Annotated in this window: 55 protein-coding genes and 1 pseudogene (2 of these 56 cut by a window edge); 36 read left to right on the top strand and 20 right to left on the bottom strand. The window is 62.8% G+C overall.

The features are described 5' to 3' along the window. From nikC to AC0NIE_RS00765, 4 genes are all read left to right on the top strand, one after another. Positions 1-77 carry the end of a nickel transporter permease gene (gene nikC / locus AC0NIE_RS00780; protein WP_473483912.1) on the top strand. The gene continues 844 nt to the left of window position 1, outside the view, so only the last 77 of its 921 coding nucleotides appear in the window; the start codon falls outside the window, past its left edge; the stop codon is at positions 75-77. Then, a complete protein-coding gene (locus AC0NIE_RS00775) occupies positions 74-922 on the top strand; it encodes an ABC transporter ATP-binding protein (protein ID WP_473483909.1) in 849 nt (282 codons plus the stop codon). Before nikC ends, AC0NIE_RS00775 begins: the two co-directional genes overlap by 4 nt. After that, a complete protein-coding gene (locus AC0NIE_RS00770) occupies positions 919-1,665 on the top strand; it encodes an ABC transporter ATP-binding protein (protein WP_473483906.1) in 747 nt (248 codons plus the stop codon). Before AC0NIE_RS00775 ends, AC0NIE_RS00770 begins: the two co-directional genes overlap by 4 nt. Before the next feature lie 327 nt (positions 1,666-1,992). Further along, positions 1,993-3,270 carry a 4-aminobutyrate--2-oxoglutarate transaminase gene (locus AC0NIE_RS00765; protein WP_473483903.1) on the top strand — a complete coding sequence of 426 codons (1,278 nt, stop codon included), beginning with the start codon at positions 1,993-1,995 and terminating at the stop codon, positions 3,268-3,270. Positions 3,271-3,428: 158 nt separating this feature from the next. Here AC0NIE_RS00765 and AC0NIE_RS00760 read toward each other — a convergent pair whose 3' ends face one another. After that, positions 3,429-4,682, bottom strand: coding sequence for an NAD(P)/FAD-dependent oxidoreductase (locus AC0NIE_RS00760; protein ID WP_473483900.1), 1,254 nt, complete (start codon positions 4,680-4,682; stop codon positions 3,429-3,431). Between the two features lie 455 nt (positions 4,683-5,137). Here AC0NIE_RS00760 and AC0NIE_RS00755 point away from each other — a divergent pair, with 455 nt between their 5' ends. The 14 genes from AC0NIE_RS00755 to AC0NIE_RS00690 all read left to right on the top strand — a co-directional run bounded on the left by AC0NIE_RS00755 (position 5,138) and on the right by AC0NIE_RS00690 (position 18,498). Continuing rightward, entirely contained in the window at positions 5,138-6,427 is a 1,290-nt protein-coding gene (locus AC0NIE_RS00755; RefSeq protein ID WP_473484519.1) for an imelysin family protein, read from the top strand. Positions 6,428-6,559: 132 nt separating this feature from the next. Then, positions 6,560-6,871, top strand: a complete 312-nt coding sequence (locus AC0NIE_RS00750; RefSeq protein WP_473483897.1) for a (2Fe-2S)-binding protein — start codon at positions 6,560-6,562, stop codon at positions 6,869-6,871. Continuing rightward, on the top strand, positions 6,837-7,322 hold the full coding sequence (gene bfr / locus AC0NIE_RS00745; protein ID WP_077377191.1) for a bacterioferritin: 486 nt from the start codon (positions 6,837-6,839) through the stop codon (positions 7,320-7,322). Before AC0NIE_RS00750 ends, bfr begins: the two co-directional genes overlap by 35 nt. A gap of 12 nt (positions 7,323-7,334) precedes the next feature. Further along, on the top strand, positions 7,335-8,942 hold the full coding sequence (locus AC0NIE_RS00740) for a di-heme oxidoreductase family protein (protein ID WP_473483894.1): 1,608 nt from the start codon (positions 7,335-7,337) through the stop codon (positions 8,940-8,942). After that, positions 8,942-10,021, top strand: a complete 1,080-nt coding sequence (locus tag AC0NIE_RS00735) for an imelysin family protein (RefSeq protein WP_473483891.1) — start codon at positions 8,942-8,944, stop codon at positions 10,019-10,021. The genes AC0NIE_RS00740 and AC0NIE_RS00735 overlap by 1 nt, the downstream gene beginning before the upstream one ends. Positions 10,022-10,466: 445 nt before the next feature. Further along, complete coding sequence (locus AC0NIE_RS00730) at positions 10,467-11,573, top strand: DUF1513 domain-containing protein (RefSeq protein WP_473483888.1); 1,107 nt, start codon at positions 10,467-10,469, stop codon at positions 11,571-11,573. 181 nt (positions 11,574-11,754) lie between these two features. Next, positions 11,755-12,444: a tRNA (adenosine(37)-N6)-threonylcarbamoyltransferase complex dimerization subunit type 1 TsaB gene (tsaB, locus tag AC0NIE_RS00725; protein ID WP_473483885.1), complete on the top strand. Its 690-nt coding sequence runs from the start codon at positions 11,755-11,757 to the stop codon at positions 12,442-12,444. Further along, positions 12,444-12,938, top strand: a complete 495-nt coding sequence (rimI, locus tag AC0NIE_RS00720) for a ribosomal protein S18-alanine N-acetyltransferase (protein ID WP_473483883.1) — start codon at positions 12,444-12,446, stop codon at positions 12,936-12,938. The genes tsaB and rimI overlap by 1 nt, the downstream gene beginning before the upstream one ends. 145 nt (positions 12,939-13,083) lie before the next feature. Continuing rightward, on the top strand, positions 13,084-13,884 hold the full coding sequence (gene olsA, locus AC0NIE_RS00715) for a lyso-ornithine lipid O-acyltransferase (protein WP_473483880.1): 801 nt from the start codon (positions 13,084-13,086) through the stop codon (positions 13,882-13,884). A 227-nt stretch (positions 13,885-14,111) separates the two neighbouring features. Then, the gene (gene miaB, locus AC0NIE_RS00710; RefSeq protein WP_473483878.1) at positions 14,112-15,533 is read left to right on the top strand and encodes a tRNA (N6-isopentenyl adenosine(37)-C2)-methylthiotransferase MiaB; all 1,422 of its coding nucleotides are present in this window, start codon (positions 14,112-14,114) and stop codon (positions 15,531-15,533) included. Positions 15,534-15,616: 83 nt separating this feature from the next. Continuing rightward, positions 15,617-16,609 (top strand): PhoH family protein, encoded by a 993-nt coding sequence (locus tag AC0NIE_RS00705; RefSeq protein ID WP_287305617.1) that lies wholly within the window; start codon positions 15,617-15,619, stop codon positions 16,607-16,609. A gap of 12 nt (positions 16,610-16,621) precedes the next feature. Continuing rightward, entirely contained in the window at positions 16,622-17,128 is a 507-nt protein-coding gene (ybeY, locus tag AC0NIE_RS00700; protein WP_473483875.1) for an rRNA maturation RNase YbeY, read from the top strand. A 27-nt stretch (positions 17,129-17,155) separates the two neighbouring features. Beyond that, a complete protein-coding gene (locus AC0NIE_RS00695) occupies positions 17,156-18,229 on the top strand; it encodes a hemolysin family protein (RefSeq protein ID WP_473483872.1) in 1,074 nt (357 codons plus the stop codon). Between the two features lie 17 nt (positions 18,230-18,246). Further along, complete coding sequence (locus AC0NIE_RS00690) at positions 18,247-18,498, top strand: VOC family protein (protein ID WP_473483869.1); 252 nt, start codon at positions 18,247-18,249, stop codon at positions 18,496-18,498. Between the two features lie 138 nt (positions 18,499-18,636). Here AC0NIE_RS00690 and AC0NIE_RS00685 read toward each other — a convergent pair whose 3' ends face one another. Beyond that, positions 18,637-20,055 (bottom strand): FAD-binding oxidoreductase, encoded by a 1,419-nt coding sequence (locus AC0NIE_RS00685; RefSeq protein ID WP_473483866.1) that lies wholly within the window; start codon positions 20,053-20,055, stop codon positions 18,637-18,639. A 174-nt stretch (positions 20,056-20,229) separates the two neighbouring features. On the opposite strand from AC0NIE_RS00685, the gene AC0NIE_RS00680 reads away from it, so the two are divergent. The 5 genes from AC0NIE_RS00680 to trmB all read left to right on the top strand — a co-directional run bounded on the left by AC0NIE_RS00680 (position 20,230) and on the right by trmB (position 25,804). Continuing rightward, positions 20,230-20,928, top strand: a complete 699-nt coding sequence (locus tag AC0NIE_RS00680) for a winged helix-turn-helix transcriptional regulator (protein ID WP_473483864.1) — start codon at positions 20,230-20,232, stop codon at positions 20,926-20,928. Between the two features lie 330 nt (positions 20,929-21,258). Further along, positions 21,259-22,875: an apolipoprotein N-acyltransferase gene (gene lnt, locus AC0NIE_RS00675; RefSeq protein WP_473483862.1), complete on the top strand. Its 1,617-nt coding sequence runs from the start codon at positions 21,259-21,261 to the stop codon at positions 22,873-22,875. A 137-nt stretch (positions 22,876-23,012) separates the two neighbouring features. Then, positions 23,013-23,432, top strand: coding sequence for a helix-turn-helix domain-containing protein (locus AC0NIE_RS00670; protein WP_473483859.1), 420 nt, complete (start codon positions 23,013-23,015; stop codon positions 23,430-23,432). Positions 23,433-23,801: 369 nt separating this feature from the next. After that, a complete protein-coding gene (metK, locus tag AC0NIE_RS00665) occupies positions 23,802-25,091 on the top strand; it encodes a methionine adenosyltransferase (protein WP_095488070.1) in 1,290 nt (429 codons plus the stop codon). Between the two features lie 11 nt (positions 25,092-25,102). Next, positions 25,103-25,804, top strand: a complete 702-nt coding sequence (trmB, locus tag AC0NIE_RS00660) for a tRNA (guanine(46)-N(7))-methyltransferase TrmB (RefSeq protein ID WP_473483857.1) — start codon at positions 25,103-25,105, stop codon at positions 25,802-25,804. 81 nt (positions 25,805-25,885) lie between these two features. On the opposite strand, the gene AC0NIE_RS00655 is transcribed toward trmB, so the two are convergent. After that, entirely contained in the window at positions 25,886-26,050 is a 165-nt protein-coding gene (locus tag AC0NIE_RS00655; protein ID WP_473483854.1) for a hypothetical protein, read from the bottom strand. A 286-nt stretch (positions 26,051-26,336) separates the two neighbouring features. Here AC0NIE_RS00655 and rimP point away from each other — a divergent pair, with 286 nt between their 5' ends. The 10 genes from rimP to AC0NIE_RS00605 all read left to right on the top strand — a co-directional run bounded on the left by rimP (position 26,337) and on the right by AC0NIE_RS00605 (position 38,740). Further along, a complete protein-coding gene (rimP, locus tag AC0NIE_RS00650; RefSeq protein WP_473483852.1) occupies positions 26,337-26,981 on the top strand; it encodes a ribosome maturation factor RimP in 645 nt (214 codons plus the stop codon). 47 nt (positions 26,982-27,028) lie between these two features. After that, a complete protein-coding gene (gene nusA / locus AC0NIE_RS00645; RefSeq protein WP_352951398.1) occupies positions 27,029-28,624 on the top strand; it encodes a transcription termination factor NusA in 1,596 nt (531 codons plus the stop codon). Between the two features lie 38 nt (positions 28,625-28,662). Continuing rightward, a complete protein-coding gene (locus tag AC0NIE_RS00640) occupies positions 28,663-29,313 on the top strand; it encodes an RNA-binding protein (protein ID WP_473483849.1) in 651 nt (216 codons plus the stop codon). Continuing rightward, entirely contained in the window at positions 29,310-31,874 is a 2,565-nt protein-coding gene (gene infB, locus AC0NIE_RS00635; RefSeq protein WP_473483847.1) for a translation initiation factor IF-2, read from the top strand. Before AC0NIE_RS00640 ends, infB begins: the two co-directional genes overlap by 4 nt. 125 nt (positions 31,875-31,999) lie before the next feature. Further along, entirely contained in the window at positions 32,000-32,425 is a 426-nt protein-coding gene (rbfA, locus tag AC0NIE_RS00630; protein WP_473483845.1) for a 30S ribosome-binding factor RbfA, read from the top strand. Further along, positions 32,425-33,387, top strand: a complete 963-nt coding sequence (gene truB / locus AC0NIE_RS00625; RefSeq protein ID WP_473483842.1) for a tRNA pseudouridine(55) synthase TruB — start codon at positions 32,425-32,427, stop codon at positions 33,385-33,387. The genes rbfA and truB overlap by 1 nt, the downstream gene beginning before the upstream one ends. Before the next feature lie 44 nt (positions 33,388-33,431). After that, complete coding sequence (gene corA, locus AC0NIE_RS00620) at positions 33,432-34,526, top strand: magnesium/cobalt transporter CorA (protein WP_473483840.1); 1,095 nt, start codon at positions 33,432-33,434, stop codon at positions 34,524-34,526. 167 nt (positions 34,527-34,693) lie between these two features. Beyond that, positions 34,694-34,978, top strand: a complete 285-nt coding sequence (gene rpsO, locus AC0NIE_RS00615) for a 30S ribosomal protein S15 (protein WP_407660271.1) — start codon at positions 34,694-34,696, stop codon at positions 34,976-34,978. A gap of 409 nt (positions 34,979-35,387) precedes the next feature. Next, complete coding sequence (gene pnp, locus AC0NIE_RS00610; protein ID WP_473483838.1) at positions 35,388-37,535, top strand: polyribonucleotide nucleotidyltransferase; 2,148 nt, start codon at positions 35,388-35,390, stop codon at positions 37,533-37,535. Positions 37,536-37,726: 191 nt separating this feature from the next. After that, positions 37,727-38,740 carry a class I SAM-dependent methyltransferase gene (locus AC0NIE_RS00605; protein WP_473483836.1) on the top strand — a complete coding sequence of 338 codons (1,014 nt, stop codon included), beginning with the start codon at positions 37,727-37,729 and terminating at the stop codon, positions 38,738-38,740. 42 nt (positions 38,741-38,782) lie between these two features. Here AC0NIE_RS00605 and fabI read toward each other — a convergent pair whose 3' ends face one another. The 3 genes from fabI to fabA all read right to left on the bottom strand — a co-directional run bounded on the left by fabI (position 38,783) and on the right by fabA (position 41,463). Further along, positions 38,783-39,595, bottom strand: a complete 813-nt coding sequence (fabI, locus tag AC0NIE_RS00600; RefSeq protein WP_473483834.1) for an enoyl-ACP reductase FabI — start codon at positions 39,593-39,595, stop codon at positions 38,783-38,785. 12 nt (positions 39,596-39,607) lie between these two features. Continuing rightward, positions 39,608-40,828 carry a beta-ketoacyl-ACP synthase I gene (gene fabB / locus AC0NIE_RS00595; protein WP_123147394.1) on the bottom strand — a complete coding sequence of 407 codons (1,221 nt, stop codon included), beginning with the start codon at positions 40,826-40,828 and terminating at the stop codon, positions 39,608-39,610. A gap of 116 nt (positions 40,829-40,944) precedes the next feature. Next, on the bottom strand, positions 40,945-41,463 hold the full coding sequence (fabA, locus tag AC0NIE_RS00590; RefSeq protein WP_023802127.1) for a 3-hydroxyacyl-[acyl-carrier-protein] dehydratase FabA: 519 nt from the start codon (positions 41,461-41,463) through the stop codon (positions 40,945-40,947). 244 nt (positions 41,464-41,707) lie between these two features. Between fabA and irrA the strand changes: the two genes are divergently transcribed. Beyond that, entirely contained in the window at positions 41,708-42,139 is a 432-nt protein-coding gene (gene irrA / locus AC0NIE_RS00585) for an iron response transcriptional regulator IrrA (protein WP_473483831.1), read from the top strand. Positions 42,140-42,217: 78 nt separating this feature from the next. On the opposite strand, the gene AC0NIE_RS00580 is transcribed toward irrA, so the two are convergent. Then, positions 42,218-42,775: an SH3 domain-containing protein gene (locus tag AC0NIE_RS00580; protein WP_473483828.1), complete on the bottom strand. Its 558-nt coding sequence runs from the start codon at positions 42,773-42,775 to the stop codon at positions 42,218-42,220. Between the two features lie 157 nt (positions 42,776-42,932). Here AC0NIE_RS00580 and AC0NIE_RS00575 point away from each other — a divergent pair, with 157 nt between their 5' ends. After that, positions 42,933-43,934, top strand: a complete 1,002-nt coding sequence (locus AC0NIE_RS00575) for a 2-hydroxyacid dehydrogenase (protein ID WP_123146526.1) — start codon at positions 42,933-42,935, stop codon at positions 43,932-43,934. A gap of 23 nt (positions 43,935-43,957) precedes the next feature. On the opposite strand, the pseudogene AC0NIE_RS00570 reads toward AC0NIE_RS00575, so the two are convergent. The 13 genes and pseudogenes from AC0NIE_RS00570 to AC0NIE_RS00510 form a co-directional block, all read right to left on the bottom strand. Next, positions 43,958-44,200, bottom strand: a pseudogene (locus tag AC0NIE_RS00570) (GNAT family N-acetyltransferase); the annotation flags it as partial. 101 nt (positions 44,201-44,301) lie between these two features. After that, entirely contained in the window at positions 44,302-44,541 is a 240-nt protein-coding gene (locus tag AC0NIE_RS00565; protein WP_473483826.1) for a hypothetical protein, read from the bottom strand. Positions 44,542-44,544: 3 nt separating this feature from the next. Beyond that, a complete protein-coding gene (locus tag AC0NIE_RS00560; RefSeq protein ID WP_473483824.1) occupies positions 44,545-45,300 on the bottom strand; it encodes a molybdopterin-synthase adenylyltransferase MoeB in 756 nt (251 codons plus the stop codon). Positions 45,301-45,522: 222 nt separating this feature from the next. Then, complete coding sequence (recF, locus tag AC0NIE_RS00555; RefSeq protein WP_473483822.1) at positions 45,523-46,689, bottom strand: DNA replication/repair protein RecF; 1,167 nt, start codon at positions 46,687-46,689, stop codon at positions 45,523-45,525. A 25-nt stretch (positions 46,690-46,714) separates the two neighbouring features. Beyond that, positions 46,715-47,833: a DNA polymerase III subunit beta gene (gene dnaN, locus AC0NIE_RS00550; RefSeq protein WP_123146529.1), complete on the bottom strand. Its 1,119-nt coding sequence runs from the start codon at positions 47,831-47,833 to the stop codon at positions 46,715-46,717. Positions 47,834-48,132: 299 nt separating this feature from the next. Continuing rightward, a complete protein-coding gene (dnaA, locus tag AC0NIE_RS00545) occupies positions 48,133-49,605 on the bottom strand; it encodes a chromosomal replication initiator protein DnaA (protein ID WP_473483819.1) in 1,473 nt (490 codons plus the stop codon). Positions 49,606-50,522: 917 nt separating this feature from the next. After that, positions 50,523-50,789 (bottom strand): 30S ribosomal protein S20, encoded by a 267-nt coding sequence (rpsT, locus tag AC0NIE_RS00540; RefSeq protein WP_029356919.1) that lies wholly within the window; start codon positions 50,787-50,789, stop codon positions 50,523-50,525. Positions 50,790-50,970: 181 nt separating this feature from the next. Further along, the gene (locus tag AC0NIE_RS00535; protein ID WP_123146531.1) at positions 50,971-51,744 is read right to left on the bottom strand and encodes an enoyl-CoA hydratase; all 774 of its coding nucleotides are present in this window, start codon (positions 51,742-51,744) and stop codon (positions 50,971-50,973) included. Between the two features lie 77 nt (positions 51,745-51,821). Next, positions 51,822-52,730: a bifunctional DNA-formamidopyrimidine glycosylase/DNA-(apurinic or apyrimidinic site) lyase gene (gene mutM, locus AC0NIE_RS00530; protein ID WP_473483817.1), complete on the bottom strand. Its 909-nt coding sequence runs from the start codon at positions 52,728-52,730 to the stop codon at positions 51,822-51,824. Further along, entirely contained in the window at positions 52,723-53,961 is a 1,239-nt protein-coding gene (locus AC0NIE_RS00525) for a phosphopentomutase (protein WP_473483815.1), read from the bottom strand. Before AC0NIE_RS00525 ends, mutM begins: the two co-directional genes overlap by 8 nt. A gap of 250 nt (positions 53,962-54,211) precedes the next feature. Next, positions 54,212-54,832, bottom strand: coding sequence for a TadE/TadG family type IV pilus assembly protein (locus AC0NIE_RS00520; RefSeq protein ID WP_473483812.1), 621 nt, complete (start codon positions 54,830-54,832; stop codon positions 54,212-54,214). Between the two features lie 36 nt (positions 54,833-54,868). Next, the gene (locus AC0NIE_RS00515; protein ID WP_473483809.1) at positions 54,869-55,429 is read right to left on the bottom strand and encodes a TadE/TadG family type IV pilus assembly protein; all 561 of its coding nucleotides are present in this window, start codon (positions 55,427-55,429) and stop codon (positions 54,869-54,871) included. Between the two features lie 150 nt (positions 55,430-55,579). Continuing rightward, positions 55,580-56,002: a pilus assembly protein N-terminal domain-containing protein gene (locus AC0NIE_RS00510; RefSeq protein WP_192358289.1), complete on the bottom strand. Its 423-nt coding sequence runs from the start codon at positions 56,000-56,002 to the stop codon at positions 55,580-55,582. A gap of 355 nt (positions 56,003-56,357) precedes the next feature. Between AC0NIE_RS00510 and AC0NIE_RS00505 the strand changes: the two genes are divergently transcribed. Then, a protein-coding gene (locus AC0NIE_RS00505) for a Flp family type IVb pilin (protein WP_473483807.1) crosses the window boundary here: on the top strand, positions 56,358-56,411 show its start. The gene runs 117 nt beyond the window's last position; only the first 54 of its 171 coding nucleotides appear in the window; the start codon lies at positions 56,358-56,360; its stop codon lies off the right edge, out of view.

The raw sequence follows: 56,411 nt of genomic DNA, 5'->3' as shown, positions 1-56,411 counted from the left end.
TCATCGTCAGCCTGGGCTTCAACCTGCTCGGCGATGGCCTGCGCGACGCGCTCGACCCCCGAAGCGGCGACCAATGAACGGCGACCCAACGAGCACCCTGCTGGAGGTCGACGATCTGCGCGTCACCTTCCCGACGCGCACCGGCCGGATCGAGGCGGTGCGCGGCGTTTCCTTTTCGCTCGGCCGCGAACGGCTCGGCATCGTCGGCGAGAGCGGTTCCGGCAAGTCGCAGACCGGCCGCGCCATCATGGGCCTGACCCCGCCGCAGGCCGAGGTCACCGCCAGGAAACTTGCTTTCGACGGCATCGACCTGCTCGCGGCCTCGCCCCGCGACCGCCGGGCGCTGCGCGGCAAGCGCATCGCCATGATCCTGCAGGATCCGAAATATTCGCTCGACCCGGTGATGAGCATCGGCCGACAGATCGTCGAGACGCTGCGCACGCATGAGAAGGTCGGCAAGGCGGAGGCCCGCGACCGCGCGCTCGCCATGCTGGAGGCGGTGCAGATCCGCGATCCCGCCCGTGTCTTCGACCTGCATCCGCACGAGGTCTCGGGCGGCATGGGCCAGCGCGCCATGATTGCCATGATGCTGATCGCCGGGCCGGAGATGATGATCGCCGACGAACCGACCTCGGCGCTCGATGTCACCGTGCAGCTCGACGTGCTCGGCATCCTCGACAGGCTGGTGAGCGAGCGCGGCATGGGGCTGATCTTCATCTCGCACGACCTGCGCCTGGTCTCGTCCTTTTGCGACCGGGTGATCGTCATGTATGCCGGCAAGGTGGTCGAGCAGCTCAAGGCATCGGAGCTCGGCCGCGCCCAGCATCCCTATACGCGCGGCCTGCTCAATTGCATGCCGAAGATCGGCGCCGACCGTCACCCGCTGCCGGTGCTCGATCGCAGGCCGGAGTGGGCGGCATGACGGCGGCTCTTTCCGTCGACAGGCTGGAGGTGATCTTCGATCGCTTTCGCGCGCTGAAGGGCGTCAGCCTCGAAGTGCAGTCCGGCGAATCCTTCGGCCTGGTCGGCGAATCCGGCTCCGGCAAATCGACGCTGCTGCGGGCAATCGCCGGCCTCGCACCGGCCGCTTCGGGCAGCATCACTGTCAACGGGAAAAAACTCGGCGCGCGCCGCGACAAGGCCTTTTATCGCAAGGTGCAGATGGTCTTCCAGGACCCCTATGGCTCGCTGCATCCGCGCCAGACCGTCGACCGCCTGCTGCAGGAGCCGCTCGCCATCCACGGCTTTGCCGATGGCGAAAAGCGCATCCAGCGGGCGCTGGACGAGGTCGGGCTCGGCACCGGCTTCCGCTTCCGTTATTCGCATCAATTGTCGGGCGGCCAGCGCCAGCGCGTGGCGATTGCGCGTGCCCTGATCCTCGAACCGTCGATCCTGCTGCTCGACGAGCCGACCTCGGCACTCGACGCATCCGTACAGGCCGAGGTGCTCAACCTGCTGGAGGAGATCCGGCGGCGGCGCAAGCTGACCTTCCTGATGGTCAGCCACGACCTCGCCATCATCACCCATATGTGCGAGCGGCTGATGGTGATGCAGAACGGCGAGGCGGTCGAGCACCTCACCGCAGGCGACCTCATCGAGCGCCGCGTCAGCAAGGATTATACGCGCAATTTGCTCAGGGCGAGCGAGGGGTTTGTCAGGGCTTAGAGTATCTTTTATTCCATATGTCGCATTCCTTGGCGCCCCCTCTGGCCTGCCGGCCATCTCCCCCACGGGTGGGGAGATTGGCCGCCACCACTGATTTCGCCAATCGCGAACGTTGTAGAAGGAGCGCCGTCGACGAAGCTGCCGATCTCCCCCCTTGTGGGGGAGATGGCCGGCAGGCCAGAGGGGGGCGCGAAGGAACACGACCTTAACGGCGGCAGGCCCAACGAGCCGGCGACGGTGCCAACTTGAGGAAAACGTGAAATAAGGTCAGAACAATTCCCGGCAGTCATCCAAACGAGAACGGGCGCCGGCCCGGCGAGGGACATCATGAAGAATTCAGCCATTTCCGAACGCAAGAACCAGTCGATTTCACGCGGCGTCGGCGTGACCACGCAAATCTATGCCGACCGCGCCGAAAATTCGGAAATCTGGGATGTCGAAGGCCGCCGCTACATCGATTTCTCCTCGGGCATCGCCGTCGTCAACACCGGCCACCGCCACCCCAAGGTGATCGAGGCGGTCAAGGCGCAGCTCGACCGCTTCACCCACACCTGCCACCAGGTGGTGCCTTATGAGAGCTATGTCAGGCTGGCCGAACGGCTGAACGGCATGCTGCCGGGCAAATTCGACAAGAAGACGATCTTCGTCACCACCGGCGCCGAGGCGGTGGAGAACGCCGTCAAGATCGCCCGCAATGCCACCGGCCGGCCGGCGGTCATCGCCTTCGCCGGCGGCTTCCATGGCCGCACCTTCATGGGCATGGCGCTGACCGGCAAGGTCGTGCCCTACAAGGTCGGCTTCGGCGCCATGCCGGCCGATGTCTTCCACGCGCCGTTCCCGGTGGCGCTGCACGGGATCTCGGTCGCCGATTCGCTGGCCGCGCTCGACCGGCTGTTCAAGGCCGATGTCGATCCGGCCCGCGTCGCCGCCATCATCGTCGAGCCGGTGCAGGGCGAGGGCGGATTTTACGAGGCGCCGCGTGAGTTTATGACGGCGCTGCGCAAGATCTGCGACCAGCATGGCATGCTGTTGATCGCCGACGAGGTGCAGACCGGCTTTGCCCGCACCGGAAAGATGTTCGCCATGGATCACCACGAAGTGGCGCCCGACATCACCACAATGGCCAAGAGCCTGGCCGGCGGCTTCCCGCTGGCGGCGGTCACCGGCCGCGCCGAGATCATGGATGCGCCGAACCCAGGCGGGCTCGGCGGCACCTATGGCGGCAGCCCGATCGGCGTCGCCGCGGCGCATGCCGTGCTCGACGTGATCGAAGAGGAAAAGCTCTGCGACCGCGCCAACACGCTGGGCAACAGGCTAAAGCAGCGTTTGCAATCGATCCGCGACGACACGCCCGAGATCGTCGATATCAGAGGCCCCGGCTTCATGAACGCTGTCGAGTTCAACGACGTGAAGAAGGGCTTGCCGTCGGCCGAGACCGCCAATGCAGTCCGGCTGAAGGCGCTCGACAAGGGCCTGATCCTGCTCACCTGCGGCGTCTATGGCAACGTCATCCGTTTCCTGGCGCCGATCACCATCCAGGACGAAGTCATGAACGAAGCGCTCGACATCCTGGAAAGCTCGATCCGCGAGGTCCGCGCCGCCTGACCCTCGTCTGCTCCGGGATGTGATGAGATTCAGGTCAGGCCGCGCCGAGAATGGTGGGTTCCGAGAACCGGAACGGAGCGTACTTTCGGGTACGTGAGTACCGGAAGCGCAGGAAACCGCCGTTCGCAGGCCGGCATCACCTGAATATCAACATATCCTTATTCAGCGGCGCGGACGGGCTCTTCCTGCTGGAAGGCGGCGAGCGCCGCCTTCAGTCCGTCCGGCCCCGTCGCAACTGTCTGCGGCATCGGCGAGAAGCCGGCGCCGAGCATCTTGCGGCCAAGCATATGGTCGCCCGGCCGATTGACCGATTCGATGCCGAGCAGACGATTTCCAGCATAGTGATAGATGGAGAATCTGTTCTCGTTGACATCGCCCAGCACGACATGGCTGTCGCCGCCCGAAATCAGGCCGACCATCTGCAGCTTCATGTCGCCGATGTCGGACCAGAACCATGGCACCGCCGCAAAGGCGTCCGCATGGCCGACGATGGTGCGGGCGGCAAGACGTGCCTGGTCGGTGGCATTCTGCACCGATTCCAGCCGCACATCGCCGCCGGTGAGCCAGTGCCGGTAGGAGGCGGCGTCGCCGATGGCGAGGATTTCGGGCACCGACGTGCGCATCTGCTGGTCGACGCTGATGCCGTTGGCGATAGCGATGCCTGCGGCTTGCGCCAGTTCGACATTCGGAACGACGCCGATGCCGACGATGACCATCTGCGCCGGCAGGCGCTCGCCGCTTGAGGTGACCGCGGCCGCGACACGGCCGCTCTCACCTTCGAGCCGCGCAATCGTGGTGCCGGTAAGGATGCGGACACCGGTCGCTTCCAGCCGCTGCCGTACATGGCGCGCGATGACCGGCGCCACTGCCCGGCCGAGCAGTCGGTCGACCGCCTCGACTACCGTGACCTTGCGGCCGGCCGCTTTGAGCGTTGCGGCGATCTCCAGTCCGATGAAGCCGCCGCCGAGGATGACGACATCCTCGCTCCGTGCGCTCAATTCACGGATCAGCCGCGCGTCGGCGAGCGAGCGCAGCGACACAACGCCTGAATAATCCGAACCCGGCAGCGGCAGGATGCGCGGCCGCGAACCGGTCGCCAGGATGAGCCGGTCGAACGGCAGCACGCCACCCCCTGATATCTCCAGCCTGCGGCCGCCGGCATCGATGCGCTCGATTCGAATGCCCGGCCGGTAGTCGATCGCGCTGCCGGTATAAAACGCCTCACCGCGCAGCGGCTGCGGTTTGGCCTCTTGATCCTTGATGAAGGTCTTCGACAGCGGCGGCTTGTGGTAGGGCAGTTCGTGCTCGTCACTGACGAGGATCACGGGTCCGTCGTACCCGTCCTCGCGCAGGCTGGCGGCCGCTTGCACGCCCGCATGACCCGCACCGACAATGACCACACCGTTTTTCATCACAGCCCCAATTCCTTAATCCAAGTCTAGGACGTCTCGCCAAGTGGCGATTGTCTGGCGCCGCCGCAAGACCGCATTTGCGGGTCGCACCCGGAATGGCGGTCCGTCAATAGTGCCGTTTAACGACGACACGGTAAAATACGGCTAAAGTTGACACTTGCAGTTTAGAATAATTCTAAACTGTTGTTTCGATTGGCTTTTCTCTCTGAAATTGGTTGACTTCCGGTGCCTTCATCGCTTTATGGAAGCTTGCGCGTCAAGCGCATCCCTTTGATGTCTGGGCCTTGAACCCTTTCGATTGGAGGCATTTCGATGTCTTTCTTCCGCAAACCGCGCTATGCCGCGGCCTGTTTCTCGCCCAATGGCAGGGACCTGCCTTGGCGCCGATTGCCTGCCGACGCGCCTTTGGCGCCGGCATTTCACTGAATTCCGAGGAGATGACAATCATGAGAGCGATGATCACGGCACGATATGGCAGGCTCGCCGCGATCGGCGCCACGGCGGCATTGACGGCGGCGATATTCGTGCTGCCGGCCAAGGCGGAAACCGATGCCAAGGCGGTCATCAAGACCTATTCCGACATTGCGCTCGCCAAGTATGAAGATTCGCTGACCGCGGCGCAGGCGCTCGACAAGGCCGTCGAGGCGCTGCTCGCCAAACCTTCGGTGGAAACGCTGACTGCCGCCCGCGAGGCCTGGAAGGCGTCGCGCGTTCCCTATCAGCAGACCGAAGTGTACCGCTTCGGCAATGCCATCGTCGACGACTGGGAAGGCAAGGTGAATGCCTGGCCGCTGGACGAGGGGCTGATCGACTATGTCGCCGAGAACTACGGCACCGAGTCGGACGCGAATGCGCTCTACACCGCCAATGTGATCGCCAACAAGTCGATCGAGGTCGACGGCAAGAAGATCGACGCCACCAATCTGACGCCGGAGTTCCTCTCCGGCACGCTGCAGGAGGCCGGCGGCATCGAGGCCAATGTGGCGACCGGCTATCACGCCATCGAATTCCTGCTGTGGGGCCAGGACCCGCACGGCACCGGCCCGGGCGCCGGCGAACGGCCCTATACGGACTACGATCTCGCCAACTGCACCGGCGGCAATTGCGATCGTCGCGCGCAGTATCTGAAGTCGGCGAGCGACCTTCTGGTTTCCGATCTGCAGGATATCGTCAACGATTGGAAGGAGGGCGGCGGCGCCCGCAAGAACCTTGTCGATGGCGAGCCGAAGGCCGGCATCTCGACCATCCTCACCGGCATGGGCTCGCTGTCCTATGGCGAACTCGCCGGCGAGCGCATGAAGCTCGGCCTGCTGCTGCACGACCCGGAAGAGGAGCACGACTGCTTCTCCGACAACACCTACGACTCGCATCTCTACGATGCCGTCGGCATTCGCGCCGCCTATCGTGGCAGCTACACGCGCCTTGACGGTACCGTCGTCGAAGGCCCTTCGGTATCCGACATGGTCAAGGAGGCCGATCCGGCGATCGACAAGGAACTGTCGGACAAGCTGGACGTCACCGTTGCCAAGATGGAGGCCATCAAGGCGCGGGCGGTTGCCGGCGAGGCCTATGACCAGCAGATCGGCGAAGGCAATACGGAAGGCAACGCCACCGTGCAGGCGGCGATCGATGCGCTGGTCGACCAGACCAAATCGATCGAACGCGCGGCTGGCACCCTGAAACTCAATGCCATCGCGTTCGAGGGCTCCGACAGCCTCGATGCGCCAGACAAAGTGTTCCAGTAAGGCGTCAAGGGCCTTGAGTACGATCCCGAACCGAAGGTCCGTATAAAGAAAATTGGAAATCGGTTTTCGGTTCGATTGAGAAGATAAGCCACACGGCGCCGAGCAAGTGCCGTCAGCCATACAGAGCAAATAATGCTGATCTGCCATTGCAACATCATCACCGAAAAGGAGATTGAGCTGACGATCGTCGGGCTGCTGGATCAGGATCCCTGGCAGCTTATCGTGCCGGCGAAGATCTATCATGCCATGCAGAAGCGTGGTCGCTGTTGCGGCTGCTTCCCAAATGTGGTCGAAACGATCATTCGGGTAACCGAAAATTACCACACCCGCTCGGAGGCGAGCGGCGTGGATGTCGTTTCACACCTGGATCGCGTCAGAGGCCTGCGCGTCCAATACGGGAGCAGAACCCATGAAAGGCGAACAGCAGATCATAGAGCGGCTTAACGAGGCTCTGTTTCTGGAACTTGGAGCGGTCAATCAGTACTGGGTGCATTTCCGGCTGCTGGAAGACTGGGGCTACGCCAAGCTGGCGAAGAAGGAACGCGCGGAATCGATCGAGGAGATGCACCATGCCGACCGGCTCGTGGCCCGCATCATCTTCCTTGAAGGCCATCCGAACCTGCAGTCGGTAGCACCGCTGCGCATCGGACAGAATGTCAAGGAAGTGCTCGAATCCGATCTTGCCGGCGAATATGACGCGCGCACTGCGTACAAGCGTTCGCGCGAGATTTGCGAAGAAGCAGGCGACTACGTGACGATGAAGCTGTTCGAGGATCTGCTGTCCGACGAGGAAGGTCACATCGACTTCCTCGAGACGCAACTCGACCTGCTCGCCTCGATCGGCGAGGAAAAATACGGCCAGCTCAACGCCGCATCGGCCGACGAGGCGGATTAGGGACATGCAGGAATGCGGCGCCCATTAGATTTCTTGCGCCGCTTGCGGCGGGCCGAGGATTACGGCCTGCCGTCCCAGCAAAACCCGCGATACAGCTGGCTTCGCGGGCTTTCGCTTGCCGTAGTGGTCGCACTTACGGCCTCGGCGCTGGCCGGCGCGCCCGAACCGGCGGGCCTCGCCACCAGCCGTACCGATCTGACGCCGAAGGATCTGGCGCGCGTCATCGCAATAACCAGGCCGACCAAGGATTTTTCCGAGCCCGAGCAGTTCGAGCCGATGCAGGGCGGCGCCGGCACGTCGCGAAAAGGTGCCAACAAGGACGCCTTCTCGCAATCTTCGGCCAATATCACCTTCGAAGAACAGGGCACCTTCAAGCTCGGCAACGCCCTTTTCCGCAAGAACTGGGTATCGTCGCCCTCGTCGACGCAGGCATCGGACGGGCTTGGGCCGCTGTTCAACGAGCGGGCTTGCCAGAATTGCCATCTGAAGGACGGCCGCGGTCATCCGCCGGAAGCCGGCAGCGGTACCACCTCGATGTTCCTGCGGCTGGCGCGGCAGGCGAGCACCGAGGAGGAGAAGGCGGCGCTGGCCGCCCGCAAGGTGCTTAACTTCCCCGATCCGGTCTATGGCTCGCAATTGCAGGACCTGGCCGTTCCGGGCCTTCGGGGCGAAGGCAGGATGCGTGTCGGCTATCAGGAGCAGAAAGTCACGCTGCCGGACGGTACCGTGGTTTCGCTGCGCAAGCCGAGCTATTCGGTTGATGATCTTGCCAACGGGCCGCTCGATCCGCACACCACGCTTTCGCCGCGCATGACGCCGCCGATGATCGGCCTCGGCCTGGTCGAGCAGATCGCGCCGGCCGACATTCTCGCCCATGCCGATCCGGACGATCGGAATAGTGACGGCATCTCCGGCAGGCCCAGCATCGTGCGCGACGGCCAAAGCGGCGAACTGACGCTCGGCCGCTTCGGCTGGAAGGCGCAGACGCCATCGATCCGCCAGCAAGCGGCGGACGCATTCGCCGGTGACATCGGCATTTCGACGCCGGAAGTGCCGAACCACTGGGGCGATTGCACCGCGGCCGAAAAGGCATGTCTTGCCATGCCCAACGGCACACAGGAGCGCCTCGGCCCGGTCGAGGCGCCGCCGCCGGTGATAGACCTCGTCACCTTCTATTCGCAAAATCTCGCCGTGCCGGCGCGGCGCGATCTCGACAAACCAGATGTGCTGGCCGGCAAGAAGCTGTTCTACGACATGGGCTGCATTTCCTGTCATACGCCGAAATTCGTCACCCGTCGCGGCTCGCCCAACAAGGCGCAGGCCTTCCAGTTGATCTGGCCCTATTCCGATTTTCTGCTGCACGACATGGGGCCGGGCCTCGCCGACGGGCAAGCGGTGGGCGAGGCTACCGGCAGCGAATGGCGCACGCCGCCGCTGTGGGGCATCGGTCTTACCCGGACCGTCAACGGCAACAGCTTCTTCCTGCATGACGGGCGCGCGCGCACCCTGACCGAGGCGATCCTGTGGCATGGCGGCGAGGGGCAAAAGGCGCGCGACGGCTTTGCCGCCGCCGATGCGGCCGATCGCGACGCACTGGTCAAATTCCTGGAGTCGTTCTGATGTCGAAGCGTCTTGCGCTTGCTCTGGTTCTCCCGCTGGTCCTCGGCGGCGCACTGCCGGCGTCCGCAGCGGTCAAGGCTTCCGACGTGATCCAGCGGGCGATCGACGGCTTTGTCCGCCCGGCCTATGCGCGCCTGCATGATCATGCGGACGGCCTGACCAAGGCAATGCGCACGCTTTGCGACGTGCCCTCGCAGGACCATCTCGATGCAGCGCGCGCCGAGTTCTCCGGCACCGTGGATGCCTGGTCGATCGTCGAGATCATCCGCATCGGGCCTATCACGCAGAACAACCGGCTGGAGCGCATGCTGTTCTGGCCGGACCGCAAGAGCATCGGCCTGAGGCAGGTGCAGGCGGCGCTGGCCAGTAAGGACCGGACCGCCGCCGATCCGGTCCAGCTGGCGACAAAGAGCGTCGCCATGCAAGGGCTCGGCGCGCTGGAATTCGTGCTTTACGGCGATGGCGCCGAGCGGCTCGCCGGCAAGGACGATCCCTATCGTTGCGCTTACGGCGCGGCCGTCGCCGGCAACATAGAAACGATTGCCGCCGACGTCAGCAACGCCTGGAACAAGCCCGATGGTTTTGCCACCCTTTGGGCCAATCCGGGACCGCAAAACGCACTCTTCCGCGACGGCACGGAAGCGGTGACCGAACTGGTCGGCGTCTTCATCAACCAACTGGAGATGGTCCGTGACGTGCGCCTGAAGGGTTTTCTGGGGAGTAGCCCGCAGGCCGACAAGCCCAGACAGGCGATCTACTGGCGTTCGCAAAATACCGCGCGTTCGCTGACCGGCAATCTTGCAGGCATGGACGCGCTGTTCCAGGCCTCGCAACTGGGCGAAGCGCTGTCGCCCGACGCGCACTGGATGGCGGAGTCGATCCACATCCAGCTCGTCAACGGGGCCGCGGACGCCACGGCCATCAGAGGTCCGATTGACAAGGCACTCGCCGATCCGGCGCTGCGCCAGAAGCTCGACCACTTCTCGCTGGTGACATCCAGCCTGTCGACCCTGATCGGCACCAGGCTGACCACTGAATTCGGCCTGACCGCTGGCTTCTCGTCACTCGACGGGGATTGAGCATGATCTCGAAACGGCGTCGACTTTTGGGGCGAGTTACTCGGCGAGGAAGTTTTGACAGGCCGGACGCGCTTGCGTTGACGGATCGCACACTTTGGAGATTGGCCGAAACGCCCATCGCTTCGTCATCCTGGGGCGGAGCAAGGAGCGCAGCGACGCGGCGCAGACCCCAGGATCCATGCCATGACCTCAGAGCGTTGCTTAGGTGCAGAATTCTGCTCCGCCGTACTCTTCGGCTGAGATTACGGCATGGATCCTTGGGTCTCCGCGACGGAGCTTCGCTCCTGCTCCGCCCAAGGATGACGAAGTTGGGGAGGCTTCGGCCAATCCCGAACGCCTGCGATGATCCATTCAAACGATCGATGGATGCTGGGCGCCAAGAAGCCCTCCGATCTGTCAAAATCACCGTGTCGAGGAATGAGATCGTGTCCGAGAGGACCGTCTCTTGAAAACTCCTTTGATCGATCGTCGTGATTTCCTCAGGGCCGCAGGCGTTGGCTTTGTTGCTGCGATGGCGCCTTCGGCATTGGCAAAGACGCTTGCCGCCGACGCCGTCTTCGCCACCGCGTTCGTCAAGCGCGACGGCAGCTATGGCGCGGCCATCCTGTCCGAAGCCGGCAAGGTCCTGCACGCTATCGACCTGCCCGCCCGCGGTCATGACGTCACCTTCGATCCGGTGTCGAAACGCTCCGTGGTCTTTGCCAGGCAGCCCGGCACCTTCGCGGTGGTCTTCGACCACACGGGCCGCGACGAGCCGCTGACCATTGCCAGCGTAAGTGGACGGCATTTCTTCGGCCATGGCGTGTTTTCGACCGACGGTGCGCTGCTCTACGCCACCGAGAACGATTTCGACAATGCCGCCGGCGTGGTCGGTGTCTACGACGCGCGTGCGAGATTCAAGCGGGTTGGTGAGTTCCCGACCTATGGCATGGGCCCGCACGAGCTTCTGCTGCTGGGCGACGGCAGGACGATTGCCGTCGCCAATGGCGGCATCGAGACGCATCCGGATTATGGCCGCGCCGAGCTCAACATCGCGACGATGAAGCCTTCCTATGTGCTGGTCGACCGCCTCACCGGCGACCTCATCGAAAAGCACGAACTGCCGCCGGAGCTGCACCAGCTGTCGATCCGTCACATGGATGCCGACCGATCCGGCACGGTCTGGTTCGGCTGCCAGCACAGAGGGCCGGGCACCGATCGTCCGCTGCTGGTCGGCCGCGCCGCGCGCGGCAAGGATCTGCAACTGCTCGACATGCCGCAGGACGTGCTGTCCGGCTTCAGGAACTATATAGGCTCGGTCGCTGCCAACCCTGCTGCCGGTACCGTCGCCGTGTCCTCGCCGGAAGGCAACTCGCTTGCCGTCATCGATGCGGCCAGCGGCCGGATCGTCGCCACCAGCGCGCTGGCCGAGGTCTGCGGCGTGGCGCCCGACGGGGCGAGCTTCATGGCGACGACAGGCACCGGCGAAATCGTCGAAGCGGGCGGCGCAATAAGGTCCGAACTGGACTATGTCTGGGACAATCACATGCTGCGCATCGAGCAGGCCGGATAAGTGCGTCCGGCACCGGTTCCCAAACGGCTACGCTCGCTGGAGGGTACCGCCTTCGGGCGAGATCGAAGCGAAGCCACCAAACGAATTATGCATTATCCCCTTGCGGGGACGAGCCATGGCAGGCACAGGGAAATTGTTTTTCGAACCCTGTGCCCAAGCGGGTGCTCCAACCGGCCGCCTCATGAAGCTGCTTGCCATCGACTGCGCCGCCAATCTCTGCGCCGCCTGTGTCTACGACGCGGCGGTCGGGAAAGAGCTCGGCCGTTCGGTGTTCGATCTCGGCAAGGGCCATGCCGAGCATTTGATGGCCGTGATCGGGGAGGCGTTGAAGGCGGCCGGGACCGACTATGCCGGCCTCGGCGCCATCGCTGTCTCCACCGGTCCGGGCTCCTTCACCGGCCTGCGCGTCGGTGTCTCGGCGGCGCGGGGCCTGGCGCTGGCGCTGAAAATTCCGGCAATCGGGGTGACGACGCTGGAAGCGCTGGCTGTGCAGGCGAAAGAGACATTTCCCGGCCGCGCCGTGCTGGTCGCGCTCGACGCCGGCCGCGAGGAAATCCATGCAGCACTTTACGACGAAGCATCCGTTTTGATTTACGGTCCCGCGGTGACCACGCTTTCGCAAGCCGCCGCCATGGCGGTGGATAGGTCTCCGGTTATGGCCGGCACGGCGACATCGCAAATTGTCGCTTCGGTCGGGCGCGCCTTCGACATCGGCCCGACAAACGCCACTGCGGATATCGCAATCTATGCCCGGCTGGCCGCTACCAAGGGTGAAGGCGAAAAGCCGAAACCGCTTTATTTGCGCGGGGCGGACGCCAAGCCCCAGGCCGGGTTTATCCTGTCCAGGAAGAAAGCCGGGAAGAAAAACTGATGCGCATTCCTTTCCTCCAGCCGCGCCGCAGGGACTTTGCGCTCGAGCCGCTGACGATTGCCGACAGCGCGGCCATGTCGGTGCTGCATCGCGAGGATTTCGTCCGGCCGTGGACCGACGACGAATTCGCCGCACTGCTCGAGCAGGACACGGTGTTCGGCTATGCCGCGCGCGAGACCGGACAGGGTGCCAAGCCGCCGGTCGGTTTCGTGCTGGCGCGCCTGGCGGCCGACGAAGGCGAGGTCCTGACTGTCGCGGTGGCGCGCTCCCATCGCCGCCAGGGCCTTGGCTGGCAACTGATGGATGCCGTTCTGCGCGAACTGCATGCGCAACGCGCCGAGGCGCTTTTCCTCGAGGTCGACGAGACCAACGTCGCCGCGATCGCGCTGTATCGGCGGCTGGGATTCCGCGAGGTCGGCAAACGTGCCAACTATTACAGATCGCCCGAGCACGGCCCGACCGGGGCGCTTGTCATGCGCCGCGATCTTCGGTAGCGCATCGGCCCGCAAATCGGAACCGATTTTCGGAAAGCACGATGCGTAGATTCAGATGCGCAGAATCAAAAATGCTAGAGAGCACTTTGTGCGTACAATTGGACGCACGTCGCTCTAGCCATAGGTGGGGCAGGGCCAAGAGCGGATGATCGGAAAAATCAGGATTTTCCTGGCGCTGGGCCTCGTTGTCGTAGGCTCGTTGATCCTCGTGCCGTTGCAGATCCTGTCGATGAAGACCGGGCTCTGGCGCGAGACGTTCATCCTGAAGATCTGGCACCGGCTCATCATCCGGGCGCTGGGCATGCGCATTCATGTCAAGGGGACCCTGTCCAATCAGCGCCCGCTATTGGTTGCGTCGAACCACGTCTCCTGGACCGACATCATGGTGCTGGGGTCGATGGCCGACGTGACGTTCATCGCCAGGGCCGACATGGCCGGCTGGCCACTGATCGGCATGTTGTCGAAGCTGCAGCGCACGGTTTTCATCGAGCGCGAGCGCAAGCGTTCGTCGGGCGACCAGGCGAGCGAGATCGCCAACCGCATGGCCAAGGGCGACGCCATGGTGCTGTTTGCCGAAGGTTCGACCGGTGACGGCAACATGATCTTGCCGTTCAAGAGCACGCTGTTCGGGGCTGCCTCGATGGCGATTTCGGAAGGGGCGGCCGAACGGGTCTTCATCCAGCCGGTGGCGATCGCCTATACGCGCCTGCACGGCGTGCCGCTCGGCCGCAGGCACCGGCCGATTGCCGCCTGGATCGGTGACGAGGATTTGATGCCGCATCTCAAGATCCTCATGGCAGAGGGCGGGCTCGATGTCGAAGTGCATTTCGGCGAGCCGGTTGCCTTTTCCAAGGGCTCCAACCGCAAGGAAACGGCAAGGCTGATGGAGAGTCGGGTGCGCGATATGGTGCAGGCGACGCTCGCCGATCCGCACCCGAGCCGGTAGGCGCCGGAAAAGCTCCAGCGCAAATTCAAGTGCACCAGCATCCTTTGCGCGTCCAAGAGGACGCGCGGTGCTGGAGCATTTTGCAGCCAAGTGGAATCACTTGGCGTCGCACAAATGCGGCTAAAACAAACAGATAGAGCGGGATGCCCCCGTTCAATCCAAATGCATCCCGCTCTACGGGCAGAATCGTCTGTTTTTTGTCGGGGAAAGGCGTTAGAAGCCGCCAGATGGAATTAAATACGATAGAACGGGACGACATCGATACTGCCGCCGAAAGTGCGGTCGTACCGTCTGCCGCAAGCAGGAAGGTCTTCGTCAAGACCTATGGCTGCCAGATGAACGTCTACGATTCGCAGCGCATGACCGACGCGCTGGCCGCCGACGGCTATGTGGCGACGGACGCCATCGCCGATGCCGATCTGGTGCTGCTCAACACCTGCCATATCCGCGAGAAAGCCGCCGAAAAGGTCTATTCCGAACTCGGCCGCATTCGTGAGATGAAGGCCGAACGGGCTCGGGCCGGCCGCGAGATGCTGGTCGGTGTCGCCGGCTGCGTGGCGCAGGCCGAGGGCTCCGAGATCATCCGCCGCTCGCCGGCCGTCGATCTGGTCATCGGCCCCCAGACCTATCACAGGCTGCCGCATGTGCTGGCACGGGTGCGCGGCGGCGAAAAGATCGTCGAGACCGACTATGCCATCGAGGACAAATTCGAGCATCTGCCGCAGCCGAAACGCGCCGAGATCATCAGGCGCGGCGTCACGGCGTTTTTGACCGTGCAGGAGGGCTGCGACAAGTTCTGCACCTTCTGCGTCGTGCCCTATACCAGAGGCTCGGAAGTGTCGCGGCCGGTGGCGCAGATCGTCGCCGAGGCCGAGCGGCTGGCGCAAGCCGGCGTGCGCGAGGTGACGCTGCTTGGCCAGAACGTCAATGCCTGGCATGGCGAGGGCGAAGCCAAAGGGGGCAAGACCGAGGAATGGGGTCTTGGCCGCCTGCTGTTCCGGCTGGCCGAGATTCCCGGGCTGGCGCGGTTGCGCTATACCACCAGCCACCCGCGCGACATGGACGACGAATTGATCGCCGCCCACCGTGATTTGCCGGCACTGATGCCCTATCTGCATTTGCCTGTGCAATCCGGCTCCGACCGCACACTCAAGGCGATGAACCGCAGGCATACGGCAAAGGACTATCTGACGCTGCTCGACCGGATCCGCGCCGCGCGGAGCGATATAGCGCTTTCGGGCGATTTCATCGTCGGCTTTCCCGGCGAGACGGAGGCGGATTTCGAGGCGACGATGGACCTTGTCCGCCAGGTGAACTATGCCTCGGCCTTCTCCTTCAAATATTCGCCGCGCCCCGGCACGCCGGGCGCAGAAATGGCCGATCATGTGCCGGAAGCCGTCAAGGACGAGCGCCTGCAGCGGCTGCAGGCGCTGCTGCTGAAGCAGCAGCAGGATTTCGGCGCGAGCCTGGTCGGCAGCACCATCGATACGCTGATCGAGAAGCCGGGCCGCCAGGCCGGCCAGAAGGTCGGCCGCTCGCCGTGGCTGCAGCCGGTTATTGTTGATGAAATGTCCGGCGAAATCGGTGAGATTATCCAGGTACGAATCACGAAGACGGGTTACAACAGCCTGTTCGCCGAATTGGCCTGAAGGTCTCGGCAGATGAGGAGAGACGGTTGAGCGCTGCGGAAGTGAAGAACCTGCCCCAGAACCTACCATCGGGGGCTTCGGATATGGCGCACATCGTTCTGACTTTCGACAACAACAAGCTTGCCAGCGCCCTTTATGGCCAGTTCGACGAAAATCTGGCCAGGCTTGAGCAGAAGCTTGGCGTCGATATCCGCTCGCGAGGCAACCAGCTGACCATCAAGGGCTCCGCCTCGGCCGCCGAGCAGGCGCGCCGCGCCCTGGATAATCTCTACGGCATTCTCCAGAAAGGCGCTGACATCGGCCAATCGGACGTCGACGGCGCCGTGCGCATGGCGATCGCCGCCGACGACCAGCTGACGCTGCCGACGCTGGAGCGCAAGGGCAAGGTGTCCGCCGCCCAGATATCGACGCGCAAGAAGACGATCTATGCCCGTTCGCTCAACCAGGACGCCTATATGCGCGCGCTGGAGCGGTCCGAACTCGTCTTCGGCATCGGCCCGGCCGGCACTGGAAAAACCTTCCTCGCCGTGGCGCATGCGGCGATGCTGCTCGAACGCGGCATGGTCGAGCGCATCGTGCTGTCGCGGCCGGCCGTCGAGGCCGGCGAGCGGCTCGGCTTCCTGCCCGGCGACATGAAGGAGAAGGTCGATCCCTATCTGCGGCCGCTCTACGACGCGCTTTACGAGATGATGCCGGCCGACAAGGTCGAGCGGGCGATAGCCGCCGAGGTGATCGAGATCGCGCCGCTGGCCTTCATGCGCGGCCGCACGCTGGCGCACTCCGCCGTCATCCTCGACGAGGCGCAGAACACCACGCCGATGCAGATGAAGATGTTCCTGACCCGTCTCGGCGAGAATTCACGCATGATCGTCACCGGCGATCCGACCCAGATCGACCTGCCGCAAAACACCAAATCCGGTCTGGTCGAGGCGCTCAGGATCCTCGACGGCGTAACCGGCATGGTGACGGTGCGCTTCAACGAAGGCGACGTCGTCAGGCATCCGTTGGTCGCCGAGATCGTCAAGGCCTACGACCGCGACGGCAAGCTGGCCCGGGGCCTCGGCGCCGAAGGCTGATGATGCGGCCTTATGGCTGAGGACAAAAAGTCTGTAGGCGGGGACCTTCCGGTTCCCGTCGACATCGACATAGCGGTCGAAGCGGGCGACTGGCCGGATGAGGTCGCGCTGACGCGGCTGGTCGATCGCGCCGTCGCCGCTGCGTTTGCCGAAACCGGCGCGGCCGGCTATTCCGAGCTCAGCATCGTCTTTTCTGACGATGCCCATACCCGCAGCCTCAATGCCGGTTGGCGCGGCAAGGACAAACCGACCAACGTCTTGTCTTTCCCGGCTTTTCCGCTCGCGAAGGGCGGTCCGCTGCCCCCCATGCTGGGCGACATCGTGCTGGCCGCCGAGACGGTCGCGCGGGAAGCCGCACTGGAAGACAAGCCTGTCGAGAACCATATCATCCATCTCGTCATCCACGGCCTGCTGCATTTGCTGGGCTACGATCACGAGACCGACGCCGAGGCCGAGGAAATGGAAGCCGTCGAACGCGCAGCACTTGCGAGGCTTGCCATTCCCGATCCCTACGCGTAACTAAAAAGATCAAATGACCGGACGACGATGAACGACAAACCAGAGACTGCCGCCCGCCCAGACGCCGGCAGTGCGACCAAGCCATCCGAACAGACGGAAGAGGGCTCTAGTCCGAGTACCACGACCGGCAGCTTCGCCAGCGAGCCATCGCCTGCCGGTCCTTCCCTGTTCGATCGCGTGCTCGGCCTGTTCAGGCAACGCAACGGCACCAGCCTGCGCGAGGAGATCGCCGACGCGCTTGCCGAAACGGCGAGCGATCCCGGATCCTTCTCGCCCGGCGAGCGGGCCATGCTCAACAACATCCTGCGCCTGCGCGAGGTGCGCGTCGAGGACGTCATGGTGCCGCGCGCCGATATCGAGGCGGTCGAGATCACCACGAACCTGGGCGATCTTCTGGGTCTGTTCGAGCAGTCCGGCCATTCCCGCATGCCGGTCTATTCGGAAACGCTCGACGACCCGCGCGGCATGGTCCACATCCGCGACGTGCTCGCTCACATCACCAAGGTCGCCCGCGTCAGGAAGGGCAGGACGACCAGGAAAGCCGCCGCCACCACGCTTCTCGATCTTGCCAAGGTCGATCTCGCGCGCACCATCGGCGACCTGAACCTGATCCGCCCGGTGCTTTTCGTGCCGCCGTCGATGCTCGCCTCCGATCTCATGGGGCGAATGCAGGCGATGCGCACCCAGATGGCGCTGGTCATCGACGAATATGGCGGCACTGATGGTCTGGCCTCGCTTGAGGATATCGTCGAGATGGTGGTCGGCGACATCGAGGACGAGCATGACGAGGACGAGCCGATGATCACCCAGACCGGCGAGGGCGTGTTCGTCGTCGACGGCAAGGCCGAGATCGACGAAGTCACCAAGATGATCGGCGAGGATTTCGCCGCCGGCGAGCATGGCGAATATGTCGACACGATCGGCGGCATGATCTTCAACACGCTTGGCCGTGTTCCGGCCCGCGGCGAAGTGGTGCAGGCTATACCTGGTTTCGAATTCCTTGTGCTCGACGCCGATCCACGCCGCGTCAAGCGCGTGCGCATCGTGGAGACCCAGAAGGGCGAGCGCCGCCGGCGCGCGGTGCGCGCCGAGCAGGCCTGAGAGACGCCGCTCGCCCGATGACGGTCGACGATCCGTTCAAGCACTCAACCTTTGGCTTCGGCATGTTCTACAAGAATCCGCGCGCCGCATTGATCTGGCTTGAAAAGGCTTTCGGATTCGAGCCAAGCATGGTGGTCAGCGACGCTGATGGCAGGCTCGTCCATTCCGAGATGCGGTTCGGTGACGGCTATATCATCGTCGATGCCGAATGGGCCGACCACGTCGCCAGCCCCGCGTCGGTCGCCGGCAAGAACACGCAGTCGGTCTAAGTGCGCCTCAAGGACGGCATTGATGCCCACTGCGATGCTCAATTGGGAAGATGCGCCGATACCGGCCTAGCGCCCGGTTATGCACTCGCCCAGGCGCCTCCGGCAGCGTCGCACCCATCCAACACCACCCCAAATTTATCAAGTATCGCCCGCGCCGTCGGAACCGCTCACACCGGCACTCAGCCCCGGGCGGATGTTCTGGTTATGGTGGAAGACGTTGTCGGGGTCGTACGAGGACTTCACGTCAGCCAGCCGGTCAAAGACGGAGTCGCCGTACGCCTCTCGGACCCGGCCCGGGTCTTCGTCGCCGCCGAGGAAATTGACGTAGACGCCTTCGCGGAAGCGGCCGAGAGCGGCGAGGAACCCCCTCGTCCAGGCCGTCTCTCGGTCGCCGAAGTCCTCGCCGGGCCGCCACGCAGCGTGGACGATGATCGCGTGCGACGCTTGCCGGTTCCCGAACGCCGTCGCGCCCTCGGCCACTCGGCTCACCGCCCCCTTCAGATGGAACATTGCCACATACGACCGTGGCGACGAGCAGGAGAATGCGTGCCCGGCGATCACGTCGATGAGGTCGTCGCGGAGCGCGGGGAGGTGGGTGGCCTTCCAGTAGTAGTTCCAACCGTGGAGGACGGTCGAGTCGAGCGCGCTCTGGAATACCACGTACGGCTTGGGCCCGGCCAGATCGAGGAGGGGAGTCCGAAATGTGCGGAGCGGGCGGAGCGCCTTCTCACCGTCCTCGATCGGCCCGGCGTAGCACGCGCCCACCATCACCACCGGGCGCCAGTGCAGTTCCTCGGGAATGACCGATAGAGGCGGCACGGTGCAGAATTTTACGACCGTGCCGAGCTCGTCGGGAGCGTCGCGGATGAAGTCGCGGTAGAAACGGAGGACCTCCCCGGCGTCGCTCGCGTCCCAGAGGATAGGCCCGGCCAGAACCGTGGGCTCGACGGGGTGGAGGCGGAACTCGAACGAGGTGACCACGCCGAAGTTGCCGCCGCCGCCGCGCAACGCCCAGAACAGGTCGGGGTGCTCGTCCTCGGACGCCCGCAGCCGCTCGCCGTAGGCCGTCACGACGTCGGCGGCGAGGAGGTTGTCGACCGCGAGGCCATGCTTTCGCATCAGCCAGCCGATGCCACCGCCGAGGGTGAGCCCGGCGACTCCGGTATGGCTCACGATTCCGCCGGTGGTGGCCAGGCCGTGCGCCTGCGTCTCGCGGTCGACGTCGCCCCACAGCGCGCCACCCTGCACCCACGCCCTGCGGCCGGCGGGATCGACCCGCACGCCCCGCATCGCCGAGAGGTCGATGACGATACCGTCGTCGCAAACGGCGGTGCCCGCCACGCCGTGACCTCCGCCCCGTATGGCGATCTCCAGATTGTGGTCGCGAGCGAAACGCACGGCCGCGACCACGTCGGCGGTTCCGATGCATCGGGCGATCAGATGCGGGCGCCGGTCAATGGCGCCGTTCCAGATTGCACGGGCGACATCGTAGTCGGCGTGGCTGGCATTGATCAGCCGGCCTCGGAACCCGTCGATTTCCACGACGGTTGGCTGCATGCTCCCGTGGTGGGCTTCTGCGTACGTTGTTGTCGTCATAGGTGTCGTCATCGTGTCCTCCTCACGTCGAGAGAGGCCACATCGGACCACGGCGGGCCGCCGCCGTATAGTCAACAATCTGGACTCCACAATCGGAGGCGGATGCGCAACACTGCTGTTGTGAGGACGTCCGTCATGAGGACATACGGCCAGTACTGCCCCATCGCCCGTGGCGCCGAGATTTTCGCCGAGCGCTGGACGCCGCTGATCATCCGCAACCTGTACCTTGGCTGCGGAAGCTTCAGCGAGATCCTGGAGGGCGCGCCCGGACTCTCCCGTACCCTGCTCTCAGAGCGGCTCAAGCAGCTCGAATGGGTCGGTGTCGTCGAGTCGAATCCCAAGCCAGACGGGCGCGGGCGCCACTACGAGCTCACGTCGGCGGGCCACGACCTCTTCACGGTCTGCCAGTCGCTCGGCGAGTGGGGCGCGCATTGGCTCGAGATCGCCCCCCAGCACCAAGACCCCTTTGTGGCCCTGTGGTCGATGTGCAAGGCGCTCCGCCGGGACCGGCTCCCGGATCGACGCGTCGTCATCCGCTTCGACTTCACCGGCCGCCCACACCGGGAGCGCTATTGGCTACTCATCGAGCTCGGAGACACAGAGATCTGCAAGACTTACCCTGGCTTCGACGAGGACCTCTACATCACGGCGGAAGCCGAAGCTTTCGTCAAATGGCACGCCGGCCAGCTCAGTTGGTCCCAAGCCACCCGCGAGGACCGAATCCAGCTCGACGGGGACCTGTCGCTCGCAAGAGCCTTCCCGACCTGGAACGCCCGCAGCATGTTCGCCCACATCATGCCGGTCTCCCGCACCGTCACGAGTCATGCAGGTTGACATTCCGGATGCGGCCTCCCGATGCGGCACCGCACCGCCGGCGTGTGACGTGAACAAACTCCCATACCTCACATGCTATCCGGAATGGAAAGCCGCCGGATTGCCGATCGTCTGATATTTACATAATTCGAAGCACTGATGCCGAGAGCGGGCGTATTACCAAGGTCCGAAGACATCCAGTGTTTTGCCATTGGCTCGACGATTGCGAATGATAGCAACGGGTCGCGAGCCGAAATTCAATCCGGCACGCAGGCTGAAGCGTGGCCGTTTGGAACGTGGACCGCAGCCTGATAAATCTTCTGCCGTGATTCGAACGACTCGGAAGCATTGATGAAGCGCCTGGCCGGCCGGATAATTCTGCTGTGGGGTTGGCGTCGCGCCCTTGTGGCGTTTCTTGCCGGGGCGCTGGCGGTTCTTGCCCAGGCGCCTTACGATTTCTTCGCCGTCGGTTTCGTTTCGTTTCCGCTGCTGGTCTGGCTTCTCGACGGCGCGACCGGCGAAGCTTCCGATGGTTGGTTCCGGCGTTTGCGGCCGGCTTTCGCCATCGGCTGGTGGTTCGGCTTCGGCTATTTTCTCGCCGGCCTGTGGTGGATCGGCTCGGCACTTCTGGTCGAGGCCGACAGTTTCGCCTGGGCGCTTCCCTTCGCAGTGGTCGGAATTCCGCTGGCGCTCGCTTTTTTCTACGGCTTCGCAACAGCGGTTGCCCGGCTGCTGTGGAGCAACGACATCGGCCGCATCGCTGCTCTTGCCTTCGGCTTCGGCCTGGCCGAATGGCTGCGCGATTTTCTGTTCACCGGGTTCCCGTGGAATGCCGTCGGCTACGCGGCGATGCCGGTGCCCTTGCTTATGCAGAGCGTGTCGGTGACCGGCATGGTCGGCATGAACGCGCTGGCGGTCTTCGTCTTTGCACTGCCGGCCCTGCTTGCGGCGGGCCGGCATGTCCGCCTGGGAGCTGCACTGCTTGCCGTTCTCGTCGCGGCCCATGTCGGCTTCGGCTATGTCAGGCTTGCTGCCAAGGTCGAGCCCGCAACCCGCGCAATCGACGTCCGCATCGTGCAGCCGGCTGTCGACCTCAGCGAGAAGTGGGACGCTTCCGTGCCCGACCGGATCTTCGCCACGCTGATGGGGCTTTCGGCCAAGGCGCCAGAGGCCGGCCCAGGGACTGGCCCAGAGACTGGTCATCACAAGCCGCAATTGATTCTGTGGCCGGAAACCTCCGTGCCGTTTTTTTTCGCCGAACGTCCCGATGCGCTGACCGCGCTGGGAGAGATGCTTGGCGACGGCCAGATGCTGATCGCCGGCGTCGTCCGGGAGGAGGGCGGCTCGGCGGCAGATGCCGACAGGCGGTACTACAATTCGGTGGTGGCGATCGACGACAAAGGTGAAATCGCAGATGCTGTCGACAAGGTTCATCTGGTGCCCTTTGGCGAATATCTGCCGTTTGCCGACCTGCTTGGCCGCTTAGGGCTCAAACAGCTCGTCGCCGGGCCGACGACCTACGCGGCCGGCAATGAGCGGCATCCGATCACGCTGTCCGGTGGCATCCGCATGCTTCCGTTCATTTGCTATGAAGTCATCTTTCCCGATCTGGTGGCGATTGACGCTACGTCAGCTGAGCTTATTGTGAATGTCACGAACGACGCGTGGTTCGGTGACACGCCGGGTCCATACCAGCATTTCAGGCAGGCGCAGGTTCGTGCTGTGGAGAACGGGGTGCCCTTGTTGCGTGCAGCCAATAACGGCATCTCCGCTGTCGTCGATCCGCGCGGGCGCATCCTCGATGCACTGGCGATCGACGCACGCGGAGCCGTCGATGTCCATGTTCCGATTTCCAATCAAGCCATCGTTTCTTCCAGCCAAAGACGCATTAACGGACTGCTGATCTTGTTGCTGTTTGCCCTGGCCGCTTTCACATTGAATGTAAGGCAAAAGCTACGGGCGAATTGACAGTCGACACATTAGAAACTCATACTGTAACGGCCTGAAATTTCTCGAAGTCGGTACGTCGTTGTGTTGGGGCACTGGCCGCCGGCTTCGTTTGGGCAGAAAAACACAAAAAGCCGGAAAAATTCGGCGAGGAAAAAATGGCAGAAGAAAACAAGAAGAAGCCGAATCCTATCGACATCCATGTCGGAAGTCGCATCAGGCTTCGTCGCAATATGTTGGGAATGAGTCAGGAGAAGCTGGGCGAGAACCTCGGCATAACGTTTCAGCAGATACAGAAATACGAAAAGGGGACCAATCGCGTTGGCGCCAGCCGGTTGCAGGCAATCGCCTCGATACTCGGCGTTCCCGTCGCTTTCTTTTTCGAGGACGCGCCGGGCCAGGAGACCGTGGGCAACCGCGGATTTGCCGAGGATGCATCAATGGCTTTTGCCGTCGAATTCTGCGGCACTCCTGAAGGTCTTCAACTCAATCGTGCCTTCGTCAAGATCGGCGACGTGAAGATACGCCGCAAGATCATCGAGCTTGTGAAAGCCCTTTCCACCGACGAAGTCGATTGATTTGGGCCGACTGAGGCGGCCTTTGAAAAGCCGGAAATGGCGAGGCCGTCATAGCAGGGCAGGCAAATTCTCGCGAGCTCGCGCATCGTGGAATTTACATCCCATAGGCATGCCGGAGAGCGGATCGATTTTGCTCGACGCCCATGCTCAAAGTCTTTTTCATCAACGTGTTGAAGCTAAGCACGGGTTTGGAGCTGGGCACGCTGGCGGCATCCTGCCGCCGGTCACAGCCGGTCGCAGTTGGTATAAGATAATAGCGCGATTTTTACACCAGAATGACCGCACCGCTTGACGAGCGCCGCCCGGCACAGCTAACACGTGGCGCGCCAATCGGCAGCGTGCCGATATTTTTTTCAAGAGGGGACACCCGTGACGCGGCAAAACTATCTATTCACCTCGGAATCCGTTGCCGAGGGTCATCCCGACAAGGTTTGTGATCGTATCTCCGACGAGATCGTCGATCTGGTCTATCGCGAGGCCAGAAAGACCGGCATGGACCCTTGGAAGGTCCGCGTCGCCTGCGAAACGTTGGCAACCACGAATCGCGTCGTCATCGCCGGCGAGGTGCGCGTCCCCGAGACGCTGCTCAAGAAAGACAAGGCCGGCAACATCCTGATGGATGCCGCCGGTCATCCGCTCGTCAATCCAGCGAAATTCAAGTCGGCCGCCCGCAAGGCGATCCGCGAAATCGGCTATGAACAGGCCGGTTTCCACTGGAAGACGGCAAAGATCGAGGTTCTGCTGCACGGCCAGTCGCCGGATATCGGCCAGGGCGTCGACAATGCCTCCGACCGGCAAGGCGAGGAAGGGGCCGGCGACCAGGGCATCATGTTCGGCTATGCCTGCCGCGAGACGCCGGATCTGATGCCGGCACCAATCTACTACAGCCACAAGATCCTCGAATTGCTGGCCGCCGCGCGCCATGAGGGCAACGGCGATGCCGGCCGGCTCGGGCCGGACGCCAAGAGCCAGGTCACCGTCCGCTATGTCGACGGCAAGGCGGCGGAAGTGACGCAAATCGTGCTGTCCACCCAGCATCTCGACGCCAGCTGGGATTCGAAGAAGGTCCGCAACGTCGTCGAACCCTATATCCGCGAGGCGCTGGGCGAGTTGAAGATCGCCGACAGCTGCAACTGGTACATCAACCCGACGGGCAAATTCGTCATCGGCGGGCCAGACGGCGACGCCGGCCTGACCGGGCGCAAGATCATCGTCGACACTTACGGCGGTGCTGCACCCCATGGCGGCGGTGCTTTTTCCGGCAAGGACACCACCAAGGTCGACCGTTCCGCAGCCTATGCGGCACGCTACCTCGCCAAGAACGTGGTGGCCGCCAAGCTCGCCGATCGCTGCACCATTCAGCTTTCCTATGCCATTGGCGTCGCCCAGCCGCTGTCGGTCTATGTCGACCTGCACGGCACCGGCAAGGTCGATGAGGCAAAGCTCGAGCAGGCGCTGCGCACCGTGATGGACCTGTCGCCGTCCGGCATCCGCCGTCACCTCGATCTCAACAAGCCGATTTACGCCAAGACGTCGTCTTATGGCCATTTCGGCCGCAAGGCCGGCCGCGACGGGTCCTTCTCCTGGGAAAAGACCGACCTCGCCAAGGCGCTCAAGGATGCACTCGCCGAAGCGCCCGCCGAAGCAGTCGCGGCCTAGCCGCGGCGTCCATGGATCCGAAAGACCGGCCAAGCCGTGCGACCGAAGCATTTTTCGGTCGCCGGCGCGGCAAGACCATCCGTCCGCAGCAGGCAGCGGCACTGGAAAGCGGCTTCAGCACCTACCGGCTCGATCTGACGGCTGGACCGCCGGCCGAATTGCGCAGCCTGTTCGAAGCCGATGTCCGCGCCATTCATCTCGAAATTGGTTTCGGCGGCGGCGAGCACCTGCTGCATCGGGCGACGGCGGCTCCTGAGACCGGTTTTGTCGGCGTCGAGCCTTTCGTCAACGGCATGGCCAAGCTGATGATGGCGGTCAGGGAACGGCCGCTTGCCAATCTTCGGGTCTATGACGACGACGCCACACGCCTGCTCGACTGGCTCCCGCAAGCCTCGCTCGACGGCATCGACCTGCTCTATCCCGATCCCTGGCCGAAGAAGAAACACTGGAAGCGCCGCTTCGTCAGTCCGGTCAATCTCGACCGTTTCGCGCGCGTGCTGAAGTCAGGCGGAAAATTCCGCTTTGCGTCCGATATCGACAGCTATGTGAACTGGACGCTGCTGCACTGCCGGGCACATGATGCGTTTGCGTGGCAGGCTGAAGAGGCAGCCGACTGGCAGCGGCCCTATGAGGGTTGGCCGGGTACCCGCTACGAGGCCAAGGCCATTCGCGAAGGCCGGCGGCCGGCCTATCTCACCTTCGTCCGAAGATAGGCATATTTCGTTAAGCATCGCGCATCGCGCGCTTTGCCTTCGACGAGGACCAAAGATGTCCTCGCCCTGCGGTCGCCGGTCTTAGAAGCGGCCGATCTTGTGGAAGGCGGCCGGATCCATGCCGAGATTGCGCAGATCGTGCGCGCGCGGCTTGCGGCCGGCTTCGACGGCGTGCGAAGCGGCGACGGCGCTGCCGAACACGGTGAAGAAATCGCCGATGGCCGAGAAAACCTTGCGGTTGGTCATGATTATGCCCTTTCGCCTGCTGCTATGCGTGATTGGATTTGTGCAGCGCAACATAGATAGGCGCGTATTGCCTGATATCACAGGGACGTCGCCGCATGGCGGCCATGCGCCCTGTGCAAGGCTGCCGCCGCCGGCAGTTTCGCCCGGCCCTGCATACGGACTTGAAACGACGGCCGCGATCGTCTATATCAAGCTCAAATTCTTGGTCGGTATGGCGAAGAGTGGGTCCACCCGGTCCCGCTCTTTTTTGTTACCTTCCGACCGCCAATGAAGCCACAGGAATCGAATGACGGCAACGGCAACCGACGGCGACGACCGCATCATCCGCGAAAGCGGCATCGATGCGCGCATCGCGCTGATCGTGCAGCCGGTGCTGCGTGCCATCGGCTTCCGCCTTGTCAGGGTGCATCTGACGGGCCAGAACGGGCTGACGCTGCAGATCATGGCCGAGCGCGAGGACGGCACCATGACCGTCGAGGATTGCGAAGAGGTCAGCCGGGCGGTGTCGCCTGCGCTCGATGTCGATGATCCGATCGAAAAGGCATATCATCTCGAAGTGTCGTCGCCGGGTATCGACCGGCCGCTGGTCCGTAAGTCGGATTTCGCGACCTGGACGGGTCATCTGGTGAAGATGGAAACCTCGGTCCTTGTCGCCGACCGCAAGCGCTTCAAGGGCAAGATCGCCGAGAGCGACGCGGACGGCGTGCTGATCGAGCGCGACAAGGCGGCCTATGGCGAACAGCCGACGGTGCGTGTGCCCTACGATGCGATTGCCGAAGCACGGCTGATCCTGACCGACGACCTTATCCGCGACGCACTGTCGAAGGACAACAGGGCGCGCAAGGAAGCTAAGAAGCGCCGCGGCGAACCCGAAGACGCGCCAGAGGGCGTAGAAGCGGGCGCGGAAGATGAAACCGAACAGGAAATGTGATTGGGCTGCCGGGCGCAAGGCTCGGCAACAAGCTCGGGAGAAAAACGATGGTTGTAAGCGCCAACAGACTTGAACTGCTGCAGATCGCCGATGCGGTCGCGCGTGAAAAGTCGATCGACAAGTCGATCGTCATCGCCGCCATGGCCGATGCGATCCAGAAGGCGGCGCGCTCGCGCTATGGCCAGGAAACCAACATCCGTGCCGACATCAATCCGAATACCGGCGAGATGAAGCTGCAGCGGCTGATGGAGGTGGTCGAGAAGGTCGACGACTATGCGACGCAGATCGCCATTTCCTCGGCGCGCGAGCGCAATCCCGACGCCCAGCTCGGCGACTTCATTGCCGAACAGCTGCCGCCGATGGATTTCGGCCGCATCGCCGCCCAGTCGGCCAAGCAGGTCATCGTGCAGAAGGTGCGCGAGGCCGAGCGTGATCGCCAATATGACGAGTACAAGGACCGCATCGGCGAGATCGTCAACGGCACCGTCAAGCGCGTTGAATACGGCAATGTCATCGTCGATCTCGGCCGCGGCGAGGCGATCATCCGCCGCGACGAGCTGATCCCGCGCGAAAACTACAAATATGGCGATCGCGTCCGCGCCTATGTCTATGACGTGCGCCGCGAGCAGCGCGGTCCACAGATATTCCTGTCGCGCACCCATCCGCAGTTCATGGCGAAGCTGTTCACCATGGAAGTGCCGGAAATCTACGACGGCATCATCGAGATCAAGTCGGTCGCCCGCGATCCGGGTTCGCGCGCCAAGATCGCCGTCATCTCGCGTGACAGTTCCATCGATCCGGTCGGCGCCTGCGTCGGCATGCGCGGCAGCCGCGTTCAGGCAGTGGTCGGCGAATTGCAGGGCGAGAAGATCGACATCATTCCGTGGTCGCCTTCGGCCGCTTCCTTCATCGTCAACGCGCTGCAGCCGGCGGAAGTCGCCAAGGTCGTGCTCGACGAGGACGCCGAACGCATCGAGGTCGTGGTGCCGGACGACCAGCTGTCGCTGGCCATCGGCCGCCGCGGCCAGAACGTCCGGCTCGCCTCGCAGCTCACCGGCTGGGATATCGACATCCTGACCGAGCAGGAAGAGAGCGAGCGCCGCCAGAAGGAGTTCGTCGAACGCTCGGCTCTGTTCATGGATGCGCTCAACGTCGACGAGATGGTCGGCCAGGTGCTCGCCTCCGAAGGCTTCACCAGCGTCGAGGAAGTCGCCTATGTCGATGCTGACGAGATCGCGTCGATCGACGGCTTCGACGAGGACACCGCCTCGGAAATCCAGGCCCGCGCCCGCGAGTATCTGGAGAAGATCGAAGCCGAGCATGACGAGAAGCGCAAGGCGCTGGGCGTCAAGGACGAGCTGCGTGAGATTCCCGGCGTGACCACCGCCATGATGGTGACACTCGGCGAGGACGGCGTGAAGACGATCGAGGATTTCGCCGGCTATGCGGCCGATGACCTGACCGGCTGGAAGGAACGCAAGGACGGCGAGACGAAGGTGTTCCCCGGCGTGCTCGCCAGTCACGGCGTGTCGCGTGCCGATGCCGAGCAGATGGTTCTGGCCGCCCGCCTCAAGGCCGGCTGGATCACCGAAGACGAGCTTGCAGCCGAAGACGTGACGGCTGACGAAGCCGTTGGTGCGTGAGGTGAAACCGCATCGCACACAACCCGCCCTTGGACGAGATGAACGATCGCACTTGCATCGTCACGCGCAGACAAGCCGAACCGGATGAACTGATCCGTTTCGTCGTCGGCCCGGATTCGGCCGTCGTTCCGGATATCAAGAAAAACCTGCCCGGCCGCGGTTGCTGGGTGACCGCCGACCGCCTACATATCGACAAGGCGGCAGCGAAGAACCTGTTCGCTCGCGCCTTCAAGGCGCAGGTGACCGTGCCGACAGATCTCGGCGGCATGGTCGACGGGCTGCTTTCCAGATCCGCTCTGGGCATGCTCGGTCTTGCCCGCAAGGCAGGCGCGATCGCGCTCGGCGCCACCAAGGTCGAGAGCGCGGTGCGTGGTGGGCTGGCGCTTTTCGTGTTGCATGCGACCGAGGCGTCAGATGACGGCGTCCGCAAGATCAGCCAGGCGCGACGGGCAACCGTCCGCCTTGGCGGCCCCGCCATCCCTGCCTACAAACTTTTCTCCGAGGCCGAGTTGAGCTTGGCATTGGGGGGTACAAATGTGATACATGCTGCCGTTCTCGCGGGAGACGCGGGCAGGGCGGTCCAGAAGCGCATGGTTGCGCTCGACCGATATCGGGGCGGTTCCCCGGACGATCTGGCAATGCTTGCGGCCGTTGCTGACGAAGATGATGCCGCAGAGGATATGGAATGAACGATACGAAATCGGGCGACGACAAGACGTTGAGTGTTACGCCGAAGAAGACTTTGACGCTGAAGCGCCCCGGTACGGAACAGGGCACCGTGCGCCAGAGCTTCTCGCATGGCCGCACCAAGGCGGTCGTGGTCGAGACCAAGAAGCGCAAGTTCTCGCTGCCCGGTGACAAGCCGGAGCCGGCCGCTGCCCCGTCCGTCTTCACGCCGAAGCCGCCGGTCGTGGCAGCGCCCGTTGTGCAGGAGGCGCCCAAGGCGCCGCCGCCTCTGCCGCCGGTCGAACGCGGCGGCATGGTGCTGAACGAATTGTCGCGCAACGAGATGGAGGCGCGCCGCCGGGCCCTTGAGGGCTCGAAGGTGCGCGACGTCGAGGATCGCCAGCGCGCCATCGACGAGGCCAAGCGCCGCGCCGAGGATGAAGAGCGCCGCCGTCGCGAGCGCGAGGAATCCGCGCGCCGCCAGGCCGAGGAAGAAGCCCGGCTGCAGGCCGAAGCGGAGTCCCGCCGGCGTGCCGAGGAAGAGGCGCGCCGCCGCGCGCCGCTGGCTGCCGAACTGGCGACGGTCGACGACGAGGACGTCAAGCCGAAGCGCACCGGCGCCGGAGCGCCGGTGCGCCGTCCGGTCACGCCCGAAGTGGCGCGTCCGGCCAAGCCGACCAAGGGCGAAGAAGATCGCCGCCGCGGCAAGCTGACGCTGAATGCCGCACTTTCCGATGAGGATGCGCGAGCGCGTTCGCTGTCGTCGATGCGTCGGCGCCAGGAGAAATTCAAGCGCGCGCTGCATAATGAACCGCGCGAGAAAGTCATGCGCGAAGTGATACTGCCCGAAACCATCACCATCCAGGAGCTGGCGCAGCGCATGTCCGAACGCGCCGTCGATGTGGTCAAGTTCTTCATGAAACAGGGCCAGATCCTGAAGCCAGGCGACGTCATCGACGCCGACACGGCCGAGCTGGTCGCCACCGAATTCGGCCACACGGTTCGCCGCGTCGCCGAGTCCGACATCGAGGAAGGCCTGTTCAACATCGCCGATCGTCCCGAAGATCTCGAGCCGCGTCCGCCGGTGGTGACCATCATGGGCCATGTCGATCACGGCAAGACGTCGCTGCTCGATGCCATCCGCAATGCCAATGTCGTGTCCGGCGAGGCCGGCGGCATCACCCAGCATATCGGCGCCTATCAGGTCGAGAAGAACGGTCATAAGATCACCTTCATCGACACGCCCGGCCACGCCGCCTTCACGGCGATGCGCGCCCGCGGCGCCCAGGCGACCGACATCGCCATCCTCGTGGTGGCGGCCGACGACAGCGTGATGCCGCAGACGATCGAATCGATCAGCCATGCCAAGGCGGCCGGCGTTCCGATCATTGTGGCGATCAACAAGATCGACAAGCATGATGCCGACCCGCAGAAGGTGCGTTCGGAACTGCTGCGCCACGAAGTCTTCGTCGAATCGATGGGCGGCGAGGTGCTGGACGTCGAAGTGTCGGCGACCAAGGGTACCAATCTCGACAAGCTGCTCGAAGCGATCCTGCTGCAGGCCGAAATCCTCGACCTGAAGGCCAATCCGGACCGCACCGCCGAGGGCGTCGTCATCGAAGCCCAGCTCGACAAGGGCCGCGGCCCCGTCGCCACCGTGCTGGTCCAGACCGGCACCCTGATGCCTGGCGATATCCTCGTTGCCGGCAACGAATGGGGCCGGGTGCGCGCGCTGGTCAACGACCGCGGCGGGCAGATCAAGGAAGCGCCGCCGGCGATGCCGGTCGAGGTGCTCGGTCTGCAGGGAACCCCACAGGCCGGCGACCGCTTCGCCGTGGTCAACAACGAAGCCCGCGCCCGCGAGATCACCGAATACCGCCAGCGTCTGGCGCGTGAGAAGGCGGTGGCCAAGCATGCCGGCCAGCGTGGCTCGCTCGAACAGATGATGTCGCAACTGCAGACGAGCGGGCTGAAGGAATTCCCGCTGGTCATCAAGGGCGACGTGCAGGGCTCGATCGAGGCGATCAGCGCGGCCCTGGACAAGCTCGGCACCGACGAGGTGCGTGCGCGCATCGTCCATGCGGGCGCCGGCGGCATCACCGAAAGCGATGTGTCGCTGGCGGAAACCTCGGGTGCCGCGATCATCGGCTTCAACGTCCGCGCCAATGTGCAGGCGCGTGCTGCTGCCGCGGCGGCAGGCATCGAGATCCGCTACTACTCGATCATCTACAACCTCGTGGATGACGTGAAGGCGGCGCTCTCCGGCCTGCTTTCGCCGGAGCGTCGCGAGACCTTCATCGGCAATGCGGAGATCCTCGAGATCTTCGACATCACCAAGGTCGGCAAGATCGCCGGCTGCCGTGTCACCGAAGGCAAGGTCGAGCGCGGTGCGGGCGTTCGCCTGATCCGCGACAACGTCGTCATCCACGAAGGCACGCTGAAGACCCTGAAGCGCTTCAAGGACGAAGTCGCGGAAGTCCCGGGCGGCCAGGAATGCGGCATGGCCTTCCAGAACTACGAAGACATGCGCGTCGGCGACGTCATCGAGTGCTTCCGCGTCGAGATGGTGACCAGGACGCTCTGAGTTTCGAGCAACTTGAGTTCGAGCATCTACTGAGACCGGGCGGTGGTCGAAAGGCTGCCGCCCAAAGCATATGAGACATGCGGCGCGGTCCCATCCCGTGCCTCACGATTTCAGGATAGAGAAAAATGCCCCGTTCAACCACGTCAGGTCCATCCCAGCGCATGCTTCGCGTCGGCGAGCAGGTGCGCCATGCGCTGTCGGAAACCTTGCAACGCGGCGAGATCATCGATCCGCTGGTCGAGAACGCCGTGGTTTCGGTCTCGGAGGTGCGCATGTCGCCCGATCTGAAGATCGCCACCGCCTTCGTCTCGCCGCTCGGCGCTGGCGATGCCGATGCGGTGGTCGAAGCGCTCAACAAGCATGCGAAATTCATCCGCGGCCGCGTTTCCGGCGCGCTCCGGCAGATGAAGTACATGCCGGAATTCCGCTTCCGGCTCGACACCAGCTACGACAATTTCCAGAAGATCAACGAATTGTTGCACTCGCCCGAAGTGGCGCGCGATCTCGGCCCCGGCGACCAGAATAAACACAACGACAAGGACGAAGAATAGTGGCGCGTCGCGGCAAGAAGAAGGGCCGGCCGATCTCCGGCTGGCTGGTGCTGGACAAGCCCGTCGGCATGGGCTCGACCGAAGCCGTCTCCAAGATCAAATGGTTGTTCCAGGCGGAAAAGGCCGGCCATGCTGGCACGCTCGACCCGCTCGCTTCCGGCATGCTGCCGATTGCGCTCGGCGAAGCGACCAAGACCGTGCCCTATGTCCAGGATGGCGCCAAGGTCTACCGCTTCACGGTTGCCTGGGGTGAGGAGCGTTCGACCGATGACCTCGAAGGGCCGGTGACGAAAAGCTCCGACCAGCGTCCGGCAGAAGCCGATGTGCTTTTGCTGATGCCGAAATACACCGGCATCATCATGCAGACACCGCCGCAATTTTCGGCCATCAAGATCGCAGGCGAGCGCGCCTATGACCTTGCCCGCGACGGCGCGACGGTCGACATCCCGGCGCGGGAGGTCGAGATCGGCCGTCTCGACCTGATTGAGCACAGTGCGGATCGCACCATTTTCGAGGTCGAATGCGGTAAGGGCACCTATGTGCGCTCGCTGGCCCGCGACATGGGCCGCGACCTCGGCTGTTTCGGTCATATCGCCGAACTGCGCCGGATCGAGGTCGAGCCGTTCACGCAGGAAGACTTCGTCACCATCGCCGAGCTGGAAGCCGCTCGATTCGGCGAACAGGGCGATGAACGTTCGGATTCAGCGGACACGGTGCCGGTCGATTTCGACGCCATCGATGCGCTTCTGGTCGACACATCGGCCGCGCTCGACTGCCTGCCGCAAATCGCGATCAGCGACGACGCTGCAACAAAAATCCGCCTCGGCAATCCGGTCATCATCCGTGGCCGCGACGCGCCGGTGGAAGCCGAGGAAGCCTGCGCTACGGCGCGCGGCAAGCTGGTCGCCATCGGCGCCGTCGAACAAGGCATGTTCAAGCCGAAGCGGGTCTTTGCCGGGTGAGTCCCGTCGTCTAATCTCGATCAGACGTAACATCCGAGGGGCACATGGCAAAGGCCGAGACGATCAAGAAGCGGGCGCCGGTGACAGCGCGGCGGCCGCCGGTCGGCGCATCACCGGGCACGCTGATCGCCGACCCCGCGGCGCGGCGCAGCGAACTGCGACTGACGCTGATGTCGCCCGACAAATTCGAGACAATCGAAAATGCCAGCATCGACGACGTCAACGCTCATTGCGACACATGGCCGGTCATTTGGCTCGATTGTACCGGTCTCGCCAACATCCCGCTGATCGAGGAGATCGGCCGGATTTTCAGCCTGCATCCGCTGGCGCTGGAAGACGTCGTCAACACCGGCCAGCGGCCGAAGGTGGATTTCTTCGAGGACCATGCCTTCGTCGTCGTCAGGATGATCGACGATGTCACCGCGCATCGTTACGAGCAGATCGCGGTCTTCTTCGGCAGAAACTTCGTCGTCACCTTCCAGGAGCGCGAAGGCGATCCGTTCGATCCCGTGCGCAAGCGCATCGAAAGCTCAATGCCCAACCGGCTGCGCGCACGCGGCGCTGACTACCTCGCCTATGCGGTGATCGACGCCATCGTCGACAGCTATTTCCCGCCGATCGAGACTGCCGGCGAATTGGTCGACAGCATCGAGGATCAGATGCTGCGCGCGGCGGACAAGCACCAGATGCGGCGGCTTCACGAGTTGCGGCGCGACGCCAATGTGCTGAAGGGGGTGCTTTGGCCGATGCGCGATGCGCTGGCGACGCTGATCCGCAACGACGTGCCCTATGTGAAGCCCGAGACCAAGATCTTCCTCAACGACACGCTCGATCACTCGCTTCGGCTCATCGAACTGGTCGAAACCCAGCGCGACATGCTGACCGGTCTGATCGAGATGCATCTGTCGCTGAGCCAGGCGCGCACCAGCGATGTCATCAGCTATCTGACGATCGTCTCGGTGATCTTCATCCCGCTCACCTTTCTCGCTGGCGTGTGGGGCATGAACTTCGATCCCGAAACCTCGCCATGGAACATGCCGGAGCTGAAGGCCCAATACGGATATCCGGCGGCGCTCGTGTTCATGGCCGTTGTCGCGCTCGGGCTTGTTGCCTTCTTCAGATGGAAGAAATGGCTTTAGCCGAAGGGAAATCTTCGTTTGTGCAGGAAAAAGCCGGCTTGTGAATTGGGCTGGTGTTTTTGCCTGAATTGCACTATATGCGCCGCAGCATCGTGCAATGACACGTTGCTTGTACCGGCCCCTGCTGGACGACATCCCGGCCGAGGGCGTCCCGTTTCCTCAAACAGATAAGGAAAAACACGATGTCGATTACTGCCGAGCGCAAGAAGGAATTGATGGGTGAATTCGCAACCGCCAAGGGCGATACCGGGTCCCCGGAAGTCCAGGTGGCCATCCTTTCCGAGCGCATCAAGAACCTGACCGACCATTTCAAGGACCACAAGAAGGATAACCATTCCCGCCGTGGTCTGCTCGCTCTCGTCTCCCAGCGCCGCAGCCTGCTTGATTATCTCAAGCGCAAGGATGACGCGCGCTATCAGACGCTGATCGAGAAGCTCGGTCTGCGCCGTTGACGAATTGACCGGCGGGTTCTTTCGAGGGCCCGCCGGTCGCGCATTGGAGCAGGTCCATTGCTCTAATGAAGGAAGTAGAGCGCCGCGCATCGATCTGGACGCGCACATTAGGACGCTCTGAAACTTTGAATTTGCGCAAGGCATTTTCCGAGAGCCGCGGTTTTCGGGGTCATGCGCAAGGCCAGTCGGATCGATTGGCCAGACCCGGTTTCGAGATAGCACAGGGCCATTCGAAACCGCCCATGGACGGTCATGGGGCAGGATTGCAGGACGCTCGCCCGGCACCGCGCCGGATTTACCCGAGCTTCCCGTTGTCTTGCCCGTGGCTGCCCGAGAAACGAAGCCAAGGGAAAGGGGCACTCGCGCACGGTGAAACGGCGCGGCCCTTTCCGCATATGAAGGACAAGACATGTTCAATCACCACAAAGTGGAAATCGAATGGGGCGGCCGTCCGCTCATCCTCGAAACCGGCAAGATTGCGCGCCAGGCTGACGGCGCGGTGCTTGCCACCTACGGCGAAACCAAGGTTCTCGCCACCGTCGTTTCGATGAAGGAACCGAAGCCCGGCCTCGATTTCTTCCCGCTGACCGTCAACTATCAGGAAAAGACCTATGCCGCCGGCAAGATCCCGGGCGGCTATTTCAAGCGCGAAGGTCGTCCGAGCGAAAAGGAAACGCTGGTTTCCCGCCTTATCGACCGTCCGATCCGCCCGCTCTTCGCTGACGGTTACAAGAACGACACGCAGATCGTTGTCACCGTCGTCCAGCATGATCTCGAAAACGACCCGGACATCCTGTCGATCGTCGCCACCTCGGCGGCCTTGACGCTGTCCGGCGTTCCTTTCATGGGTCCGATCGGCGGCGCCCGCGTCGGTTACATCAACGGCGAATATGTGCTCAATCCGCATGTCGACGAGATGCAGGAATCCAAGCTTGACCTGATCGTCGCCGGCACCTCCGACGCCGTGCTGATGGTCGAGTCCGAAGCCAAGGAACTCGGCGAGGACCTGATGCTCGGCGCCGTTATGTTCGGCCATCGCGGCTTCCAGCCGGTGATCGACGCGATCATCAAGCTGGCCGAGGTCGCCGCCAAGGATCCGCGCGATTTCACCGCGCCGGACTATTCGGCGCTTGAAGCGGAGATGCTGAAGATCGTCGAAGGCGAGCTTCGCGATGCCTACAAGATCACCGACAAGCAGAAGCGCTATGCCGCCGTCGACGCCGTAAAGGCGAAGGTCAAGGCTGCGTTCGCACCCGCCGAAGGCGAGGAAGCAAAATACACGTCCGAACAGATCGGCACCGTGTTCAAGGAGCTCCAGGCCAAGGTCGTGCGCTGGAACATCCTCGACACCGGTTCGCGCATCGACGGCCGCGATCTGAAGACGGTCCGCAAGATCGTCTCCGAAGTCGGCGTCCTGCCGCGTACCCACGGCTCGGCGCTGTTCACCCGCGGCGAGACCCAGGCGCTAGTCGTCGCCACGCTCGGCACCGGCGAGGACGAGCAGTATGTCGATTCGCTGACCGGCATGTACAAGGAGAAGTTCCTCCTTCACTACAACTTCCCTCCCTATTCGGTCGGCGAAACCGGTCGCATGGGTTCGCCCGGCCGCCGCGAAATCGGTCACGGCAAGCTGGCCTGGCGCGCGATCCGCCCGATGCTGCCGACATCAGACCAGTTCCCCTACACGCTGCGCGTCGTCTCGGAGATCACCGAGTCCAACGGTTCGTCGTCGATGGCCACCGTCTGCGGCACCTCGCTGGCGCTGATGGATGCCGGCGTTCCGCTGGCCAAGCCGGTCGCCGGCATTGCCATGGGTCTCATTAAGGAAGGCGAGCGCTTCGCGGTGCTCTCCGACATTCTCGGCGACGAGGATCATCTCGGCGACATGGACTTCAAGGTTGCCGGCACCGCCAACGGCATCACCTCGCTGCAGATGGACATCAAGATCGAGGGCATCACCGAGGAGATCATGAAGATCGCGCTGGACCAGGCCAAGGACGGCCGCCAGCATATCCTCGGTGAAATGGGCCATGCGCTGTCCGGCGCGCGTGCCGAACTCGGCGAATTCGCGCCGCGCATCGAGGTCATGCACATCCCGACCGACAAGATCCGCGACGTGATCGGCTCGGGCGGCAAGGTCATCCGCGAGATCGTCGAAAAGACCGGCGCCAAGATCAACATCGAGGACGACGGCACGGTCAAGATCGCTTCGTCCAATGCCAAGGAGATCGAGGCGGCGAAGAAGTGGATCCACACCATCGTCGCCGAGCCGGAAGTCGGCGAAATCTACGAGGGCACGGTCGTCAAGACCGCCGACTTCGGCGCTTTCGTCAACTTCTTCGGTCCGCGTGACGGCCTCGTCCACATCTCGCAGCTCGCTACCGATCGCGTCGCCAAGACCTCCGACGTCGTCAAGGAAGGCGACAAGGTCTGGGTCAAGCTGATGGGCTTCGACGAACGCGGCAAGGTCCGCCTGTCGATGAAGGTCGTCGACCAGGCCACGGGCAAGGAAATCGTCCGCGACAAGAAGGCCGAAGGCGAAGAAGACGCCGCCTGAGCGATTTAGAGCGACGTGCGTCCAAAATGGACGCACATAGTACGCTCTAAGGCTTTGAATGTTCGCATCGTGCTTTCCGAAATCGATTCCGATTCGGGCCGATGCGAAGCGATACAATCGAAACGGGCGCGCCGACAGGTCGCGCCCGTTTTCATTTTCTAGACAAGCCAGCTGCATTTCGAGATCGAAGAATGTCCGCCGAGCCGCTGAAGACACTGTTCCATCCGTTCGAGGCCGAGGCTGTCTCCCTGCCGCGTAAGGGCGAGCGTGTCCTCTTTCTCGGCGCTGAACCGGGTTTCCCCCTGCCCGCAGGCTTCGATGCGGCACTGCATCTGGTGCAAGGCTTCCGCCCGCATTTTCGCACGCTGCAGGGGTCGGGCTTCACGGTCACGCCGCGGCTGGAAGGCGAAGGTTTCGATGCGGCCCTGGTGCTTGCCGGCCGTCATCGCGGGCGAAACGAATTGCGCATCGCTGAGGCGATTGAGCGTGTGAGGCCGGGCCGATCGATTATCGTCGCCGGCGCCAAGGACGATGGTATTGCCAGCCTGCGCAAGCGCATCGGCGAGCTTGTGCCGCTCGACGGCCATTTGCCGAAACATCACGGCATCGCTTTCTGGTTCCATCGACCTGCCGATGCTGCGGTCGCGGCAGCGCTTCGCGCCGCCAATCCAACCCTTCTGCTCGAGGCCCGGTTCCGCACCGCGCCAGGCATGTTCTCTTTCGACAAGATCGATACAGGTTCGAAATTGCTGGTCGACAATCTGCCCGGGGACCTGCGTGGCAGCGTTGCCGATTTCTGTGCCGGCTGGGGCTATGTGGCGGCCGAGGTCGCCGCCTGCTCACCTGGCATATCGGCGCTCGATCTCTACGAGGCCGAGTTCGATGCGCTGGAGGCGGCGAAAGGCAATATCGGCAATACAGCGGCGGAACCAGGTTTCTTCTGGATCGATCTTTTGAGCGAGCCGGTCGAGCGGCGCTATGACGCCATCGTCATGAACCCGCCCTTCCATCGCAGCCGGGCGGCCGAGCCGGAGATCGGTGCCGGCATGATCCGCGCCGCGGCAAAGGCGCTGAAGCCGGGTGGGCGGCTGTTCATGGTGGCGAACCGTCAGCTTCCCTACGAGCCGGTGCTGGCGGCCGCCTTCTCCAGCCATGCCGAGATCGCCCGCGACGGCATGTTCAAGGTTCTCGCGGCGCGCCGCTGAGGCGGCGCTCACGGGGATCAAGGCAACTTCTAAAGGCCGAAATTACTCTCGTCCGTTGTCGGTCCGTTTCAACTCGTCGAGCGTCGGCATCGAGACGATGTGGTAGCCGGAATCGACATAGTGGATTTCGCCGGTGACGCCTGACGACAGGTCGGACAGGAGGTAGAGCGCGGAACCACCGACTTCGTCGATGGTCACCGTACGGCGCAGCGGCGAGTTGCGCTGCTGGTAGGAAAACATGTGGCGTGCATCGGAAATCCCGGCGCCCGCCAATGTCCGCACCGGACCGGCCGATATGCCATTGACCCTAATGCCGCGCGGGCCGTAGTCGTTGGCGAGATAGCGGACGCTGGCTTCCAGACCGGCCTTGGCGACGCCCATGACGTTGTAGTTCGGCATGACACGGACGGAACCGGCATAGGTCAGCGTGATCATCGAGCCGCTGCCCTTCATCAGCGCGGCGGCATGACGGGCGACCTCGGTGAAGGAGTAGCAGGAGATGACCATGGTGCGGACGAAATTGTCGCGGCTGGTGTCGGCGTAAAGGCCCTTCAGCTCGTTCTTGTCGGAAAAGCCGATGGCGTGGACGACGAAGTCCAGCCCTCCCCAGGCCTCGCCCAAGGTCTCGAAGGTAGCGGCAACCGATGCGCTGTCCTCGACGTCGCAAGGCACGACCAGCGAGGAGCCGAGTTTGTCGGCAAGCGGCTTGACCCGGCGCCCAAAGGCTTCGCCCTGATAGGTGAAGGCGAGTTCTGCCCCATGTTCGGACAGTTTTCGGGCGATGCCCCAGGCGATCGAATGGTCGTTGGCGACACCCATGACAAGCCCACGCTTGCCTTTCATCAATCCGTCCATGGTCGGCAATCCTTATGCGGAATAGCGCTGGAAAATCAGCGTTGCGTTGGTGCCGCCGAAACCGAACGAGTTGGACAAAACGGTGTCGATCCTGGCATCGTCGATGCGCTCTCGCACGATGGGCATGCCCTCGAATTCCGGATCGAGCTGCTCGATGTGGGCGCTCTCGCCGATGAAGCCGCCTTGCATCATCAGGATCGAGTAGATCGATTCCTGCACGCCGGCCGCACCCAGCGAATGGCCGGTCAGTGATTTCGTCGAGGTGATGAAAGGCATCTTGTCGCCGAACACCTCGCGGATTGCGCCCATTTCCCTGGAGTCGCCGACCGGCGTCGAGGTGCCGTGCGTGTTGATGTAGTCGACCGGCGAAGAAACGGTCGCCAGCGCCTGCCGCATGCAGCGCACCGCGCCTTCGCCCGAGGGCGCCACCATGTCGTAGCCGTCGGAGGTCGCGCCATAGCCGACGACCTCGGCGTAGATCTTTGCGCCGCGCGCCTTGGCGTGCTCGAGCTCTTCCAGCACCAGCACTCCGGCGCCGCCGGCAATGACGAAGCCGTCACGATCGACGTCATAGGCGCGCGAGGCGGCCGATGCCCGGTCGTTGAACTTGGAGGACATGGCGCCCATCGCGTCGAACAGGTCCGACATCGTCCAGTCGAGATCCTCATGGCCGCCGGCAAAGACCATGTCCTGCTTGCCCCACTGGATCAGTTCGTAGCCATTGCCGATGCAATGGGCCGAGGTCGAGCAGGCCGAAGAGATCGAATAGTTGACGCCGTGGATCTTGAACCAGGTTGCGAGCGTCGCCGAAGCGGTCGACGACATCGCCTTCGGCACCGCAAACGGACCAATGCGCTTGGGGCTGCCGTTTTTGAGCGTGGTTTCAGCGGCTTCGACGATGGTTCGGGTCGACGGTCCGCCCGATCCCATGACGATGCCGGTGCGCTCATTGGTGATGTCGTTTTCGCCCAGTCCAGCGTCCACGATAGCCTGGTCCATGGCGACATGGTTCCAGGCCGCGCCTTGCGACAGGAAGCGCATGGCGCGACGATCGATCAGCGCGGAAGGGTCGAGCGTCGGCGCCCCCCAGACCTGGCAGCGGAAGCCGTGTTCGGCGAAGGAATCGGAGAAGCTGATGCCGGATCTGGCATCGTGGAGCGAGGCCTGCACCTCGTTGGCATTGTTGCCGATCGACGACACGATGCCGAGGCCCGTCACTACGACCCGTCTCATTCGCAACTCCTTCCAGCGCATGAACCCGAAACCTGTCGGACCAGGATCATGCGCAAATTAAAGTTCTACAGCTTCCTTGCGCGTCCCGCGGACTCGCGGCGCTGTGAAGGCGCCGGTTAGGCGGCGGCCGATTGCTTGGACAGACCCACCTTGAGATCCGTTGCTGCGTATATGGGTTCGCCATCCGCCTTCAGCCAGCCATCGGCGATTCCAAGCACCAGCCGGCCGCGCATCACGCGCTTGAAGTCTACGCCATATTCCACCTTCTTGACCGACGGCGTCACCATGCCTTTGAATTTCACTTCGCCGGTCGACAGTGCCATGCCCTTGCCCGGCTCGCCGAGCCAGCCGAGATAGAAGCCCGTCAGTTGCCACATGGCGTCGAGGCCCAGGCACCCCGGCATGATCGGATTGCCGATGAAATGGCAGGCGAAAAACCACAGGTCCGGCTTGATGTCGAATTCGGCGCGGATGAAGCCCTTGTCGAAGGCACCGCCCGTCTCGCTGATTTCGGTGATGCGATCGAACATCAGCATCGGCGGATAGGGGAGCTGGGCGTTTCCAGGTCCGAACAGCTCGCCGCGGGCGCAGGCAAGCAGTTCCTCGTAATCGTAGCTGGATTTCGAAACCGCCATCAATCTCCGTCCCCAATAATCGTCCGGGCGGTAGCGCGCCCTTGTCGTTGGTTTCCTAACACAATCTATTTCAGGCCGGAAACCGGCGTTTGCGCTTAACCCGCCCGTCTGCCTGGGTCAATGCGCGCTATTGATCGTATTCGGGCGACAGAATATATGTCGGGGGGTGTCCAGTTTCGGTCAATATTCGTTTTTTGCCATTCTGGGCATATCTTGAGGCGAAACTTTGAGCTTGGACGGATAGATGGATCTGGGCTGCCGGAAGGAAAATGTCTCTGTGGACAAGCGGGTTCGCGAAGCTGGCCTGAGGCCGACGCGTCAGCGCATTGCGCTGGCCGATCTGCTTTTTGCCAAAGGCGACCGCCATCTGTCGGCCGAGGAGCTGCACGAGGAGGCGATCACCGCCGGCGTGCCGGTTTCGCTTGCCACCGTCTACAACGCTCTTCATCAATTCACCCGGGCGGGCCTTCTGCGCATCCTGGCCGTCGAGGGGTCGAAGACCTACTTCGACACCAACACCTCCGATCACCATCATTTCTACATTGAAGGCGAAAACAGGATCTTCGATATCGCCAGTGGTCCTGTCACGGTTTCCAACCTGCCGGAGCCGCCGGAAGGCATGGAGATCGCCAATGTCGACATCGTGGTGAGGCTGCGCCCCAAACGCTCCGGTTGATCCGCTCTTCATAGGGCCGCGAGATACCGTCTCGCCAGTATCGGCCTCTAGACCATGATCCCGACCGACAAGAAGAAGTCAGTTCTTGACCCGTTCGCCCGGATAAGCGCCCCAGACAAGCGACTGGGCGAGCCAGCCGGTGTGGCCGTTGAAGGTCATCTCGCACCACTGGCCGTCACAGGACTTGATCGTGCCCATGGCGCCCGGCTCGATGATCGCGACGATGCTGGCATCCTTTTCCGGGTCACCGAGAAGATTGACTCGGGCATCTTTGCCCCGCTGCCAGGGAGCCACGATCGCCGTACGGCGGCCTGAAAGCAGCGACTGGTTGATCCAGCCTTCCGAGCCGTCGGCATCGCGCACACGACGCCAGGTGTCGAATTCCTGGATGATCTCCATCGGCAGGCCGGGCTTCATATACATCCAGTCGACGGAATAGTTGACGCCTGGTCCGACGCGGGAGTTGACGCGGCCCGCTTTCAGGCTGACGAAACGCGGCAGCGGCAGGCCGCTCGGGCCGAGCGTTGTGCTCTGGGCGGGTGCTGCCGCATTCTGTGCCGCCACATGCGAGGAATGAAGGAGAGCGCCGAGAAATGCTGCGCTGAGGGCCAGGCGGAGCGACGCGAAACCAGACACTTTCATTCCTTTCGGCGCCGGCTCATCGGCCTTGGCGCCCCTTTTTCTTTGTCTTCGGCGGAACCTCTTGTTACATGAAGAACTGGCACCGCGACCGGCCTGCAGTTTCGCCTGTCTTGGTTAAAGAGGTCTCAACGAGGTCGGGTTCGAGGAAACAATGGTAGGCAGAAAAAGGCCCCTCGTCGTCATCACGCGCAAGCTGCCCGACCCGGTCGAGACCCGCATGCGTGAGCTGTTCGACGCCCGGCTGAATGTCGAAGACAGGCCGATGACGCAGCCGGAACTGGTCGCGGCGGTCAAGGAAGCCGACGTGCTGGTGCCGACCATAACCGATCAAATCGACGCGGCGCTGATCGCTCAGGCTGGCGACAACCTCAAGCTGATCGCCAATTTCGGTAACGGCGTCGACAAGATCGACGTGTCAGCAGCAGCGAAGAAGGGCATTACCGTCACCAACACGCCGAACGTGCTGACCGAAGATACGGCCGACATGACCATGGCGCTGATGCTGGCGGTGCCGCGGCGGCTTGCGGAAGGCGCCAATGTGCTGACCGGCGACAAGAAATGGGCCGGCTGGTCGCCAACCTGGATGCTCGGCCGGCGTATCTGGGGCAAACGCCTCGGCATTGTCGGCATGGGCCGCATCGGCACCGCTGTCGCCCGACGGGCCAAGGCCTTTGGCCTGTCGATCCACTATCACAACCGCCATCGCGTGCTGCCGGCGGTCGAGGACGAGCTGGAGGCGACTTATTGGGAAAGCCTCGACCAGATGCTTGCCCGCATGGACATCATATCGGTCAATTGTCCGTCGACGCCGGCGACCTTCCACCTGCTTTCGGCGCGGCGGCTGGCGCTTCTGCAACCGTCCGCTTACATCGTCAACACAGCGCGCGGCGACATCATCGACGAGGACTCTCTGGTCAAGCTGATCCAGGACGGCAAGATCGCCGGCGCCGGCCTCGATGTCTACGAGCATGAGCCGGCGCTGAACAGCAAATTGCTGAAGCTCGCCGCCAAGGGCAAGGTCGTGTTGTTGCCGCACATGGGGTCGGCGACGCTCGAAGGCCGGATCGACATGGGCGAGAAGGTGATCATCAACATCCGCGCCTTCTTCGATGGCCACCGTCCACCGGATCGCGTACTGCCACTGCGGACGTGATGCCATCTTAAGTTAGCGCAGGCTTACGAAATCACCTTGCGCATGGTAATCGAGGTCGGACGGTCATAGCCCTTGTGCGCTGTCCGTTCCGTTTCGCGAAAGCCGAGCCGGGCAAAGGCCGCGTGATTCCCGGTCAGTTCGATCCGCGTCTGAAGCTCGATCGCAGGCTTGCCGCGGTTGCGGGCGAGATCCTCGACAGCTTGCATCAGCTGCCTGGCAATGCCCTGTCCCTGAAAGTCCGGTTCGATCGCGAGCTTTCCGATATAATGCATGTCGCGCAAAAGTGTGCAGCGGTTTTGCGATAACGACATGCATAAAACAACAACCTAAAGCGCGTCGCATGAGGCCCGGTCAAACGCGACGCGCTTTAGAAATCGTTGGCCCGCTCCAGAACAAAAACGCAGCCGACGGTCCTGCCGTCCTTCAGCGCCGCAAAGCCCGTCTCTTGCCGGGCCTTGTCCCGGAGATTTTCGACCGTGAGCCGATGCGCCGAGGATGGCGGAGCGATGACACCGTCCATGGCGGCGAAGGCGCGCATGATCAGCGCCAGCACCTCGTCCCAACGGTCGAAATCGGCCGGAAGCTGCTCGACGGAAACCAGGCTCAAGGTCTAGTTTCTCTTGTAGCGGATCGTGTCGAAGCGCGCTGTCAACGCATCGTAAAGCAGCAGCCGGCCGACCAGCGGCTCGCCAATGCCGGCGATCAGCTTGATCGCCTCCATAGCCTGCAGCGTGCCGACGACACCGGTCAGCACGCCGAGTACGCCGGCCACAGCGCAGGATGGCACCAGGCCGGGTGGCGGCGGTTCCGGAAAAAGATCGCGATAGCTTGGATTCGGCCTGCCGTCCGCGCCGGTCTCGAACGGTTTCAGCACGGTCACCGAGCCGTCGAAGCGGCCGACGGCGGCATGTACCAGCGGCCGCTTTTCCGCGGCGCAGGCGTCGGCCGCTGCATAACGTGTTTCGAAATTGTCGGAACCGTCGACGACGATGTCATAACGGGCGACGAGGGCAGGGGCGTTGTCCGCCGTCAGCCTGAGATTGTGCAGTTCCACGGCGACGTTGGGATTGATGCGGGCGATGGCCGCTTTGGCACTGTCGGTTTTCGCCGTGCCGACAGCGTCGGTGCCGTGGATCACCTGTCTTTGCAGGTTCGACAGCGAGACGCTGTCGTCGTCGACGATGCCGAGTGTACCGACGCCGGCTGCGGCAAGATATTCAAGCACCGGCGCTCCCAGGCCGCCGGCGCCGATGACCAGGACTCGAGCCCGCTTCAGTCGCTGCTGGCCGGCGCCGCCGATCTCGGGCAGCACGATGTGGCGGGCGTAGCGTTCGAGTTCTTCGTTGGTGAGCGCGGTGGTGATCATTGCCGGACCATATATGCATGTCGCGCAAAAGTGTGCAGCGGTTTTGCGATGACGACATGCATAAAACAACAACCTAAAGCGCGTCGCATGAGGCCGGTCGAACGCGACGCGCTTTAGCGGGAGAAAAACCTTGTCAGGCGCCAATGCAGGGCGCCAAAAAGCCTGCCCTCGGGCTCGGCCATCGGGGTGCGAAGCAGTTTTGGGATAACGATATCAAGGAAGTCAAATGGTTGGCCCGACCGTGCCGTGATCGACGGTCAGGAACTGCGCGCGTCCCTTGAGACTGGAAAACAGCGCCGCATCGGTCCCGGTCATGAAAGCCTGGCAATTCAGCTCTTCCAGGATCGAGAACAGCGCGGCGCGCCGGCCGCTGTCGAGATGGGCAGCGATCTCGTCGAGCAGCAGGATCGGCGTCATGCCCGACATCTCGCCGGTGAGCCGGGCATGCGACAAGACCATGCCGACCAGCAACGCCTTCTGCTCGCCGGTCGAACAGAGTTCGGCCGGCATCGCCTTGGGCCGGTGCCGCACCACGAGGTCCGAACGGTGCGGGCCGTCGAGCGTGCGCCCGGCGGCGCGGTCGCGATCGCGGCCTTCGGCAAGCGCTTGGCGGAACCGCTCCTCGACATCGACAGCCGCGGAGGTGCCGACTTCGCTTTCCAGCGCGCCGGACAGGCCGATGTCGGCTTGCGGAAACGAACCGGCACTTGGCAGCCTGTCGATCATGGCGGCGAGCAGGCGCACCAGTTCGGCACGCGCCGCGGCAATCGCCACACCGGTTTCGGCCATTTGCGTCTCGATCGCATCGAACCAGGCGCCGTCACGCGAGCCTTCGGCGAGCAGCCGATTGCGGCCGCGCATCGCTTTTTCGTAGTCGAGCGCGCGCTGGCCGTGGCCGGGATCGATCGCCAGGACCTGCCGGTCGAGAAAGCGCCGGCGGTCAGCGGCCGGCCCGGTGAACAATGCATCCATCGCCGGTGTGAGCCAGACGACGCGCAGCCATTCCAGCATGTCCTCCGCCGAGCGCGCTGCCGCGCCATTGATCCGCACCCGCCGGCCGCTCTCGCCGGCGGCATCGCCGCCTGCAACGCCGGTGCCGATCTCGACCGGTCCGTCCGGCCCATCGAGCCGGGCATGGATGGCAAAGCCGCCGTCGCCGCCTTCACGCGCCACGTCGGCATAAGGTGCACGGCGCAGGCCGCGACCCGGTGTCAGCAGGGAAATCGCTTCCAGCAGGTTGGTTTTGCCGGCGCCATTGTCGCCGGAAAAAACCACGGCGCCGGGGTCGAGGCCGATCGACAGCGTTGCGTAATTGCGGAAATTCGTAAGTGACAGCTTACTTATATGAGTCTGCTGATCGTGCTCAGGCTGCTTCGCAACTCCGGTCATGACAGCAAGATGGCCTCGTTCTGGCCTATACCCGCATCGGCATCAGCACGTAGAGTGTGGTTTCGTCGGCCATATCGTGGATCAGCGTTGGCGAACCGGCGTCCGCCAGCATGAATTTTGCCTCAGTGCCGGTCAACTGGGCGGCGACGTCGAGCAGATATTTGGCGTTGAAGCCGATTTCGATCGCGTCGGACGAATAGTCCGCGGCCAGTTCCTCGGTGGCGCTGCCCGAATCCGGATTGTTGACCGCAAGCGTGACCTGGCCTTCTCCAATCGAGAGCTTCACCGCCCGGCCGCGTTCGGACGAAATGGTCGAGACGCGGTCGACGGCAGCGGCGAAACTCTGGCGGTCGATGATCAGCTTCTTGTCGTTGCCGGTGGGGATGACCCGCTGATAGTCCGGGAAGGTGCCGTCGATCAGCTTCGAGGTCAAAACGACACTGCCGATGGTGAAACGGATCTTGGTGTCGGACAATTCGGTGGTCACGGCGACGTCCGGGTCGTCGACAAGCTTTTGCAGCTCGCTGACCGTCTTGCGCGGAATGATGATGCCCGGCATGCCTTCGGATCCTGCCGGCGCGTCGATCTCGGCGCGTGCCAGCCGATGGCCGTCGGTCGCTACCGAGCGCAGCTTCAGCTTGCCGTCGGCGTCATGCGTGTGCAGATAGATGCCGTTCAGGTAGTAGCGCGTCTCTTCGGTGGAGATGGCGAATTGGGTCTTCTCGATCAGGCCCTTGAGAGCGACCGAATCGAGCCGAAAGATATGCGAGAACGATCCGGCCGAAAGCTCCGGGAAATCGGATTGCGGCAGGCACTGGAGACGGAAGCTCGAGCGGCCCGAGGTCACCGTCATGGCGTTGCCGTCCTCGTCGGTCTTCAGCATGACTTCCGCGCCGTCGGCGAGCTTGCGCACGATGTCGTAGAGCAGATGCGCCGGAACCGTCGTCGCCCCGCCGCGCTCAACCTTGGCGGGCGTGGCTTCGGTCACCTCCAGATCGAGGTCGGTAGCCTTCATTTCGAGGGTGGCGCCTTCGGCGCTCAGCAGCACGTTCGAAAGGATCGGTATGGTGTTGCGCCGCTCGACCACGCGATGAACGTGGTTGAGCGACTTCAGGAGATTTGACCGTTCCAGGATAACACGCATGACGAAACAGGCTCGCTTGAATGAATGAGCGGGTCTCCGGCAAGCGGCAACCCGCGAACGCTCTGAACTGGCTCAGAATCTGCACAAACTGACAGGAAAAAACCCGTAAGCGCAAGCCCGTGCTACCGGTTCGGGCCGGTTACGCGGGCTTTCTGGGGATAAAACTGGCGAAGTCCGCAAGCCAATGCTTGTCGCCCAAAAGTGCGCAGCGGTTGTGGGGCAACGACATGCATAAAAAACAAAGATTTCAAGCGCGTCGCAGCCATCCAAATGCGACGCGCTTTTGTTTTTCGGGCCGGTCAGGCCTGATCGTTGATGAGTCTTCTCAGCAATTCGAGCTCCTGCGCCAGCGTGTTGTCGACGCCTGAAAGATCCTCGATCTTGCGCACGGCATGCAGCACCGTCGTGTGGTCGCGGCCACCGAAACGCCGTCCGATCTCCGGCAAGGAGCGCGGTGTCATCACTTTCGACAGGTACATGGCGACCTGCCGCGGCTTGACGATCGTGCGCGTGCGCCGGTTAGACAGAAGTTCTGTCTTCGACACATTGTAGTGGCGCGCTACGATGCGCTGGATGTCCTCGATGCGCACCCGCTTCGGCTCGCCCGAACGATAGATGTGGCCGAGGATCTCGTCGATGCGGTCGATGGTGATCTGCGGTTCGAACGACTGGCGGAACAGGAGCTGGTTGAACGCACCTTCGAGTTCGCGCCCGCTGCCGGTCACCGTGCGGGCGACATGGTTGAGGATCTCCTCCGAGATGTCGAGCGACGCATCATCGGCCTTGGCGGTGGCAAGGCGCAGCTTGAGCATGCCGATCCGCATGGCGAAATCCGGCGCCGACATTTCGAGCGCGACGCCGCCGTTGAGGCGCGAGCGGACGCGAGGCTCCAGCGATTCCAGTTCCGACGGCGGCCGGTCGGCTGCGACCACCACCTGCTTGGCGCTGTCGAGCAGCATGTTGATCAGATGGCAGAATTCATGCTGGATCGACTTGCCTTGCAGGAACTGCATGTCGTCGATGATGAGAAGATCGATGTCGCGCAGCTGTTCCTTCAGCGTCAGTGCGTTGTTGTCGCGGATCGCGGTGGCAAACCGCCACATGAAATATTCGGCGGTGAGATAGACGACACGCGACTTCGGATTCTGCTTCAGCGATTCCGCCGCGATCGCCTGCAGCAGGTGAGTCTTGCCCAGTCCCACCGTCGCGTGAAGAAACAGCGGATTGAAGCGCACCGCGCTCGACTGCGATTCCGCCACCGCTTTGGCGGCGGCGAAGGCCACCCGGTTTGACGGTCCCTCGATGAAGGAGCCGAACGTGTAGCGCGGGTCTAGCGGCGAACCGAGCACATTGTGCCGGAACTCGGTCTCTGCAGGCGTTCCCGAACGAGGTGCCGGTACCCGCTCCAGCCTGCCGGGGCTTGCTGTTCCCGCGGCCAGCGCCGTTTGCGCTTGCCTGGTCATCTTGCGCGCCGGGGCCACTTCGGGCTCGACGCCGTTGCGCCCCGGGCGGGTAGCGGTGCGCACCACGATCTCGATCTTGAGGATTTCAGGATCCTCGTGTTTCCACAGCTCGGCGATGAGGTCGAGATAGTGGCCGTTGATCCACGAGCGCAGGAAGGCGGTGGGAACCGAGATGCGGACAATGCCCCGGGACGCCTCGGCGACCTTCATGCGTCCGAACCAGCTCGAATAGACTTCGGTTCCCAGACGCGCCTTCAACTGGGCCTTGACCCGGTCGAACTTTTGTTCCGCGTCGATGGAAGCCGACATATCGTCCCCTTCGGTTAAGGTTCCAGGGAATGGGAGGTCGCCCGTAAGCTCCCTTTCGATGCCGCTCTGCATGATCGAGTTCCTTGTCCTTTTGTACCTTTTTCCGCCGGGAATGCGCCTCCTGCATCCATGTTTCCGGCGACCGTGTCCTTGCTGCGACACCATCGCCGCCGCCGGCAGATGATGTCGCCTCATTGTCAGGGAACCGGCGCCGCCTCATCAGAGCCAGCCCGCTTTGGTCATGTCAGGGCAATACAATTCCGTCCGGCGAAAACGCCGGCGCGTTATTGATCTGCCATGTACAATTACGCCAATCCCCTACCGTATCGAAAAGACAAACCAAGCCCGTACGCGGAAATGATCCACGTCACGAATTCTGCCATTTTTGCTGGCCGATTCAGGCTGGGTTAAGGGCCAACGGCCCGTCCCTCTCGATAGACCGACATTAACGAAATCGCTGTGGATAGGGCAAGGCCACGACTAACGGATTTTTAAGGAATGTGGTTAGCGCAGAGGGGGTTCGGAGCCTGCGTTGCACTGGCATGTTTTGACAAAGCCATTGTGATTCAAACCCTTTTCCGGCGAATATGAAAAAGGCCGCCTCGCGCGAAATTTTCTGAAATAATTTTCTTGACAGGCAAATGTTCCCCGTCCCTCGCGCCAGATGTGAACAAGCTGTGGATGACCGTCAATAACTTATTGAAAAATAAAGCTGATTTTTGACAGCTGATATTTTTGCCGTGAGCGCTTTCAGCGGCTGCGCCTATCAGCAGGCATGTATATGCCGGCAAAGCATTTCGAACATTGAAATCGTGCGGAGTGTCCGTTTGGGAGATTTCTTTTTAAGTACTTGCCGGCAAACGAAAAACCCGGCACGAGCGGCCGGGCTTGAAGCAGGCAAGATCAGTAAAGGTATATTAGGCCGACAGCACCTTGAGTCGCTGGGCTAGGCGTGACACCTTGCGCGATGCCGTATTCTTGTGCACCACGCCCTTGGTCGCGGCGCGCATCAATTCCGGTTCCGCCACCTTGAAAGCAGCCTGCGCGGCAGCCTTGTCGCCCGAGGCGAGCGCCTCTTCGACCTGGCGGATGTAGGTCCGCACGCGCGAGCGGCGGTTCTTGTTAATCGCCGTGCGACGGGCGATCTTGCGCGTTGCCTTTTTGGCCGAGGAGGTATTGGCCATGATGCCTCTCTTCTGATCTGGTGGGCGCATGCGGGATGTCGCAGGGCGCAAAAACAAACGGGCAGCCACAGGGCCGCCTCGGTTGATGCGGCTTATAGTTCAGCTTTTCCGGCGCGTCAACGCTGCTTCGCCTTCTTTTTGGCCGCTGCTGTCGCTCGCTTCTGGCCGCTGTCGTCACGATCTATCGGTTCGTGAAATTTGGCTTCCGCTTCTCGGCAAAGGCCGCCATGCCTTCCTTCTGGTCATCGAGGGCAAACAACGAGTGAAACAGCCGGCGCTCGAACCGCAGCCCTTCGGCCAGTGTCGTTTCATAGGCGCGGTTGACGGCCTCTTTCGCCATCATCACCGACGGCAGCGAAAAATCGGCTATCTTGGCTGCCGCCTTCAACGCCTCCTCGAGCAGCTCGACGGCGGGCACGACACGTGACACCAGGCCGCAACGCTCGGCTTCCGCCGCATCCATCATCCGTCCGGTCAGGCACATGTCCATCGCCTTCGATTTGCCGACGAAGCGGGTGAGGCGCTGTGATCCGCCCATGCCCGGCATGACGCCGAGCGTGATCTCGGGTTGGCCGAATTTGGCGTTGTCGGCGGCGATGATGAAATCGCACATCATCGCCAGTTCGCAGCCGCCGCCAAGCGCATAGCCGGCCACCGCCGCGATAACAGGCTTGCGCGCCCGGGTGAACTCTTCCCAGCCGACAAAGAAATCCTGCACATAGGCGTCGACAAAGGAGATCGCCTGCATTTCCTTGATGTCCGCACCTGCCGCGAAGGCTTTTTCGGAGCCAGTGATGACCATCGCGCCGATGTCGGCATTCGCGCAGAAGCCGTTCACGGCCGCGACCACTTCCGTCAGGACCTGAGAGTTCAGCGCATTGAGCGCCTTCGGCCGGTTCAGCGTGATCAGCCCGACCTTGCCGCGGATTTCGACGATAATCGTTTCATGGGCCATGACTGTATCTCCTCACTCGGTCATCTGGCTTACATCTGGCGTCCAGCTTGGCATCTAGGTCACACCCGGCACCTAGCTCACAACTGACAAGTCCGGCAGTAGAAGGTGGAACGCCCGCTTTGCACGATGCGCTCTATGTGGCCGCCGCAGCCGTGCTTGGAGCAGGGTTCGCCCTCGCGATCATAGACCGCGAACGAATGCTGGAAATAGCCCAAAGACCCGTCGGTCTGCACATAGTCGCGCAGCGACGATCCGCCGGCGGCGATCGCATCGGCAATCACCGCGCGGATTGCTTCGGCAAGGGCGTCGCGCTGCTGTTTGGCCCTCTTTCCAGGCTTTGCGATGGTGCCTGCCTCGCGCAACGGCGACAGACCGGCGCGCCACAGGGCCTCCGACACATAGATATTGCCGAGCCCGGCGATCAACCGCTGATCGAGAAGTGCTGCCTTCAGCGGCGACTTCCGGCCTTTCAGCAGCGAGGCGAGCAACTCGCCGTCCAAAGCATTGCCTGTCGGCTCGACGCCCAGCCCCGCCAGCATCGGATGCGTGTCGGGCGCCCCTTCGGAAAACAGCATGAAGCCGAAACGGCGCGGATCGTTGAAGGTCACACGGGACCGGGCGCCTTCGGGAGAGACGATATGGAAGACGACATGGTCGTGCACCGCACTTTTCGAGCGCTCGAGATAAAACGCGCCCAACATTTTGCTGCTATCGGGCATTTCGCCGTCATCGGACGTTTCAATGCGGAACGAACCCGACATGCCGAGATGGCAGATCAGCACCGGACCGCCTTCGAGATGCATCGTCAGGTATTTGGCCCGGCGGCCGAGCGCCGTAATCGTCTTGCCGGTCAGCCTCTCCAAGAATTTTTCGGGAAACGGAAAGCGCAGGTCGGGCCGGCGTGTCTCGACGCGGGCGATGCGGGCGCCTTCCAGAACCGGCTGCAGGCCCCGCCGCACCGTTTCGACCTCAGGCAACTCAGGCATGGCCGCCTATCGTTGTATAGAAGGAGGTGCCGTGACGGCCGCGTGCCAGCCCAAGATGCTCGGCGACGGTTTCACCGATGTCGGCGAACGTCGTTCTGAGCCCAATGTCGCCGCCAAAACCTGGTCCCGTGCCGATCACCGGAATGCGTTCGCGTGTATGATCGGTGCCCTGCCAGGTCGGATCGTTGCCATGGTCGGCCGTGAGGATGAGAAGGTCGCCGTGCCTCAGCCGTGCAAGCGCCTCCGGCAGCCGCCGGTCGAAGGCCTCGAGCGCGGCGGCATAGCCGGCAACGTCGCGCCGATGGCCGAACTCTGTGTCGAAATCGACGAAATTGGCGAAGACGAGATCGCCGTCGCCCGCGTCATCCATCGCGCCGAGCGCCTTGTCGAACATCGCCATGTTGCCGGCGGCCTTGCGTACTTCCGATATGCCGCGATGGGCGAAGATGTCGCCGATCTTGCCGACCGCGATGACCCGGCTGCCGCGCGCCGTCAACCGGTCGAGCAGGGTCGGTTCGGGCGGCGGCACCGAATGGTCCCGGCGGTTGTGCGTCCGTTCGAAGCTGGCGGCGGTTTCCCCAATGAAAGGCCGCGCGATCACCCGTCCGATGTTCAGCGGATCGACCAGCCTGCGCACCACCTTGCAGAATTCGTAGAGCCGTTCCAGTCCGAAGTGAACTTCATGCGCGGCGATCTGCAGGACGGAGTCGACCGAAGTGTAGCAGATCGGCTTGCCGGTGCGGATATGCTCCTCGCCGAAACGCTCGATGATCTCGGTGCCCGCGGCATGGCAATTGCCGAGAATGCCCGGCACCTCTCCTTCGCGGATGATCGCTTCGGTCAGATCGGCTGGAAAGGCGGGAACTGTGTCCGGGAAATAGCCCCAGTCGAAGCGGACCGGCAAGGCGGCGATTTCCCAATGGCCCGATGGCGTGTCCTTGCCGCTCGAAATCTCCTGCGCCGCGCCATGGAAGGCGGAGGCGAACTGGACCTTGCTGCCGATGTCGATGCTGAATCCCGTCGCTGTTTTCGCCGCGTGACCCAGGCCGAGCGAGAGCATGTTGGGTACGAAAAGTGGGCCTTTGCGCAGCCCCTCGCGATCCGCCCGGCCCTCCGCGCAGGCTCTGGCGATGTGTCCGAACGTGTTGGAACCGGCGTCGCCATAGCGCTCGGCGTCAGCCGCGCCGCCGATGCCGAAGGAATCGAGAACAAAAAGAAAGGCGCGCGCCATTGCAGGGGTTCATTATTATCGTTTGTCTGTCCGCCCAGACATAGGGGGCCGCGCCGACATTGGCAATTCGGAAGCAGACGGCTTGGCGCGATAGTTGAGATGTGGCCACGAACCGTGCCGATGTCATCCCCGCCATTCGGCGCGTAGTGCGTTCGACCAGGCCGCACCAGCAGAGCCACGATGGCCGCAGCCATCCTGCGCCCGGCGTCAGGTAACGGCCGATAGCAATGGCGATCGGAGTCGAGCGCGGTCAGCAGGTGCTGCAGGGAATCGTTGGGCTTCTGCGGGGCCTGAGATAATAGGTTTCGCCCATCGATATCGAGTCGAAAGCCGAACTCAATCCAAGCCGTTTCTCACTGTCCGCCGACCAGGTAATGATCGGCTGGTATGCGAGATTGCTTTCGACGCGAATGAGAAAGGTGCCCTTGATCTCGAGCGTCGGTGCAACCGTGGTGATGGAGTTCTTGGCGGCGGCGGCGCTGAAGGCGCCACCGACCATCTTGCGTGACCAAACGACCACCACCTTCGGCGTCGCTTCGTCCGTGACCTGGATTGCGGTGATGATGATTTCCGGGGTCGATCGGTTGTACGGCTGAAGGGTGGAGTTGCCGATCTGCATGATCGCATTGAGATCGGCTGCCGTGATGGTCTGCTGCTGGGTAACGAGATCCGCCACCATGCTGCCGATGCGACTGACCTTCTTGCTGGTTTCGATGGCTTGCGAGGCTTCCATGGTCATGAAGTACATGATCAGCAGGACGGGCACGATGAAGGCAAACTCAACCGCCGCGACACCGCGGCGATCGCAGCAGAACCGGATGGCTTTCGTGCACATTCCAGCGATCCCCTGATGTGCCTCCGCACGCCCCATGCCATCGTCCTTTTTCACCCACGCGACGGTGCGTTTTCAGTTGTCGAACGGCTCGTTCTGCCAGGTCACCGATGCGAAATGCAGCGTGTTGCCGTCTTTCAGATTGGCCATCGACTTGGCCATGAAATCGGTCATGACGGGCCATTTGTAAAAAACCCGCAGCATGTTTATCGATTCAGCCAAGCCCGGGGCCACCGAGAAGGTCTTCGCACTCGTGCCTTGCGTCAGCACGATCTCACCGTCTTGGATCTTGAAGCGTGCGGAGGCCGCATCGGCGAAGGTCGGATATTCGCGCAGATCCACCAGCAATCCGGGGCAGTCCTTGGCGACCATGATTTCCAGCCGGCTGCAGATCATGGTCTTCAGCGTGGCCTCCGTTACATTGGCCTGCCTTATCTGGCCCGTCCGTAGCTGGCGCGCGACATCGTCGGCAATATTGGCCATCACCTCTTGCCCGGCAAATGAAATGCAGCTCTCCAGTATGGCAAAGACGAGGAGCGCAAATGGCACCGCAAGCATCGCGAATTCCAAAGCCGTGCTGCCGCGCCGGTCGCCAAGGAAGCGCGCTGAAAAGCCTGCTGGTCCTGCTTTGCTCATGTCCCGGGCCTGCCGATCCTGAAGGGGTGTCGGAGGGAGCATTAGCGCAAACCCATTGAGGTGCGGTTTGGATGATCGTTAAATTCGAGGGAAAGGTTTTAACGGGCCGATAACCGAAGCGGCATTCAGCGAGACGAGACGGTCAGGTCGCTACCGGCCGGCGCTCATCTCGGCTTCCGAGGCCTTCTCCGCATCGCTTTTATACGAGCTCTCGCAATACGGCGTGCAGGACATGGTCTGTATTTCGGCACGCCGATAGATGCGCACCGACGACGCGTCCTGTCGCACCACGGTGATCTGCTCGTCGACGATCGGACGGCCCTCTTGATCTAGGACAACGAGGTTGGTGACGCCGAAGCCCTTGCCCGTCAGCACGATCGTCGAAGCATCCTGCACGGCGGCGTCGGCGATCGCCGGGTTGCCGACGACAATCGTATCGGCGGCGCGCGACAGTTTGACGATCTTCGCCTGGTTCATCGTGACCTCGATGCCGGCACCAGCCTTGGCCGGCACGACAAAGGCCGTGGCGGCAAGAAGCGCGACAATCGGAAAGGACGATCTCGGCCCGGTCATTGAAGTGCTCCACGGCGGCAAACTGCTCAACGGAACATGAACGAGATTGGTGAACCAACGGTTAAGCGGATGGGGAGGCGTGATGATGTCGGGATTGGCATCGTGATCGCCTGAAGCGGATCGCCCCTTTCCCAATCGGTGAATTGCGGCTTTCGCGCCCTTTGACGTGCCGGTCGGGTCCATTAGGCGTCACTTAGTTTACGGTTAACCACGCCATGTCATCGAAGCCGGAAAGGAATCGGTAAGGCTGTTTATTAAGCCGATCGAAAGAGCTTCTCCATAGATTGGCAGCATCCGATCAGCCGCCAAGAGAAGTTGACGGAATTGCTGTAACACCTGGAGTAGGAGCTCTCGAATGCCTAATCTCATTGCACGTTTTGTGAAGGACGAATCCGGCGCGACCGCTATC

The sequence above is a fragment of the Mesorhizobium sp. WSM4842 genome (assembly GCF_055901575.1).
This window is presented reverse-complemented; position numbering and strand designations above follow the sequence as displayed.

Coding starts and splice junctions, on each gene's coding strand:
- AC0NIE_RS00775 (WP_473483909.1), top strand. CDS start 74: ATGAACGGCGACCCAACGAGCACCCTGCTGGAGGTCGACGATCTGCGC.
- AC0NIE_RS00770 (WP_473483906.1), top strand. CDS start 919: ATGACGGCGGCTCTTTCCGTCGACAGGCTGGAGGTGATCTTCGATCGC.
- AC0NIE_RS00765 (WP_473483903.1), top strand. CDS start 1,993: ATGAAGAATTCAGCCATTTCCGAACGCAAGAACCAGTCGATTTCACGC.
- AC0NIE_RS00760 (WP_473483900.1), bottom strand. CDS start 4,682: ATGAAAAACGGTGTGGTCATTGTCGGTGCGGGTCATGCGGGCGTGCAA.
- AC0NIE_RS00755 (WP_473484519.1), top strand. CDS start 5,138: ATGATCACGGCACGATATGGCAGGCTCGCCGCGATCGGCGCCACGGCG.
- AC0NIE_RS00750 (WP_473483897.1), top strand. CDS start 6,560: ATGCTGATCTGCCATTGCAACATCATCACCGAAAAGGAGATTGAGCTG.
- bfr (WP_077377191.1), top strand. CDS start 6,837: ATGAAAGGCGAACAGCAGATCATAGAGCGGCTTAACGAGGCTCTGTTT.
- AC0NIE_RS00740 (WP_473483894.1), top strand. CDS start 7,335: ATGCGGCGCCCATTAGATTTCTTGCGCCGCTTGCGGCGGGCCGAGGAT.
- AC0NIE_RS00735 (WP_473483891.1), top strand. CDS start 8,942: ATGTCGAAGCGTCTTGCGCTTGCTCTGGTTCTCCCGCTGGTCCTCGGC.
- tsaB (WP_473483885.1), top strand. CDS start 11,755: ATGAAGCTGCTTGCCATCGACTGCGCCGCCAATCTCTGCGCCGCCTGT.
- rimI (WP_473483883.1), top strand. CDS start 12,444: ATGCGCATTCCTTTCCTCCAGCCGCGCCGCAGGGACTTTGCGCTCGAG.
- olsA (WP_473483880.1), top strand. CDS start 13,084: ATGATCGGAAAAATCAGGATTTTCCTGGCGCTGGGCCTCGTTGTCGTA.
- miaB (WP_473483878.1), top strand. CDS start 14,112: ATGGAATTAAATACGATAGAACGGGACGACATCGATACTGCCGCCGAA.
- AC0NIE_RS00705 (WP_287305617.1), top strand. CDS start 15,617: ATGGCGCACATCGTTCTGACTTTCGACAACAACAAGCTTGCCAGCGCC.
- ybeY (WP_473483875.1), top strand. CDS start 16,622: ATGGCTGAGGACAAAAAGTCTGTAGGCGGGGACCTTCCGGTTCCCGTC.
- AC0NIE_RS00695 (WP_473483872.1), top strand. CDS start 17,156: ATGAACGACAAACCAGAGACTGCCGCCCGCCCAGACGCCGGCAGTGCG.
- AC0NIE_RS00690 (WP_473483869.1), top strand. CDS start 18,247: ATGACGGTCGACGATCCGTTCAAGCACTCAACCTTTGGCTTCGGCATG.
- AC0NIE_RS00685 (WP_473483866.1), bottom strand. CDS start 20,055: ATGCAGCCAACCGTCGTGGAAATCGACGGGTTCCGAGGCCGGCTGATC.
- AC0NIE_RS00680 (WP_473483864.1), top strand. CDS start 20,230: ATGAGGACATACGGCCAGTACTGCCCCATCGCCCGTGGCGCCGAGATT.
- lnt (WP_473483862.1), top strand. CDS start 21,259: ATGAAGCGCCTGGCCGGCCGGATAATTCTGCTGTGGGGTTGGCGTCGC.
- AC0NIE_RS00670 (WP_473483859.1), top strand. CDS start 23,013: ATGGCAGAAGAAAACAAGAAGAAGCCGAATCCTATCGACATCCATGTC.
- trmB (WP_473483857.1), top strand. CDS start 25,103: ATGGATCCGAAAGACCGGCCAAGCCGTGCGACCGAAGCATTTTTCGGT.
- AC0NIE_RS00655 (WP_473483854.1), bottom strand. CDS start 26,050: ATGACCAACCGCAAGGTTTTCTCGGCCATCGGCGATTTCTTCACCGTG.
- rimP (WP_473483852.1), top strand. CDS start 26,337: ATGACGGCAACGGCAACCGACGGCGACGACCGCATCATCCGCGAAAGC.
- nusA (WP_352951398.1), top strand. CDS start 27,029: ATGGTTGTAAGCGCCAACAGACTTGAACTGCTGCAGATCGCCGATGCG.
- AC0NIE_RS00640 (WP_473483849.1), top strand. CDS start 28,663: ATGAACGATCGCACTTGCATCGTCACGCGCAGACAAGCCGAACCGGAT.
- infB (WP_473483847.1), top strand. CDS start 29,310: ATGAACGATACGAAATCGGGCGACGACAAGACGTTGAGTGTTACGCCG.
- rbfA (WP_473483845.1), top strand. CDS start 32,000: ATGCCCCGTTCAACCACGTCAGGTCCATCCCAGCGCATGCTTCGCGTC.
- corA (WP_473483840.1), top strand. CDS start 33,432: ATGGCAAAGGCCGAGACGATCAAGAAGCGGGCGCCGGTGACAGCGCGG.
- pnp (WP_473483838.1), top strand. CDS start 35,388: ATGTTCAATCACCACAAAGTGGAAATCGAATGGGGCGGCCGTCCGCTC.
- AC0NIE_RS00605 (WP_473483836.1), top strand. CDS start 37,727: ATGTCCGCCGAGCCGCTGAAGACACTGTTCCATCCGTTCGAGGCCGAG.
- fabI (WP_473483834.1), bottom strand. CDS start 39,595: ATGGACGGATTGATGAAAGGCAAGCGTGGGCTTGTCATGGGTGTCGCC.
- fabB (WP_123147394.1), bottom strand. CDS start 40,828: ATGAGACGGGTCGTAGTGACGGGCCTCGGCATCGTGTCGTCGATCGGC.
- fabA (WP_023802127.1), bottom strand. CDS start 41,463: ATGGCGGTTTCGAAATCCAGCTACGATTACGAGGAACTGCTTGCCTGC.
- irrA (WP_473483831.1), top strand. CDS start 41,708: ATGGATCTGGGCTGCCGGAAGGAAAATGTCTCTGTGGACAAGCGGGTT.
- AC0NIE_RS00575 (WP_123146526.1), top strand. CDS start 42,933: ATGGTAGGCAGAAAAAGGCCCCTCGTCGTCATCACGCGCAAGCTGCCC.
- AC0NIE_RS00560 (WP_473483824.1), bottom strand. CDS start 45,300: ATGATCACCACCGCGCTCACCAACGAAGAACTCGAACGCTACGCCCGC.
- recF (WP_473483822.1), bottom strand. CDS start 46,689: ATGACCGGAGTTGCGAAGCAGCCTGAGCACGATCAGCAGACTCATATA.
- dnaN (WP_123146529.1), bottom strand. CDS start 47,833: ATGCGTGTTATCCTGGAACGGTCAAATCTCCTGAAGTCGCTCAACCAC.
- dnaA (WP_473483819.1), bottom strand. CDS start 49,605: ATGTCGGCTTCCATCGACGCGGAACAAAAGTTCGACCGGGTCAAGGCC.
- rpsT (WP_029356919.1), bottom strand. CDS start 50,789: ATGGCCAATACCTCCTCGGCCAAAAAGGCAACGCGCAAGATCGCCCGT.
- AC0NIE_RS00535 (WP_123146531.1), bottom strand. CDS start 51,744: ATGGCCCATGAAACGATTATCGTCGAAATCCGCGGCAAGGTCGGGCTG.
- mutM (WP_473483817.1), bottom strand. CDS start 52,730: ATGCCTGAGTTGCCTGAGGTCGAAACGGTGCGGCGGGGCCTGCAGCCG.
- AC0NIE_RS00525 (WP_473483815.1), bottom strand. CDS start 53,961: ATGGCGCGCGCCTTTCTTTTTGTTCTCGATTCCTTCGGCATCGGCGGC.
- AC0NIE_RS00520 (WP_473483812.1), bottom strand. CDS start 54,832: ATGGGGCGTGCGGAGGCACATCAGGGGATCGCTGGAATGTGCACGAAA.
- AC0NIE_RS00515 (WP_473483809.1), bottom strand. CDS start 55,429: ATGAGCAAAGCAGGACCAGCAGGCTTTTCAGCGCGCTTCCTTGGCGAC.
- AC0NIE_RS00510 (WP_192358289.1), bottom strand. CDS start 56,002: ATGACCGGGCCGAGATCGTCCTTTCCGATTGTCGCGCTTCTTGCCGCC.